The organism is Shewanella oneidensis MR-1 (assembly GCF_000146165.2).
In the GTDB taxonomy this organism is placed as follows: domain Bacteria; phylum Pseudomonadota; class Gammaproteobacteria; order Enterobacterales; family Shewanellaceae; genus Shewanella; species Shewanella oneidensis.
Genome location: NC_004347.2, coordinates 3,748,650 through 3,806,320, shown reverse-complemented (window position 1 = coordinate 3,806,320; position 57,671 = coordinate 3,748,650). Strand labels below are relative to the sequence as shown.

Annotated in this window: 57 protein-coding genes and 1 pseudogene (2 of these 58 cut by a window edge); 27 read left to right on the top strand and 31 right to left on the bottom strand. The window is 45.2% G+C overall.

Features of this window, described 5'->3' with window-relative positions; translation table 11 throughout:
• The 5 genes from cgtA to SO_RS17015 all read left to right on the top strand — a co-directional run.
• A protein-coding gene (gene cgtA, locus SO_RS17035) for an Obg family GTPase CgtA (RefSeq protein ID WP_011073450.1) crosses the window boundary here: on the top strand, nt 1–620 show its 3' portion. 547 nt of this gene lie to the left of the window's left edge; only the last 620 of its 1,167 coding nucleotides appear in the window; its start codon lies off the left edge, out of view; its stop codon occupies nt 618–620.
• Between the two features lie 27 nt (nt 621–647).
• The gene (locus tag SO_RS17030) at nt 648–1,409 is read left to right on the top strand and encodes a threonine/serine exporter family protein (protein WP_011073449.1); all 762 of its coding nucleotides are present in this window, start codon (nt 648–650) and stop codon (nt 1,407–1,409) included.
• Nucleotides 1,406–1,879: a threonine/serine exporter family protein gene (locus SO_RS17025; protein WP_011073448.1), complete on the top strand. Its 474-nt coding sequence runs from the start codon at nt 1,406–1,408 to the stop codon at nt 1,877–1,879. Before SO_RS17030 ends, SO_RS17025 begins: the two co-directional genes overlap by 4 nt.
• Nucleotides 1,880–1,901: 22 nt before the next feature.
• Nucleotides 1,902–2,384, top strand: coding sequence for a type 3 dihydrofolate reductase (gene folA / locus SO_RS17020; protein ID WP_011073447.1), 483 nt, complete (start codon nt 1,902–1,904; stop codon nt 2,382–2,384).
• A 196-nt stretch (nt 2,385–2,580) separates the two neighbouring features.
• A complete protein-coding gene (locus SO_RS17015) occupies nt 2,581–2,997 on the top strand; it encodes a DUF3718 domain-containing protein (protein ID WP_011073446.1) in 417 nt (138 codons plus the stop codon).
• A 460-nt stretch (nt 2,998–3,457) separates the two neighbouring features.
• On the opposite strand, the gene SO_RS17010 is transcribed toward SO_RS17015, so the two are convergent.
• The 7 genes from SO_RS17010 to lptD form a co-directional block, all read right to left on the bottom strand.
• A complete protein-coding gene (locus SO_RS17010; protein WP_011073445.1) occupies nt 3,458–5,479 on the bottom strand; it encodes a methyl-accepting chemotaxis protein in 2,022 nt (673 codons plus the stop codon).
• Nucleotides 5,480–5,576: 97 nt separating this feature from the next.
• A complete protein-coding gene (locus SO_RS17005; RefSeq protein ID WP_011073444.1) occupies nt 5,577–6,401 on the bottom strand; it encodes a symmetrical bis(5'-nucleosyl)-tetraphosphatase in 825 nt (274 codons plus the stop codon).
• 21 nt (nt 6,402–6,422) lie between these two features.
• Entirely contained in the window at nt 6,423–6,803 is a 381-nt protein-coding gene (apaG, locus tag SO_RS17000) for a Co2+/Mg2+ efflux protein ApaG (protein ID WP_011073443.1), read from the bottom strand.
• A gap of 52 nt (nt 6,804–6,855) precedes the next feature.
• On the bottom strand, nt 6,856–7,662 hold the full coding sequence (gene rsmA, locus SO_RS16995) for a 16S rRNA (adenine(1518)-N(6)/adenine(1519)-N(6))-dimethyltransferase RsmA (RefSeq protein WP_011073442.1): 807 nt from the start codon (nt 7,660–7,662) through the stop codon (nt 6,856–6,858).
• Nucleotides 7,663–7,676: 14 nt separating this feature from the next.
• Nucleotides 7,677–8,663, bottom strand: a complete 987-nt coding sequence (gene pdxA / locus SO_RS16990) for a 4-hydroxythreonine-4-phosphate dehydrogenase PdxA (RefSeq protein WP_011073441.1) — start codon at nt 8,661–8,663, stop codon at nt 7,677–7,679.
• A 6-nt stretch (nt 8,664–8,669) separates the two neighbouring features.
• On the bottom strand, nt 8,670–9,974 hold the full coding sequence (gene surA / locus SO_RS16985) for a peptidylprolyl isomerase SurA (protein WP_011073440.1): 1,305 nt from the start codon (nt 9,972–9,974) through the stop codon (nt 8,670–8,672).
• 220 nt (nt 9,975–10,194) lie between these two features.
• Nucleotides 10,195–12,492: an LPS assembly protein LptD gene (gene lptD, locus SO_RS16980; RefSeq protein WP_011073439.1), complete on the bottom strand. Its 2,298-nt coding sequence runs from the start codon at nt 12,490–12,492 to the stop codon at nt 10,195–10,197.
• A gap of 115 nt (nt 12,493–12,607) precedes the next feature.
• Here lptD and SO_RS16975 point away from each other — a divergent pair, with 115 nt between their 5' ends.
• The 6 genes from SO_RS16975 (at nt 12,608) to SO_RS16950 (ending at nt 17,360) form a co-directional block, all read left to right on the top strand.
• A complete protein-coding gene (locus tag SO_RS16975; protein WP_011073438.1) occupies nt 12,608–13,705 on the top strand; it encodes an aminoglycoside phosphotransferase family protein in 1,098 nt (365 codons plus the stop codon).
• Nucleotides 13,702–14,382: an N-acetylmuramate alpha-1-phosphate uridylyltransferase MurU gene (gene murU, locus SO_RS16970; RefSeq protein WP_011073437.1), complete on the top strand. Its 681-nt coding sequence runs from the start codon at nt 13,702–13,704 to the stop codon at nt 14,380–14,382. Before SO_RS16975 ends, murU begins: the two co-directional genes overlap by 4 nt.
• A gap of 94 nt (nt 14,383–14,476) precedes the next feature.
• Nucleotides 14,477–15,265 (top strand): co-chaperone DjlA, encoded by a 789-nt coding sequence (gene djlA, locus SO_RS16965; protein ID WP_011073436.1) that lies wholly within the window; start codon nt 14,477–14,479, stop codon nt 15,263–15,265.
• Nucleotides 15,266–15,320: 55 nt separating this feature from the next.
• Nucleotides 15,321–15,965, top strand: coding sequence for an outer membrane beta-barrel protein (locus SO_RS16960; RefSeq protein ID WP_011073435.1), 645 nt, complete (start codon nt 15,321–15,323; stop codon nt 15,963–15,965).
• 52 nt (nt 15,966–16,017) lie between these two features.
• Complete coding sequence (locus tag SO_RS16955) at nt 16,018–16,974, top strand: D-2-hydroxyacid dehydrogenase (protein WP_011073434.1); 957 nt, start codon at nt 16,018–16,020, stop codon at nt 16,972–16,974.
• Nucleotides 16,975–16,991: 17 nt separating this feature from the next.
• Nucleotides 16,992–17,360 carry a cell envelope integrity TolA family protein gene (locus SO_RS16950; RefSeq protein ID WP_011073433.1) on the top strand — a complete coding sequence of 123 codons (369 nt, stop codon included), beginning with the start codon at nt 16,992–16,994 and terminating at the stop codon, nt 17,358–17,360.
• Nucleotides 17,361–17,632: 272 nt separating this feature from the next.
• Here the strand turns inward: SO_RS16950 and SO_RS16945 are convergent, their stop codons facing one another.
• Entirely contained in the window at nt 17,633–18,055 is a 423-nt protein-coding gene (locus SO_RS16945; RefSeq protein ID WP_011073432.1) for a BLUF domain-containing protein, read from the bottom strand.
• Nucleotides 18,056–18,506: 451 nt separating this feature from the next.
• On the opposite strand from SO_RS16945, the pseudogene SO_RS16940 reads away from it, so the two are divergent.
• A pseudogene (locus tag SO_RS16940) lies at nt 18,507–18,890 on the top strand (NAD(P)-dependent oxidoreductase); the annotation flags it as partial.
• Here SO_RS16940 and SO_RS16935 read toward each other — a convergent pair.
• Nucleotides 18,865–19,650 carry a TetR/AcrR family transcriptional regulator gene (locus tag SO_RS16935; RefSeq protein WP_011073431.1) on the bottom strand — a complete coding sequence of 262 codons (786 nt, stop codon included), beginning with the start codon at nt 19,648–19,650 and terminating at the stop codon, nt 18,865–18,867. The pseudogene SO_RS16940 and the gene SO_RS16935 sit on opposite strands and share 26 nt — an antisense overlap.
• A gap of 175 nt (nt 19,651–19,825) precedes the next feature.
• Here SO_RS16935 and SO_RS23545 point away from each other — a divergent pair, with 175 nt between their 5' ends.
• On the top strand, nt 19,826–19,921 hold the full coding sequence (locus SO_RS23545; RefSeq protein ID WP_164925758.1) for a twin-arginine translocation signal domain-containing protein: 96 nt from the start codon (nt 19,826–19,828) through the stop codon (nt 19,919–19,921).
• Here SO_RS23545 and SO_RS16925 read toward each other — a convergent pair.
• A complete protein-coding gene (locus tag SO_RS16925) occupies nt 19,916–21,130 on the bottom strand; it encodes an IS4-like element ISSod3 family transposase (protein WP_011070548.1) in 1,215 nt (404 codons plus the stop codon). The genes SO_RS23545 and SO_RS16925 overlap by 6 nt on opposite strands.
• 114 nt (nt 21,131–21,244) lie before the next feature.
• Here SO_RS16925 and SO_RS16920 point away from each other — a divergent pair, with 114 nt between their 5' ends.
• Genes SO_RS16920 through SO_RS16905 form a run of 4 tightly spaced genes read left to right on the top strand, consistent with a single transcriptional unit; the run spans nt 21,245 to nt 24,361 of the window.
• Nucleotides 21,245–22,690 (top strand): flavocytochrome c, encoded by a 1,446-nt coding sequence (locus SO_RS16920; protein ID WP_238560498.1) that lies wholly within the window; start codon nt 21,245–21,247, stop codon nt 22,688–22,690.
• Between the two features lie 10 nt (nt 22,691–22,700).
• Nucleotides 22,701–23,051, top strand: coding sequence for a cytochrome c3 family protein (locus SO_RS16915; RefSeq protein ID WP_011073430.1), 351 nt, complete (start codon nt 22,701–22,703; stop codon nt 23,049–23,051).
• Nucleotides 23,052–23,103: 52 nt separating this feature from the next.
• Complete coding sequence (locus tag SO_RS16910; RefSeq protein WP_011073429.1) at nt 23,104–23,847, top strand: cupin domain-containing protein; 744 nt, start codon at nt 23,104–23,106, stop codon at nt 23,845–23,847.
• Between the two features lie 52 nt (nt 23,848–23,899).
• Nucleotides 23,900–24,361 carry a DUF3299 domain-containing protein gene (locus SO_RS16905; RefSeq protein WP_011073428.1) on the top strand — a complete coding sequence of 154 codons (462 nt, stop codon included), beginning with the start codon at nt 23,900–23,902 and terminating at the stop codon, nt 24,359–24,361.
• 612 nt (nt 24,362–24,973) lie between these two features.
• Here SO_RS16905 and SO_RS16900 read toward each other — a convergent pair.
• From SO_RS16900 to purT, 5 genes are all read right to left on the bottom strand, one after another.
• Nucleotides 24,974–25,573: a DUF6988 family protein gene (locus SO_RS16900; protein ID WP_011073427.1), complete on the bottom strand. Its 600-nt coding sequence runs from the start codon at nt 25,571–25,573 to the stop codon at nt 24,974–24,976.
• 755 nt (nt 25,574–26,328) lie between these two features.
• A complete protein-coding gene (locus SO_RS23100) occupies nt 26,329–26,505 on the bottom strand; it encodes a hypothetical protein (RefSeq protein ID WP_164925756.1) in 177 nt (58 codons plus the stop codon).
• A 381-nt stretch (nt 26,506–26,886) separates the two neighbouring features.
• Nucleotides 26,887–29,169, bottom strand: a complete 2,283-nt coding sequence (locus tag SO_RS16890) for a hypothetical protein (protein ID WP_011073425.1) — start codon at nt 29,167–29,169, stop codon at nt 26,887–26,889.
• On the bottom strand, nt 29,159–30,694 hold the full coding sequence (locus SO_RS16885; RefSeq protein ID WP_011073424.1) for a DUF3142 domain-containing protein: 1,536 nt from the start codon (nt 30,692–30,694) through the stop codon (nt 29,159–29,161). Before SO_RS16885 ends, SO_RS16890 begins: the two co-directional genes overlap by 11 nt.
• A gap of 233 nt (nt 30,695–30,927) precedes the next feature.
• A complete protein-coding gene (gene purT, locus SO_RS16880; RefSeq protein WP_011073423.1) occupies nt 30,928–32,103 on the bottom strand; it encodes a formate-dependent phosphoribosylglycinamide formyltransferase in 1,176 nt (391 codons plus the stop codon).
• A gap of 499 nt (nt 32,104–32,602) precedes the next feature.
• Between purT and SO_RS16875 the strand changes: the two genes are divergently transcribed.
• A complete protein-coding gene (locus tag SO_RS16875; protein WP_011073422.1) occupies nt 32,603–34,090 on the top strand; it encodes an AAA family ATPase in 1,488 nt (495 codons plus the stop codon).
• A 468-nt stretch (nt 34,091–34,558) separates the two neighbouring features.
• On the top strand, nt 34,559–34,912 hold the full coding sequence (locus tag SO_RS16870; RefSeq protein ID WP_164925755.1) for a protein kinase domain-containing protein: 354 nt from the start codon (nt 34,559–34,561) through the stop codon (nt 34,910–34,912).
• On the opposite strand, the gene SO_RS16865 is transcribed toward SO_RS16870, so the two are convergent.
• A protein-coding gene (locus SO_RS16865; RefSeq protein ID WP_141135407.1) for an IS3-like element ISSod1 family transposase occupies nt 34,885–36,044 on the bottom strand; the annotation gives its coding sequence in 2 pieces (ribosomal slippage) (nt 34,885–35,795 and nt 35,795–36,044; 1,161 coding nt in all). The genes SO_RS16870 and SO_RS16865 overlap by 28 nt on opposite strands.
• A gap of 67 nt (nt 36,045–36,111) precedes the next feature.
• On the opposite strand from SO_RS16865, the gene SO_RS16860 reads away from it, so the two are divergent.
• A complete protein-coding gene (locus SO_RS16860) occupies nt 36,112–37,338 on the top strand; it encodes a serine/threonine-protein kinase (RefSeq protein ID WP_164925906.1) in 1,227 nt (408 codons plus the stop codon).
• A gap of 72 nt (nt 37,339–37,410) precedes the next feature.
• Nucleotides 37,411–38,570, top strand: a protein-coding gene (locus tag SO_RS16855) for an IS3-like element ISSod1 family transposase (RefSeq protein WP_141135407.1) whose coding sequence is annotated in 2 segments (ribosomal slippage) — nt 37,411–37,660 and nt 37,660–38,570 — 1,161 coding nt in all. Because the reading frame shifts where the segments join, the coding sequence is not laid out codon by codon here.
• A gap of 153 nt (nt 38,571–38,723) precedes the next feature.
• Here the strand turns inward: SO_RS16855 and SO_RS16850 are convergent.
• On the bottom strand, nt 38,724–39,926 hold the full coding sequence (locus tag SO_RS16850; protein WP_011073421.1) for an IS256-like element ISSod4 family transposase: 1,203 nt from the start codon (nt 39,924–39,926) through the stop codon (nt 38,724–38,726).
• A 32-nt stretch (nt 39,927–39,958) separates the two neighbouring features.
• Between SO_RS16850 and SO_RS16845 the strand changes: the two genes are divergently transcribed.
• Complete coding sequence (locus SO_RS16845; protein WP_164925754.1) at nt 39,959–41,095, top strand: HlyD family secretion protein; 1,137 nt, start codon at nt 39,959–39,961, stop codon at nt 41,093–41,095.
• 122 nt (nt 41,096–41,217) lie between these two features.
• Here the strand turns inward: SO_RS16845 and SO_RS16840 are convergent, their stop codons facing one another.
• The 4 genes from SO_RS16840 to cysP all read right to left on the bottom strand — a co-directional run bounded on the left by SO_RS16840 (nt 41,218) and on the right by cysP (nt 45,252).
• On the bottom strand, nt 41,218–42,348 hold the full coding sequence (locus tag SO_RS16840) for a sulfate/molybdate ABC transporter ATP-binding protein (RefSeq protein WP_011073420.1): 1,131 nt from the start codon (nt 42,346–42,348) through the stop codon (nt 41,218–41,220).
• Nucleotides 42,345–43,214: a sulfate ABC transporter permease subunit CysW gene (gene cysW, locus SO_RS16835; protein ID WP_011073419.1), complete on the bottom strand. Its 870-nt coding sequence runs from the start codon at nt 43,212–43,214 to the stop codon at nt 42,345–42,347. Before cysW ends, SO_RS16840 begins: the two co-directional genes overlap by 4 nt.
• A 9-nt stretch (nt 43,215–43,223) precedes the next feature.
• Entirely contained in the window at nt 43,224–44,069 is an 846-nt protein-coding gene (cysT, locus tag SO_RS16830; protein ID WP_011073418.1) for a sulfate/thiosulfate ABC transporter permease CysT, read from the bottom strand.
• A 175-nt stretch (nt 44,070–44,244) separates the two neighbouring features.
• Entirely contained in the window at nt 44,245–45,252 is a 1,008-nt protein-coding gene (gene cysP / locus SO_RS16825) for a thiosulfate ABC transporter substrate-binding protein CysP (protein WP_011073417.1), read from the bottom strand.
• Nucleotides 45,253–45,472: 220 nt separating this feature from the next.
• Here cysP and cysM point away from each other — a divergent pair, with 220 nt between their 5' ends.
• Nucleotides 45,473–46,351: a cysteine synthase CysM gene (gene cysM, locus SO_RS16820; RefSeq protein ID WP_011073416.1), complete on the top strand. Its 879-nt coding sequence runs from the start codon at nt 45,473–45,475 to the stop codon at nt 46,349–46,351.
• A 128-nt stretch (nt 46,352–46,479) separates the two neighbouring features.
• On the opposite strand, the gene SO_RS16815 is transcribed toward cysM, so the two are convergent.
• A complete protein-coding gene (locus tag SO_RS16815; RefSeq protein WP_011073415.1) occupies nt 46,480–47,016 on the bottom strand; it encodes a DUF4136 domain-containing protein in 537 nt (178 codons plus the stop codon).
• A 147-nt stretch (nt 47,017–47,163) separates the two neighbouring features.
• Here SO_RS16815 and SO_RS16810 point away from each other — a divergent pair, with 147 nt between their 5' ends.
• On the top strand, nt 47,164–47,472 hold the full coding sequence (locus SO_RS16810) for a DUF1289 domain-containing protein (protein WP_011073414.1): 309 nt from the start codon (nt 47,164–47,166) through the stop codon (nt 47,470–47,472).
• 155 nt (nt 47,473–47,627) lie between these two features.
• On the opposite strand, the gene SO_RS16805 is transcribed toward SO_RS16810, so the two are convergent.
• The 5 genes from SO_RS16805 to SO_RS16785 all read right to left on the bottom strand — a co-directional run bounded on the left by SO_RS16805 (nt 47,628) and on the right by SO_RS16785 (nt 51,486).
• Nucleotides 47,628–48,896 carry an ATP-binding protein gene (locus tag SO_RS16805; RefSeq protein ID WP_011073413.1) on the bottom strand — a complete coding sequence of 423 codons (1,269 nt, stop codon included), beginning with the start codon at nt 48,894–48,896 and terminating at the stop codon, nt 47,628–47,630.
• Nucleotides 48,897–48,904: 8 nt separating this feature from the next.
• On the bottom strand, nt 48,905–49,618 hold the full coding sequence (locus SO_RS16800) for a winged helix-turn-helix domain-containing protein (protein ID WP_011073412.1): 714 nt from the start codon (nt 49,616–49,618) through the stop codon (nt 48,905–48,907).
• Nucleotides 49,618–50,010, bottom strand: a complete 393-nt coding sequence (locus SO_RS16795) for a DUF3019 domain-containing protein (protein ID WP_164925905.1) — start codon at nt 50,008–50,010, stop codon at nt 49,618–49,620. The genes SO_RS16800 and SO_RS16795 overlap by 1 nt, the downstream gene beginning before the upstream one ends.
• 26 nt (nt 50,011–50,036) lie before the next feature.
• Nucleotides 50,037–50,900 carry a MipA/OmpV family protein gene (locus SO_RS16790; protein WP_011073410.1) on the bottom strand — a complete coding sequence of 288 codons (864 nt, stop codon included), beginning with the start codon at nt 50,898–50,900 and terminating at the stop codon, nt 50,037–50,039.
• A gap of 349 nt (nt 50,901–51,249) precedes the next feature.
• Complete coding sequence (locus SO_RS16785) at nt 51,250–51,486, bottom strand: hypothetical protein (protein ID WP_011073409.1); 237 nt, start codon at nt 51,484–51,486, stop codon at nt 51,250–51,252.
• 717 nt (nt 51,487–52,203) lie between these two features.
• Between SO_RS16785 and SO_RS16780 the strand changes: the two genes are divergently transcribed.
• A complete protein-coding gene (locus SO_RS16780) occupies nt 52,204–52,773 on the top strand; it encodes an acetate uptake transporter (RefSeq protein WP_011073408.1) in 570 nt (189 codons plus the stop codon).
• A gap of 84 nt (nt 52,774–52,857) precedes the next feature.
• Here SO_RS16780 and SO_RS16775 read toward each other — a convergent pair whose 3' ends face one another.
• From SO_RS16775 to SO_RS16765, 3 genes are all read right to left on the bottom strand, one after another.
• A complete protein-coding gene (locus SO_RS16775) occupies nt 52,858–53,328 on the bottom strand; it encodes a YcxB family protein (protein WP_011073407.1) in 471 nt (156 codons plus the stop codon).
• Between the two features lie 161 nt (nt 53,329–53,489).
• Nucleotides 53,490–53,906: a VOC family protein gene (locus SO_RS16770; RefSeq protein WP_011073406.1), complete on the bottom strand. Its 417-nt coding sequence runs from the start codon at nt 53,904–53,906 to the stop codon at nt 53,490–53,492.
• Nucleotides 53,907–53,945: 39 nt separating this feature from the next.
• Nucleotides 53,946–54,560, bottom strand: coding sequence for an NADPH-dependent FMN reductase (locus SO_RS16765; RefSeq protein WP_011073405.1), 615 nt, complete (start codon nt 54,558–54,560; stop codon nt 53,946–53,948).
• Between the two features lie 146 nt (nt 54,561–54,706).
• Between SO_RS16765 and SO_RS16760 the strand changes: the two genes are divergently transcribed.
• Both SO_RS16760 and SO_RS16755 read left to right on the top strand, forming a co-directional pair.
• Nucleotides 54,707–55,327 (top strand): helix-turn-helix transcriptional regulator, encoded by a 621-nt coding sequence (locus SO_RS16760; protein ID WP_011073404.1) that lies wholly within the window; start codon nt 54,707–54,709, stop codon nt 55,325–55,327.
• Nucleotides 55,328–55,348: 21 nt separating this feature from the next.
• Complete coding sequence (locus SO_RS16755; RefSeq protein ID WP_011073403.1) at nt 55,349–56,062, top strand: pseudouridine synthase; 714 nt, start codon at nt 55,349–55,351, stop codon at nt 56,060–56,062.
• A 103-nt stretch (nt 56,063–56,165) separates the two neighbouring features.
• Here SO_RS16755 and SO_RS16750 read toward each other — a convergent pair whose 3' ends face one another.
• Nucleotides 56,166–57,671: the 3' portion of a methyl-accepting chemotaxis protein gene (locus SO_RS16750; RefSeq protein ID WP_011073402.1), read on the bottom strand. Its footprint extends 120 nt past the window's final position; only the last 1,506 of its 1,626 coding nucleotides appear in the window; its start codon lies off the right edge, out of view; it ends in the stop codon at nt 56,166–56,168.

Below are 57,671 nucleotides of genomic sequence, written 5' to 3'. Positions count from 1 at the left end.
CACCTAAGGTTGCGGATTATCCCTTTACTACATTAGTGCCTAACTTGGGTGTGGTTAACCCACGCCCTGGTCAAAGTTATGTGATCGCCGATATTCCTGGTTTGATCGAAGGTGCGGCAGAAGGGGCTGGTTTAGGGATCCGTTTCTTAAAGCATCTTGAGCGTTGCCGTATTTTGTTACACATCATCGACATTGAGCCGATTGATGGCACCGATCCTGTGGATTCAGCCCGTGCTATTGTGGGTGAGCTTGAGAAATACTCGCCTAAATTGGCAAGCAAGCCACGTTGGTTAGTCTTTAACAAGGCGGATCTATTGCTCGAAGACGAGCTTAAAGAGAAGGCTGAGCGTGTTGTTAAGGAGCTGGGTTGGGAAGGTGAGGTTTACACTATTTCCGCCTATGGACGCGATGGTACTAAGGAATTAGCGGCTAAGCTGTGGGATTTCATCCAGAGTCTTCCTCCTGAAGATAAAGATGCGAATCCTGAAGATGAGGTCGAATTCAAGTGGGATAATTATCATCAAGCCAACATTGATGCCATCAATGAAGATTATGATGATGACTTCGACGATGACTTTGATGATGATGACTACGATGTAGAAGTAATCTACCAAAGATAATAACCATATCTAAGTTTTGAGAGTCCCGTGTACGCTGATACTCAAAATGATATTACTCGGCAAGTTGTGCGGGTTGCACAACTCTTGCTGGCCTACGGTGCTGAATCTGATTTAGTTGAAGAAATCAGCCAGCGCCTAGGTCAGGCCTTAGGGTTGGCAAGTGTCGAGCTTTCTATCTCTTCTAATTCCCTCGTATTAACCAGTTTAGTGCATGGTCGCTGTATCACGACAACGCGTCGGATCCGTGAACATGGCATTAACATGACCATAGTCTGCGAATTACAGCGCATTTGCTTACTCGCAGAGAAAGGGCTTTATGGCCCTAACGAAGTGCGTAAGCGCTTAGCTCGAATTGAGCCAAAAACCTACCCACCTTATTTGGTGGTGTTAATGATAGGGTTATCCTGTGCCAGTTTTTGTCACCTCTTTGGCGGCGATATCGCTGCGAGTGTGATTACCTTTTTTGCTTCTGCAATGGGAATGTCAGTACGACTGACAATAGCTAAGCGACACTTTAATCTATTGGTGAATTTTGCGGTGACTGCCTTTGTCACCAGTATGATTGCTCAGTTGGGTTATATGTTTTCCTTAAGCGATACGCCTCAGTCAGCGATGGCAGCGAGTGTGCTCATGCTGGTGCCTGGTTTTCCTATGATTAACGCCATTTCCGATATGGTTAAAGGCCATATGAATGTCGGTATTTCCCGCTGGGGACATGCGACTCTCTTGACCGTTTCTTCGGTCATTGGCATCACGATAGCAATGCAGCTTGGTGGTATTTTTCTATGATGGAATTACTGAGCATTTTGTTGCACGATGCCTTTTTTTCGGCAATCCCCGCTGTAGGCTTTGCAATGGTATTTAACGTGCCTAAACGTTTTTTACCCTATTGCGCGTTAGCGGGGGCGATTGGGCATAGTTCCCGTACGCTTATGCTGCAATTTGGACTGCCTATTGAGTGGGCAACCTTTGCCGCAGCGGCGCTAGTGGGCACTATTACCATAGGGTTTGCAAAGCGTCATTTAGCGCCGCCGTTGATGTATGCAGTTGCAGCTATTATTCCCATGATCCCTGGCACTTACGCCTTTAATACAGTGATCGCCTTAGTGCAACTAACGGCACAATCGCAGGTTAGCCAAGAGCTGACAGGACAAGTGATCAGTAACGGATTAAAAACAGTCTTTATTCTAGGAGCGCTATCGGTGGGCTTAGCCTTGCCGAGTTTGCTGTATTTTAGAACCCGCCCAGTCATTCAATAAAAACAATCCCAAAGGAGTGCCCATGCGCATTGCAATGATAGCCGCGATGGCAAACAATCGAGTCATAGGAAAAGACAATAAAATGCCATGGCATCTACCAGAAGATTTACGCCATTTTAAAGCCATGACTTTAGGTAAGCCTGTAGTGATGGGACGTAAAACTTTCGAGTCTATTGGTCGACCATTGCCTGGGCGCCACAATATCGTTATTTCTCGCCAAGCAGATTTGCAAATAGAGGGCGTAACCTGCGTGACTTCATTCGAAGCTGCTAAACGGGTTGCTGGCGATTGTGAAGAACTGGTTGTTATAGGTGGTGGACAATTGTACAAGCAGTTATTACCTCAAGCCGATAGACTCTACCTGACTCAGATCAACCTCGATGTGGATGGCGATACTTTTTTCCCCGCGTGGGAAGACAATGAATGGCAAAAGACTGAAACCCAGCCGAGTATAAGCGCCGATGGACTTGAATATAACTTTATCAATTTGGTAAAAAAATGTTAAGTTATGTCGTTCTATTGTGTACCCTGAGCGTATGGATTGCCAATATGTCTAAGGTATTAGATCTGATAGGTGCAAGTAGGTCGATATAACGGTGTTATTACGAATTATCTGAACCTAAGAGGCAAATATAAGCTAGATATAGACGCAGACCATACAAAACATATTAAAACTATAAGAAAGTATTAAGGAGTATCGGATGCGTTTAATGCCTGTAGCCTTGGCTGCACTAATCGGATTTAGCTATGTTTCTGTGCCAACCTCGGCTAAAGCTGCTGAAGCAGATCCACTTGTTGCAAGTATTTGTGATTACGTAAAAGCGAACGATAAAAACCGGTTACGTAAAAAACTAAAAGAAAGTCGTGTTAAATTACGTCAAGTTTACAGTGGTATTAGCTGCGATGGCCAAAGCTTACTACGCACCGCCTATACCACGAATGCGAATGATGCGGGTGAGTTTGTGGCTAAGCGTTTATCAGTCAATGAACTAAGCGTAGCTGAAGCGGATGGCATGACCATTCAAGCTTGGGCTGAGGCGAATGGTCACGGCGCTAATCCCATCACCGCGGCTGTTAAAGAGCGTTTAGGCGCTGCTGCTGGCGGTGAGGAGGAGTAATAACCTTTTCTCATTTGCCAATGTGTTTTGCTGCTAAGGAAGAATGATTCATTAACAATGCCGAACTCAGTTCGGCATTTTTTATGGGACTGATGTGAGCGCTTTGCATTAAAAGCATTTCTGTCGACCAAGGTGAGCTGTTCATTGAAATACAACGCTGTAAAGAGCAAAAGAGACCACTTTAATTAACCTGACACAGAATTATGAACAGCCTCCTTTTCGGGCTTCTCTGCGTTGCTGTCTAACCATAGCTCGCTATGGCGTACGACAGAGCGCCTTGATATGCACAAAAATCTGCGCATTCAGTCAGAAAAAAAGATTTTTCATTTTAAAAACAATTATTTACCGCATTGATTTAGTTTGTTAAATTTAGACTTTTTCGAAACTCGTTACCCCGAGTTTAGGTTAATTAGGGAAAAAAAGGGCCGCAGCAGCGACCCGGAGTAAACTGAGCGTTTGATTACACTCTAAACTCACCGACCGAGGCCTGCAACTCTTCAGCCAATTTCGCCACTTGATGGCTCGATTGGGCGGTTTGATCGGCACCGATCGCTGTTTCTTCTGAAATCGCGGCAATATGTTCGAGTTTTTCGGAAACTTGTTGGCTAACTAAATTTTGTTCCTGCGCCGCATGGGCAATATGAGTGCCTGCGTCATAGGCCTTATGAACTGACTGGCTGATCGTCTCAAGGGCGAGGTTGGCTTGCTCGGTCTTTTGTACGCAAGCATTGGCTTGGGCACGACCCATATCCATAGCTGCTACGGCTTGCTGTGCCCCCTGTTGCAGTACTTCAATCATTTGTTGAATTTCACGGGTCGAGACTTGGGTTCGTGATGCTAAACTTCTCACTTCATCAGCGACTACTGCAAAGCCGCGACCTTGTTCACCTGCACGCGCGGCTTCAATAGCTGCGTTTAATGCCAGCAAATTTGTCTGTTCGGCAATGCCACGGATCACATCAAGAATTGAGCCAATGGCGGCGCTATCCGAATGGACTTTGTTAATCACTTGGCCCGCTTTAGCGACTTCTTCAGCCAAAGCGAGAATGGTGTGTTTATTCTCCTCGGCAATCGCGCGCATATGCTTGGCTTCTTGATCGGCTTGTTTTATTTGTGCGAGGGCATCATTAGCACTCATAGACACTTGTTGCGCACTTGAGCTTAATTCTGTCGTGGCAGTTGCCACTTGATCGACCTGGCTTTTTTGTTCTTGGATGCCTGTGGTGGTTTGCGCCGTGATTGCTGAGGTCTGCTCTGCTGCGGCTGCAAGCTGGTTTGAACGATCTAAAATGCCCGCAATTAATCCACGTAAACTGTCCACCAAACGGTTACAGTTTTTGGCAAGTTCAGCAAACTCATCCTGGCTAGAATCATCTAATTTATGGGTTAAATTACCAGAGGCAAGCACATTCAAAGCATTATTGACTTGATTGAGTGAGCGTTTTAAAGGGGTTACGACGGCAAAGCTAATAATAATGGCGACAACAATGGCGATAAGCACGACAATCATAGTACGGAAACTGGCAGCATCAATTTGGGTTATGGTTGCTTGGCTCATTTGTGCTGCAACCGCTTCGATATTATCGCTAACCTCTTCCATATTACGATCGATGACTTTGACATCTTTCTCTATGATGGCAAGTTGATTCGATGCCGCTTGTGCATGGTTCAGCTGGTTCGCTTTTTGTTGCACCATAGAGTCTGACCCTTCGAGTAGTGTCAGTACTTTTTTAACATCTTGGTTAATCGATTCTAAGGTGTCCGCATCAACAATACCTTCGGCATGGCGGTTAACATATTCTAGCTTGTTCTTCGTTTCGCTTAAGATATAGTCAAGTTCTTTTGAAATGAGCTCATGTTTACTCATTTCGTCATTACTTACTAAATCTGCGATCGTGGTGATGATGTTGCCCATGCCGGTATCGATGGCACTTGCAGAGGCGGCAATACTTTGCGCATCTGGATTTTGGCTATTCTCAAGATCGATAATATCTAACAGTACTGATGAGGCATCATCGGCGGCATTTTCGAGTTTCTTTTTCAAACTGATCAGTTGTTCCTGTTTGCTTAGCGCTGCTTCTCGCTCGCTCAGCATGGCCAAACTATCCCGCTCAAAGGTGGAGAAACTATTACTTAGCTGAGAAATCAAGGATGACAAGTTATTTTGCTTTTGAACGAGTAAGGTCAGATTGTTTATCTCATTTTTAAACTGGGCACTATGGTCGTTAAATACTTTGCGGATATCGGGAATGAGTCGGGATTTAGGTGCATGGTAGGCGATTAACACTTGGCGCTGTTGTTCACTCAGGGACTCGGTTAAATGATTGGTCGACTTAAGTGCTGGCAGGCTGAGTTGCTGCATCATTGCTGAGCTATCTTTGAGGCTAATGTTTGTCAGATAAGAGGTGAATCCTAACAATACAAGTAAAAGCGTGACTACGCTAAACCCGCCAATGACTCGGGTGGCAACATTAACTTTCATAGGATACTCCGGTTATTATTATATTTTTCCGAATGAAAAGATTATTTAATTCAGGGCGAAGACGCACTGTCGTCTATCGACCAATTTTGATACAAGGTTAACTCTTTTTTAACTTTTTTTGGGTAATTTTTTGGTCTTTTTCAAGGTGCCATAGGGTTAGGTGTTCTCCCCAGCAACAGCCTGTATCGAGTGCTTTTAGGTTGGGGGCGTCGACTTTTCCCATTAGTGCAGCCCAATGTCCAAACACTAATATGTGACTGTTACGTAGCGTAGATGTAAATTCAAACCAAGGGCGCAATTGTGGGTTGCTGCAATCCTCGGGGGGCTGTTTACAGTCAAAATCTAAATGGCCATCGACATAAAGATAGCGCATGCGGGTTAGGGCATTAATACAAAAGCGTAGGCGGTTTATACCTATGGCACTCGGGTCCCAGCGCTCTGCGGTGTCGGTGTACATTTGGCTAATAAGCGCATCAAGATAATCATTTTGTTTGAGCGCTTGGCTTACTAAAAGGGATTCTTGCCTGAGTACTTCTAACGACCACTGCGGCGGTACGCCGGCATGGGTCATGATGACCTTATGTTCTGGCAATTCCCGCATGAGGGGTTGCTGCCTAAGCCAGTCGATAAGACTTGAAATATCTGGCGCGTTTAAGAGTGGCGTGAGATTATCACTGGGTTTATCCCGCTTAAGTTTGCCATGGAGGGCGAGCAAATGCAGGTCGTGGTTACCGAGGACGATTTTTCCCGCATCGCCAAGGGACTGAAAAAAGCGTAGCGTTGCTAATGAGTCTGGGCCCCTAGCAACAAGATCGCCAACTGCCCAAAGCTCATCTCGGGATGGATTAAAATCGACTTTAGCAAGTAATCTTTGGAGTTCGGCAAAACAGCCTTGGACATCACCGACAAAATAATGGGCCACAGTATCCTTTCTTTAGTTAAATCAATGTAATAAGCCAGGGGTGGCTAAGCGGAACGGCTTAATTATAGCGTTAAAATGCTCGCCCGATTCGCTGACCATACCATAAGTGCCATACATAATGCCAAAGGGGGTATCGAGTACTGTGCCACTGGTATATTGGTAAGCGGTATTTGGAGGAATGGTGGGCGTTTCACCGACAACACCCGCACCTTGTACTTCACTGGTTTTGCCGTTAGCGTCGGTAATGATCCAGTGACGGGTTTCGAGTTTTGCGGCTTGCTCACCGAGGTTAATAATGGTGATAGTGTAGCTAAAGAGGTATTTCTCATCCTCAGGTGAGGATTGTTGTTCAATGTACTCGGTTTTGACTTCGACTCGGATAGAGTTATCCAATGCGCTCATGTGGCTTCCTACAATGATATTGGGCACCTAAGTGCCCATCAAACTTAACTGCTTAAGCCTGCTTATCACATACCATATTCGCCATTGCAACATATTGTTCAACGGAGATTTGTTCTGGACGCAGGTTTTGATCAATACCTAACTGCTCGAATTCTTCGTCGCTTAACACTTGCTTAAGGTTATTGCGAAGCGTTTTACGGCGCATATTGAACGCAGTGGTGCACAGCTGACGCAGCACATTCACATCCTTACAGGGGAAAGGTTTTTCAGCATAGGGCAACAGACGCACCACTGCGGAGTCAACTTTCGGTGGCGGGGCAAAGCTGTGTGGCGGTACTTCGAGTACGGGGACTACTTGGCAGAAATATTGTGCCATGACGGTTAATCGGCCATAGGCTTTCGTGCCCGGACTTGCCGATAAACGCAGCACCACTTCTTTTTGCAGCATAAAGTGCATGGTTTCAATCTGCTCAGCAAACTCGAACAGATGGAACATCAAAGGCGTCGAAATGTTATAGGGTAAGTTACCAAACACTTTGAGTTTTTTACCCGGCACGACCAACTGGCTAAAGTCGAACTGCAGCGCATCGCCTTGGTGAATGGTGAGCTTATCCTTAAGTACTGGGTGGTTCTGTAAGCGCTCTACCAGATCGCGGTCTAACTCGACAACGGTCAGGTTATCTATCGCCGTGGCGACAGGCTCCGTTAAGGCGCCAAGGCCTGGACCGATTTCCACCATCACGTGGTCATTATCGGGGGCGATCGCACCCACAATGCGGTTAATCACATTGTCGTCAGTTAAGAAGTTCTGTCCGAAACGCTTTCTGGCCGTGTGGCCTAAATGTACTTTGCTACTCATTAATATCTAATCGTTTAGTTTTTTGAGGATAACTCAATGGCTTTATTCAAGGCGCAGACAAAGCTGCCAATATCGGCTTTGCCCGTTCCCGCAAGATCGAGCGCCGTACCATGGTCAACCGAGGTACGGATATAGGGTAAACCTAAGGTAATGTTTACCGATTTGCCAAATCCCTGTGACTTTAGAACGGGTAGACCTTGGTCATGGTACATGGCCAAGACGACATCCGCGTCCTGTAAATATTTGGGTTGGAACAAGGTATCGGCGGGGAGCGGGCCGACAATGTTCATTTGAAACTCAGCGCGAAGCTCATTTAATGCTGGAATAATCACATCGATTTCTTCCCGCCCTAAATGGCCATCTTCACCCGCATGGGGATTTAACCCACAGACATAAATCTTAGGTGAAGTAATGGCAAACTTACTGATAAGGTCTGCGTGTAAAATCTTGATAATATGGTGTAATCGCTGGCGTGTAATGGCTTTTGCCACATAGGCCAATGGAATATGGGTTGTTACCAGTGCTACCTGTAAACCTTGGGTAGCTAGCATCATCACTACATCGGGGCAGTTTGCCTGATGGGCAAAAAACTCAGTATGGCCGCTAAAGGAAATCCCTGCTTGATTGATGATCCCTTTGTGCACAGGGCCAGTGACCACAGCATCAAACTCGCCGCTCATGTTTTTTTCACCCGCATAACGGAGGGTTTCAACCACATAGGCACTGTTTTGCTCATCGAGTTGCCCACAAACGGTGTTCGTCACCAATTTGAAAGGCGCGATTGTCAGTGTGCCCGCCTCTTGAGGCCTTGGAGCTTGATCGGGCAAATAAGGGCGAAAAGTGACATGCAGGCCCAGTCGTTTAGCTCGGCTGGCTAATAATTCGGGATCGGCACAAACAACTAACTCAGCAGGCCAAGCCTGCTGAGCCAGTTGTACGACTAAATCGGGGCCGATACCCGCTGGTTCTCCGGGGGTAACGGCAATGCGTTTAGTGGTCAATTTAGCTTAACCTCGATTAGACTCAGGCTGAAAGACTTCAATGTATGCGTCGGCACGCATTTCGTCTAGCCAGTTTTGCAGTTCTTCATTAAATTTGCGACGGAAAATCAGTTGGTGCGCACGGTTGGTGTTAAATTGATCCGTAGCATCGGTTTTTCTGCGCTCTTCTAACTGAGTGATGTGCCAGCCGTGGGTTGTACGGAAGGGCTCACTGATCTGATCTGGGCTTAAACTATTGAGTGTTTGCGCAAATTCTGGCACATAAATACTAGGCTCTGCCCAACCTAGTTCACCACCCTTAGTCGCAGAACCTGGATCCTCAGAATATTGACGGGCTAAATCTTCAAACTTAGCTTCACCAGAGCGAATTTGTTTAAGGAACTGCTCGAGCATTGCTTTAGCGCGATCTTCAGACAAAATGGGTGATGGCTTGAGTAGAATGTGACGAGCCCTGACTTCTTCAATTTCTTTGGTTTGTAAGCCGCGAGCATCCATGATTTTGATGATATGGAAGCCTGCACCAGTCTTAATTGGGCCGATAATATCGCCCTTTTTCGCGCCGTTAATGACTTCGGCAAACAGGGTTGGCATCTCGTTGATGTTCATATAATCCCAGATACCACCTTCAAGTGCTTTGGGGCCAGATGAAGACGCGATGGCGGTACGGCGGAAATCCTCACCACTCTTTAAACGTTCAAGCACGGCATTCGCGCGTTTGCTTGAGGCTTCGAGTTGCTCACTGGTGGGATTATTCGGAACGTCAATCAGGATATGGCCGATTTGGTATTCAACGTCTTTCATGCCTTGTTCTTGGATCAGTTTCACAAGGCCAGTGATTTCCTGAGGTGAAACTTGGATACGGCGTTGTACTTGAATACGTTGAATTTCACCTAAGGTGATTTCTTCACGTAGTTGTTCGCGATATTGGCTGAAACTTATCCCTTCGCTTGCAATTTTTTGCTGCATTTGCGCGACGGTCATTTTTTGTTCACGCGCAATGTTTTCAATCGCTTGGTCTAACTGGAGATCACCAATATGCAGACCAATGCGATCCGCCATTTGTAATTGCAGACGAGTCAAAATTAATCGCTCGATAACCTGAGTGCGCAGCGCACTGTCGGAGGGCAGCGATTGATTGGCGGCCTTAGCATTGGCTTTGACTGTGTCAATCATATTGGTGATTTCACTTTCGAGCACAATACCGTCGTTGATTTGAACTGCAACACGGTCGAGTGGCTGAGGTGCGGCCATGGTTGGCTGGCTGATAGCGAGTGCAAATAAAGCAAAAATCAGATGTTTACTGGGTTTCATCCACAAAATCCTTGGCACGTTCTAAGGTCAGATTCGACGGCTTATTTAAGTTAACTTTACCATTTGTATTTAAATTACAGTGAGTTGCCTAAATTTTATTTTATTAGTAACTCTAAAACAGTGCGCTCCTAGGTTCTGTTTGGGGGGAACGCACGGCTTTCATTAACCTGTTTGGACTCTCAGTCCTTGTTGAGGTTCAGCAATCTACCACAATTCTTCGCTAATTCCTCAGATAAAGCGGTTTTCTGTAGTTAAACAGCCCATCATTAAGCATATCGGATACACCTAATGGACCAGAACCACCAAGTCCTTTGATGATTAAGTTAAGGTAAACGCCACTTTCAAATTGCTCGCGCTCATCAATAATTGTTGAGCCGATATTGTCATCGTAGTTGGTTTTAATTCGGTAGTGGTAACTGAGGCGAATTGCATAACAGCATGACTCATACTGGACACCGGTATAGGTTTCTATACTACGAGTCTCATTAAGGTCATAGTACCAGTTGCCGACAAAATAGAGGCTGTCATTGATTGGCCAAGCACCGCGCACACCCGCTTGGGAGATGTTAACCAAATCGTTAGTGTTGGAGTTCAAAAGATCCGGTACATAACGGTAGCTGAACTGTAGTAGCTTGTTCGCTTCAGGGCGGAAGTCTAAGGTGACTTCGGTCTTCTTATTGTCGCTGGTGTTGGTATCGTACTGAATGGCTGCGCCCAAATACCAATTTGAACTTAAGCGTGTGTCTAGCTCGGCAGCCAACACTGAAGTCGATTGATTTTGCTCAAAAATATTATCTTCGTAACCCAGTTTACTGTCCTGAAGATAGAAGATTTGTCCGAGGCTGAATTTGGTGGCTTCTTGGTTGTGATCATCGAATAAACGCGTTGTTATACCAAGGGTAACTTGGTTGGCATCTGCGATACGGTCAAGGCCGGAGAAGCGGCGATCACGGAATAAACCAAAATAGTCGTCCTGTAATTGGGCGGTATCGTAAATGCCAATGCCCCGTTGATCTTCATAACCTACGTACAGATACTGGAATTGAGGTTCGAGTGTTTGACGGTAATTATGCTCAAATAACTCGGTAAAACGTTCGAAGTTGATTTGCCCATTGATACGCACTTGAGGGATAGTACGGCTCACAGTGTCATCTAAGCTATCAAACTTACTGTTGTTTTTTTCCTGCCAATAATTGGTTTGCATTAACTTTAATTGGCTGGTGAACGAACCCGAAGGGCCGTGGATTGGTAATGTTAAGCTAGGTGCCATATGCAAACGGGTTGCCGTGTTCACATCGTCATCTTGATGAGCAAAGTTGGTTAGCTCTGAGTTAAAGCCAAAGTCTAAGTTGTTCCAAAAGTCAGCGGCACGATAGTTAAAATTAACCTGTGGCATCACTTGATAGGGTTTTTCATCTTCACCCAGTACTTTAATATCCTGTACTCGAGTACTGATATCCCAATCACGTTCGAAGTAACTAACTTCGCCGATCCGTGATAATTGGTTATCGGTCGCACGGTTAACATCAGACTTTAAATCGTTGAAATAGTTGTTATCCGACACTTCGGTAAAGTTAGCGAGTACCCGCCAGTTTTTATCGATAGCACCTTGGTGTTGCCAGTTGTAGAGGTAACGATTGGGGCTGCCATTGAGCATTTGATCGCTGCCCAAATACTCTAGATTCAAACGGCCATTTTGGGCCTCACCCGCAAGATAGCGAAACTCAGTTTTAGTGAATAACCCGCGGTTAGTCATATAGTTGGGCGTAAATGTCAGGTCGTATTCTGGTGCAATATTCCAATAGTAGGGTGCTGACACTTCAAAACCATTGGTAGTGCTGGTACTGAAGCTTGGATAGAGGAAGCCTGTTTTTCGTTTATCCGAAACCGGCACCGTCATATACGGAATGTAGAACACTGGAATATCGGCGACACGCAGCTTGGCATTCCAAATCTCGCCCCATTCTTCTTCGCTATTGATCTTAATCTTTTCAGCTTCGAGCAACCAAGACACGTTGTCCGGCGGACAGGTGGTAAAGTTAGTGTTGGTTAAGATCAGGTTATTGTTGATGGTGATTTGCAGTTTTTCGGCATCACCGTGAACCTGCTGACCATGGAGCCAATACTGCGCTCCAGTTAGGGTTGCACGATTACTGCGCATTTGCGCCTGTAGCGAATCGGCGGTGACGGTAAAGTTACTGTCTTGGAAGACAAGATTACCATTGGCATCAAATTGTTCGGTTGCTTGGTCGAGAATTGCTTCATCGGCAGCGATATGTCTATCGCCTTGGCTGAATACAACATCGCCAGTAAAAATAGCTTGCTTACCCATTTCAGCTTTTGAGCGGTCTGACGCAATTCGAATTTTTGCTTGATCAGCCGCACTCAACCCCGGTTGAGATACGATACGAGGTACTGGCGGTTCGATTAGGCATTGTGATGCTGAGGTTGCGGGAGATTCGTCTGCCAGGACTAATTTCGGTAACAGGCTCAAGGCCAGAAGGTAACGGATCTGCATCTTAGGTCAATAATAATGATTTCTTAGTCTGGACAAGTATCGACGGGGAAAGTTGCAAACTACAAGTGCAACGCAGCAAATAAATCTCTCAATTTCTTAGCTGTTTCCAAATTATATGCCAGCTATAATAAAGCAATTTTTCTATAAGAGCCATGAAATGACTTTATCCGATCCGAGATTTATTTCCCTTAATCAGTGGCTGAACTGTTATTTTTCCGATGATGTGACCCCGATATTGATTTCAGGGGACGCCAGTTTTAGACGTTATTTTCGCGTGTTTGCACATGATACTAGTTACATTATCGCCGATTCGCCGCCAGCGCTGGTGCCTATCGCGCCTTTTATCGCCCTTTCGAGTGCTTATGCTGCAGCGGGACTGACAGTTCCAAAAGTCATCGCATCTGATGCAGATCAAGGTTTTATGCTGCTGAGCGACTTGGGGGATACCCAGTTATTGTCTGTGCTCACGGATGACAATGTGGCCGACTATTACTGCCGCGCGTTGGCGTTATTGCCGCAGGTAGCAACTGTGGTTGAAAGCCAAGATCCCGTTTCTGGCATAACGCAACCATTACCTTTGTATGATGAGGCTTTTGTGCGCCGCGAGCTGGGGATCTTTACTGAATGGTTGTTAGCGCGACATTTGCAGCTTGAACTCGGTGACGAAGAACGCACGCTTGTGGACGAGAGCTTTGATTTGTTAGTGAAAAATGCCCTCGCCCAGCCTAAGGTTGGAATGCACCGCGATTTCCATAGCCGCAACTTGATGCTTAAAGATGGTGGCTTATGTGTGATTGATTTCCAAGATGCGGTGTTAGGTCCTGTGACCTATGACGCTGTGTCTTTACTACGTGATTGCTATATCCGTTGGCCGCAGGCCATGGTACTGGAATTAATACAGCAGCATTATCAGCAAGTGCTTGAGTCGGGACACCTTCCCGAAGGTACGTCGTTTAGACAGTATCAAAGCTGGTTTGACTTAATGGGATTGCAGCGCCATATCAAGGCTGCAGGTATTTTTGCGCGGTTATATTATCGGGATAACAAGCCTGCCTATATGGCCGACATTCCGTTGACCTTAGCTTATATTGTCGATATCGCGCGAATGTATCCTGAGCTTGCGCCGTTTGCTGCTTGGGTAGAGTCACGGGTTATTCCCGCGTTTAATTTGCCGCTAAAGCAACAGGATAAACAGCCAGGATCGTCGCGATGAAAGCCATGATACTCGCGGCTGGTAGGGGAGAGCGTTTACGCCCATTAACGGACACTTTGCCAAAACCCTTAGTGCCCGTCTTAGGTAAGCCACTGATTGTTTATCATATTGAGAAATTAGCTGCCGTAGGTATTGTTGATATAGTGATAAATCATGCTTGGCTTGGGCATAAACTGGTTGAAACCTTAGGCGATGGCAGTGCCTTTGGGGTTAAAATCCGTTACAGCGCCGAAGCCTGCGCCCTTGAAACTGGGGGCGGGATTAAACAAGCCCTGCCATTGCTCTGTGATGACGACTCTGATGCGCCATTCTTAGTGCTTAATGGTGATGTTTTTATCGATGCATTGCCGCAAATAATGCCATTAGTTGAGGCTGCACTGGCACATTTATGGCTGGTGCCTAATCCCGAACAACATCCCCATGGGGATTTTGCCTTGAGCGAAGGTATTGTGCGTGAGCAAGGTGAGCATAAGTATACCTTTTCGGGCATAGGCTTATATCGCCCGTCATTATTTAATGGCACGCCCGATGGCGCCTTTGCCCTTGGCCCATTACTGCGGGCAAAGATGGCCGATGGGCACATTACTGGGACACGCTTTAATGGATTTTGGTGCGACGTAGGTACGATACCTCGTCTGCAAGCGTTAGAGTTAACGCTGGAGTCCGCACTGGCGTAAGCGCTAGCCATATAGCCTGACGCCTTAAGTTAGTGGTTTTCAATCTTGGTTTCGATTGAGTGACTGAATACATCATAAAAATTTGGGAAATAAGATGCGCTTTTGGGGTAAGTTTTTTGGGTTTGTGATTGGGTTTATGTTTGGCCGGTTCTTTGGAGCGTTGCTGGGATTATGGCTTGGGCATCTCTACGACAAACGTCCTGGTGGTGGCGCCAGTTTTAGCCAAATCTTAGGGCAGGCAAAGAATCGCCAAGGCATATTCTTTAACACGACATTTGCGGTGATGGGCCATGTGGCCAAGGCATCTGGGCGGGTGACCGAGACTGATATTCGCATCGCGACCCTGTTGATGGATCAAATGCGTTTAACGGGGGATGCCCGCAAAGAGGCGCAGCAGGCTTTTCGTGAGGGTAAAGAGCCTGATTTTGACCTTTGCAGCAGCCTGCAAGCCTTTCGTGCAGTCACTCAAGGCCGTCAAGAATTAGTACAAATGTTTATCGAGATCCAAATTCAAACCGCCTTATCGGATGGTGAGCTTGATGCCGCAGAACATGCGATCTTGATGACGGTAGCTCAAGAATTAGGGTATGGTCGTCAGCAACTCGATGAACTACTTAAACGTTGGCAGGCGGAATTTCGTTTCCACCAAACCTCAAGCGGCAATAAAACCTCAATTACCGATGCCTATCATTTGCTCGGTATTACCGCAGAGGCAACGGATCAGGAGGTTAAGCGGGCTTATCGTAAGCTGATGAATGAACACCATCCGGATAAATTAGTTGCTAAGGGCTTGCCGCCTGAGATGATGGAAATTGCCAATCGTAAAGCGCAGGATATTCAAGCTGCGTATGATAGGGTTAAATCGGAGCGTGGTATGCGCTAAACCTTCGGTTAGTGTTGTCGACGCAAGGAATTATAAAATACATAAAAGGATTAAGATGAAATACGCTAACCAATTGTTTGCTATAGCAAGTTTGTTACCTCTCTGTCTTGTCTTACCCGCCCACGCCGATCCGGAGCTGTTTGTCGCCCCCTTTGGTGGTTACAGCTTTGGTGGCAGTTCGTTTGATATCAATCAAGTGGATGCCGAAAATGCGGAAACGGTTAATAAACAAAGCGTGGGTATTGAAGAGGCGAGCCACTTAGGCTTAATGCTCGGGATTGGTACCAATGATCCTGGCAATATTTATCTTCTCTATAGTCGTCAGTCGTCCGAGCTGAAAAGTGGCGGCCTGTTTACTCCAGATTTAGTTGCCTCATTGGATGTAGACTATATCCATCTGGGCGGTACCTTATTCTTTCCCTATGGGGATTTTCAGCCCTACATTACCGCCAGTGCAGGTGTAACCCGTATGATGCCCGATGATTGGTCCACGGAAACCCGTTTCTCTATGGGCATTGGTGGTGGCGTCGAGTACCGTATGATGCAACATTTCTCCGTGTTTGCAGATCTACGAGGCTACGCCACCTTTATTGATAGCGATACCTCACTTTTTTGTAATGAAACTGAATGCTTATGGCGTGTCACCTCGGATGTGATGTGGCAGGTTCAAGCTAACGTGGGGATAAAATTCAGTTTCTAATATCCGATGTGATTGGCAAGGCTAAGCGAGATTAAGAGGTTAAGAGGTAAAGATGAAAATAGTTGTACTCGATGGTGAAACCTTAAATCCTGGGGACTTAAGTTGGCAGGCTATCAGCGACTTAGGGAAATTTAGCTGTTTTGCCCGCACGCCCGATGCCGAGATTATCCCTCGTGCTCAGGATGCTGAGATTGTATTCACCAATAAAACTCCTCTTGATGCCAAGACGTTAGCGCAATTACCTAAGCTTAAGTATGTCGGCGTGCTGGCAACGGGCACTAATGTGGTGGATATCGCTGCTGCAAAAGACTTAGGCATCGTCGTAACAAACGTACCCGCCTATGGACACGATGCCGTGGCGCAAATGGTCTTTGCCCATATTTTGCATCACACCCAAGCGGTTGCTGCGCACCATCAGGCCGTTGCAGCAGGGCAATGGACGAGTTGCAGTGACTTTTGTTTTACCTTAATGCCGCTGCAATCCCTTAAAGGCAAAACCTTAGGACTGATTGGGTATGGCGATATTGGTCAACAGGTCGCCAAACTTGCCTTAGCCTTCGGCATGAAAGTATTAGTCAATACCCGCACTGAACCCGCACACTTACCCCAAGGCGTCAGTTGGACATCACGGGATAAGGTCTTAAAGGAGTCTGATATTCTCTCGCTCCACTGCCCATTAACCCCAGAAACTAACGAGCTTATCAACGCTCAGACCCTTGAGTTGATGAAGCCGCAGGCGCTACTGATCAACACTGCGCGCGGTGGATTAATTGATGAGGCGGCGCTTGCTGTTGCATTAACGCAGGGCAGAGTCTTTGCTGGCGTTGATGTGTTATCAACTGAGCCACCGAGTATGGATAATCCGCTACTCAGTGCGCCTAATATTAGCACCAGCCCGCACAATGCCTGGGCGACAAAGGAAGCGCGGCAGAATTTACTTAATATCGCGACGGAAAATCTTAAGTCCTTTCTCCAAGGGAATATTCGCAATTGTGTAAATAGCAAATAATGTGAACAAGGAATGTTATGTATAGAACCTTATTGGTATGTATGTTGGGATTCGCTTTAAATGGCTGTGCTAATCAGATCAGGGTGCCAAGTTCCTGCCAAACCGTAAACGAGTGTGCAGAATTAATAAAGCTCAAAATTCAATCCAATCTTGAATTTGATGAATCATTTAAAGATCAGGCGGTAAAAGTTAACTTTCATCTTGATCAAAGCGCTAATGTCATTAGTTACACAATGTTAGATGCCAGTAAAGTTATTAAACTTAATGAAGCTGTAAAATCTGCTGTGTTTACCTCATCACCTTTTACAGAGGTTTTATCCGCTGATTCAGAAATTTTTGCTGAGATAAAAGAAGTGAATCTTATCGTGCTCCCACTTTTAGACTAAATAATACCCCATAAAATAGAACGCCCTCCGCCAAACGACAGGTTAAGTTGTATTAGGTTAAGTTGTATTAGCTCTGACCTGATCTGACAGTTGCCCATTTTTTAGTGAGCCATGATCACCATGGCTCACTTTTTAGTACTTCCGTAATCTTTAGGTTTAAAAGCCACATACAACAAACTTTTGGACAAATGCGTGTGAGGTTTCTTTACTCTAATTTGTGGGTTCGAATTAAGCCGATTGTTAGGGTAAAACCTCCAGCAAAACATGTTCTGTTACAGCGAATCTCGCAATTTCAGAAAGGTTTTCTTACCTCGATTTGGACTGCTTGCAATCATACTGATGGGGGATTTAGCGGGGTTGAAATTTTCATACCCAATTAACATTTTTTTGACTGTGTTCTCATCGAGCAGTTTAAATGCCATAGACCATTCAGAAAATGCCCTATGATCAATATTCCCCTGGTAAAAAACTTCGACACTAGTATGCCTTTCGTCCTGAAAAATAGTTTGAAAAAGCCCCCTGACCTTTAGTTCTTCACCCTCAAGAATTTGCATTATCTCCCGATTATGATAGACCAGCATCCCTGTTATATCTAAGGCTTGGTTTTTTGCTCTGGCTTTTTCTAAAATGCTTAAAAGTTCAGTATCTGATAAACCTGCCGGTGCGATACTCGTATAAAGTAATTCAAATAGCATTGTGCTTACCTCCCTTTTGGTTGATTGCAGTAGAGTTTTCCCTAACGTCTTAGTCTTTATGCGCTGTGCTGTTTACAGGGCATAAATCGGTTGTTGGACTTGGCCGCTGCCAAATCACAATTAATTGGTATGCTTAATGCTGTTAGAATTTGCTTTTTGAGGCTGGCTCTATCGTATCGAGTGTTTCCGAATTGATAGCATTGCTTGATATGTAATGATTGCATTGAGATTTCCTTGTCATTGTAGTGCTTCCATAACATCTTTTTAAGTCTAGCTGATTCGAGCAGATTTACACATTCAGCTGAATCGCAGATTGTAGTGGCACACTGAATTTGGCCACCTAATAAGAAATGTTATGATCTCTCTCATAGCGAATGTGAAACTGTCCGTCGACGTTAGTAATGAACGAAGTTACAGGCTGTCTAACTTCATGCGCACTAAACCCGCACATTTACCTCAAGGCGTCGGTTGGGCATCACGGGATAAGGTCTTCAAAGAATCTGATCTTTTGTCGCTCCACTGCCCATTAACCCCTGAAACTAGCGAGCTTATCAACGCCCAGCTCCTTGAGTTGCTGAAGCCGCAGGCATTACTTATCAATACCGCCCGCGGCGGATTAATTGAGGAGGCGGCACTTGCTGTTGCATTAGCGCAGGGCAGAGTCTTTGCTGGCGTCGATGTGTTATCGACTGAGCCACCGAGTACCGATAATCCGCTATTGAGTGCGCCTAATATTAGTATCAGCCCGCACAATGCCTGAGCGACAAAGGAAGCGCAGCAGAACTTACTTAATATTGCGACGGCTAATCTTAAGGCATTTTTAAAGGGAGGTTAGATTCGGTTTTACAATCAAACATTTTCCCGATGTTTAAACAGGTCTCACAACTGCGAATATTACTATGGCCTTTATCGAGAAAAAGCTTAATCCGAGCAGATAATGATTGCATCATTTCGCGAGTAATAGGTTTTTTCCACTGATAATGGTTCATGATGCGGCTAATATGTCGATAACATAAATCATTATCGGTTGCTAAATATTTTTCACTGATTAATCGGCTTTCGTAGGATGATGTGGCACCCGCTAAAAAGAAGTACAATGCCTGACTTAATTCATCAATTTCAAATTGTGTGGCTTTAAGCTCACCTTCTTTAACTGCATCCTCCAACGGTGTTTTAATCCTGCTCCAAAATAAATTTACTCTATTTTTTAGCACATCAATCTTTTGTGTGCTGGCGAGTTGCCAGAACATGCTATTAATTGAAACTACTCTTAATACATTAAAAATTGGGCTTCTTTTTATCGCCTCGAATGTAAATAAGATAGGTAGCAAGGTATGTTCATGGATTGTTAGGTTTGGGTTTTCATTGATAAATATCGGTATTTGTATTGAAGTTGTATTTCTTAAAAACAAGCAAGCTAAAACATCTTCTTTTGATTCGAAATATTTATACAAAGTATTAGTTGAACACTCTGATTTTTTTGCGATTTGCGCAAATCTAAAAGAAACAACGCCTTGTTCATCAATCAGTTGCTCTGCAGTATCGAGTAACTGGTTACAACGAATGACATCCAGTCTATTACTAGGACATTGCATACTCTTTCCTTTTTTTATGGTCTGTTACAATTTGATGCTACGGTAAAAATTTAATATAGATACTGAAAAGAATTATTTTCTTGAGATACAACTCAAAAAAGATTACCCCCCCAAATAAAGTGTGATTTAACGCATATTTAGATCCCATGGTAGAGCATATTGTTGCTGTAAATTAATGGGAGGTAATAATATGCAGAGTAGACGTTCATTTTTAAAACTGGGAGCAGGAGTCGCCGCCGCGGGGGCATTGGTCTGTAGGATCCCCTCATAATTCATAGCCCCAACAACCATGAGTTAATGAGAGTTGGGCTAGTTTCTTCGCAGCACAAAGCAAATCATCTGCTGATATGGGGTAGTCATGCCGTCGCCGCAGCAGTTCTTTGCCCATCCTGATTGTTGATAGCACATTCCTTTTCTTTACCGTGTTGGCTTGGAAGTGCCGCTGTAATTGCTGTGTTTCTCCGTATAATCCTACCCACCAAAATGCCAGTTGTACCAATAATGCTATCAATAGCAGTATGTCCATCCTCGCCGCATAACGTGTTCTGCTATGACGTAAACCAAAGCCATAAGCGGGGCTTTTTAAATCTCTAAAGGTTTCTTCTATTTGCATCCGTTTTTGGTAAATATTAACCAGTTTTTGAGGCGACATGGCTTCTATGGTCAAGTTGGTCACCAGTGCCCAAGGCTCTTTGGCGGTTAGTTCATACGTCCATTGCGCCGTATGGTGACAGTCTGTTGTCGTACTTCGCTGACCTTTTCTGCCTTTACTTGGAGCCCTGAACAATACCATCTCGCATAACAAGGGTTTCTTTACCGATAACGCCACTCGCCCAACATGTTTTGCGCGACGACTGGCTTTGGGATAAAGCGCTTTTAGCGAAAATTGGCGACCGAAGGGGTGCAGCCGATAGACACTTAATCCTCTGACACGACCCAGCCAATACCAACCGAGCTGCTCGACTTTTCGAAACCATGGATTACGGAAGCCCGCGTCAGTGACTATCAGCGGGGTAATATTGTCAGGTAACACTTTATGGAGTTCATTCAGAAACTGATTATGGGCAGTTTGTGTGCCTTGTAGTACTAACGGAAATGTTCGCTCGTAGAGCGTGATAGAGCGGCCCTTAATCGCAATAGAGGCGCGTAGTGCAATCAGTTCACGACCTTCACGCATATCAGACCAATCCACCAGTATGGTCGGCATCGTATGTGCTGTTAGCAGCCACTTTGCATGCCACTGATAAACAGCCAGTCTTTCATGGTGAAGGTGCGGGTTGCCCAATAATCTATCCATGCGTTTTATTGAGTGTTTAGTATGAGTGCTGGTGCCATCAATGTGCCGCCCTAAATGCGTGAGGGTGAGACAATCCGCGTTGATGAGGGCTTTGCAGGCGACCATGAGTGTATTCAGTCGCTTTTGATGGATTTCTGGACAATGTTGATAGAGAGATTGATGTAAGATAGTTAACACTTGCACCTTGATGCCCTGTGATTGATGTTTGTTCGCACTTCCATCTGATCACACTTCAAGGTGCAAGTTCACTCTAATTTAATGATTTATCTGAAAATCATCAGGGGATTCTTCAGGGCATTGGTACCATTTTCTGCGAACGCGAATACAGCAGGAGTTAAATGGGATGAAACCTATGAAATAGTCATTGTAGGCTCAGGCTTTGCTGGATTAGCCGCAGCCATTGAAGCGGGAAAATTAGGTGCCAAGGAAGTTGTTGTTTTAGAAAAACTCGGTGTTTATGGTGGTAATTCTGCGTTAAACGCAGGTCAAGCTTGTTTTGCTGGTACCGACATACAAAAAAAACACGGGATTGAAGATAGCCCAGACCTAATGGTCAAAGATCAACTTATATCAGGGCGTGGTTATGCTCATGAAGATTTATTACGGCACAGTGCAGAGCTAGGTGCTTATATTTATCAGATGACAAAAGATTGTGGTTGTGTTTACCGAGACCACATTATTAATACGGGGGGCACTAGTGCTAACCGTAGTCACCAAGTTGTTGAAAGATCCGGTGCGGGTTTTATTCGCCCGATGCTTAAAACGGCGCGTAGTTATGGTGTAAAAACTAAAACTCGACACAAGTTTGAACATCTGATCACCGCTGATGATGGCACAGTGCTTGGCATCCAAGTTCGTAAAGATTATCACTTTGGCCATGAAGACTCCGGCAAACTTATTAATATAAAAGCAGAAAAAGGCGTATTGATTGCCACTGGAGGCTTTGCTGCTAACGTCGCCTTCCGTCAAGCACTTGACCCTACATTAGGTAGCGAAGTGGGTTGTACGAATGCGCGTGGGGCAACGGGTGATGGTTTAATTGCCATGCTTGCTGAGGGGGCGATGCCAGTAGGGTTAAGCTTTATTCAGTCAGGTCCATGGGCATCCCCTGATGAAGGTGGCTTTGGCTATGGTTCCGGTTTTTCCTTATACAACTTCCCACATTCTATTGCTATTGACCGTAATACCGGCATGCGTTTTATGAATGAAACTGCCGATCGTAAAACCCGTGCTGATTTAGAGATTCAACGCCGCGATAAAGAAGGTAAACCTAACCCCGCACTGTTAATTGCGCCTAAACATGAGGCTCAAAAAGATCCATCGATGGAAAACGTGCTGAAGTATAACGTCGCTTGGGAATTCGACAGTGTTGAAGCGATTGCTAAACACTTCAACTTGCCAGAAGAAGCCTTCAAAAAACAGGTAAGTGATTGGAACGAATACGTTAAAACCGGTGTAGATCCGCAGTTTGGCAAACGTATGGACATGGTAAAAGACATCTATCTTACTCCGCCGTTTATTGTGCAACGCTTGTGGCCGAAGGTGCACTATTGCCAAGGCGGTATCCAAATCAATACCAAAGCAGAAGTGATTGCAGCCAAAAATGGTAAACCTATTCCTAAGCTGTATGCCGCTGGTGAAGTGACAGGGGGAGTCCATGGGGTGAGCCGGCTAGGGGGATGCTCGACGCCTGAATGTATGGCGTTTGGTGTGACAGCTGCTCGTTCGATGATGAAAGCATAGGGATACCGATATGAAATTAATGAACACTTTGATTGTAATCGCATTAAGCAGCTTTATCGCGTTATCCGTCCACGCGCAGGATAAACGTGATTACCACAAATCAGTCTACGAGTCAGGTTGTGAAACTTGTCACGATCAAGGCACTAAAGCCTTCCCGTCCGATGATGCTTGTTTGCAATGTCACAGCATGAGTGAACTTGCGGAACAAACTAAGCGTGAAGGCCATGATGCCAAGCAAAATCCCCATGACAGTATGCACTATGGCCAAGATGCTGCGTGTATGGAATGTCACGGCGAGCATACTAAAAAGAAAGCTATTTGTATGGATTGCCACAACTTTAACTACCCTAAGTTTAAATAACCTTTGCTTAGTTAGGTCACTGGATTTAAACAAATAAAAATAAGGAAAAGTCATGATTAAGGCATTATTAACTGTATCTACGATTCTTGTTTCTAGCCATGCATTGGCGACCGATAAACCTGCGGATAAACCTTGGCATAATGAAAAGCCAACGCTATCAACAATCAATGCGCCAACTAAAGTCATGCCTATGGTGTGTAAGCAAACTCAAGCGTTGGCTTATCTTAAAGAGTTACAAAGTGGTAAAAAGGATATTTATAGCGTTAAGTCGAATGATCATGGCGGGAAAGGCGCCAATGACTCTGGTTGGCTGACTTGGCGAGTTGACGATCCAACTAATCTCATCCCATGCCCTAAGGGAGGGGCTGCAGATACTGAAGTCGGTATGTGCTGGAAGGAGTTGAATGATGAACCAACCGTGATTGGGTTAGTTCGTGTCGCGCCGGGTACAGCAGCGCCACATTATCACCGTGAAATGGAGTGTTACTATGGTTTGAGTGGCCAAGGTTTAACATGGGCTCAAGAACGCATGCAGCCTTTTGGTGCGGGAGACTACATTGAGATCCCCAGTAAGGCGATACACTACACGCCCAATACTTACGATGATCAAGATTTGATCTACATGTATTGGTTCCCATTAGATGGCAAATTCTCCACCTTTAAATATCAATGGCCAAAGGATGTTGGTCCTGGAGAGCAGTTAATGTTTGATTTTGTGCCATACACAAATTCTAAAACAGTGCGTTCCGGTAACGATGGTTACGGGTGGGATGTTATCCAGAAGTCAAAAAAATAATTCAATAACACAATGACCTAGAGAGGGGGCTAACTCACATTAGCCCCATTAAATGACAATGTATAAAATCATTCTGCTCATACTGTTTATCAGCCCGAATTTATTCGCAAAAGAAGCCATCTCGATTTTATGGGATCAACTGGCTCCTGGGCCTGCAAGCTTATCCGTTGAAGCCAATGTCAATTTGGCATTAGATGGTAAGAATGTGGTCATTCCCGGCTTTGTGGTGCCCTTAGATGGTCAAGGCAAAAAACAGAGTAAGAATTTTTTACTGACGCCCCAGCAAGGTGCTTGTTTCCATAAACCCCCATCACCTCCTAATCAATTAATCCATGTGGTATTTGATAAACCGATTGCCATACCCGACTCCGAGCAGCCACTTTACATTGTTGGAAAACTTTCGATTAAAAGTGCGCAAGCAGGATTTGCCAAGACTGGATATTATCTTGAAGGTATCGAAGCCATCGAATATCCAACTCAGGTTAAAACCACACACTCAGACCATCAGCATTAATAGGCCTCAATAACGGTTTAAATAGTCGAGCTTTTTAGGGTAGGAGCAAAGTAATGCACCCAGTAAAACGCGGCTACTGCAATGGTAATCGGGACTGATTTTACCGCGAGCGTTCAAGACTTATCTGAGTTTGGCGAGGGCGCGGCATAAAAACCTCCTTGTTTAATGCTTAACCAAAGCAGCGTCAGAGGTTGACTGCCACGCTATTAAGGATGGATATCCTGTTTTACTTCTTCTGTTTTACTTAGCTGGGAGCTTAGCTTCTAAACGCTGAATTAACGTGAGCCATGGTATTCGCTCACCGACACGCAGCGAGTCCATCCTTGGATGCTCGACCGCCCCGTCCGTGGGGCGGACTGTCGTCTCGCAAACCTCCATGGTTCACCTGTTTAGCATCGGCGTAGCTTGCAGGTTTTAAAGAAACACAAAGCATGCTTTTGGACAAAAGCGTGTTAGGTCATCAGCTATAACAGGTGAATTTCACATAAAAATTTCTATCGGGTAACGTTTGAATAACGGACGTTTACTAACCTAAACTGATGGAGACGCCTGAATCACTACGTTTCTATAAAAAAATGCGCCAAGAGTAAACGTCCCTCGTTCATTCTCTTGTTATAGCTGCAGCAACTCGTTTGCCCTTTTCTGCACATCTCTCAACGAATCGAGGCACTGCATGTAGGGTATAAGATTTGCGAATGAGAACGAAGACATTAGGATCGCTAATTTAAGTAGCTCATCCCTTTCTTCGCGACAATGAGAGCCTGATAGGTGTCCATCACAGCCATATTGTCGAACAATACTTTGAACACCACCATGGGTAAAATCATGTATGTTAGCCATTATTGGCTCTATAGCCGATTTCAAGCTGTGGAAAGGGTCTCCCCCATCAACAGCATTTGCAATATCATCAATTAAAACCTCTAACCTCTTGGGGAAATGAAGCTGTTTACACCCTTCCTCGATCTTAGATTCATCTAAGCAGTGTTTTACCCACATAGCTCTCAAGTAACTCTCAACCATTGGGCGAGCAAGAGCAAATGCAGAGCCAGTCAATTCTTCTTTGTCCAAAACGTGAATAGCGATACTGTGCTCAATAGAACCAGAAAATAAAGGGATAAAAAGGCTATTCTTTTTGTCATAGGTAAATTCAATCGTATTACAACCGTCATAGATAACTTTAAAATAATCAATAACACTTTTATCTAGTTTCACTGAACTCTCCTGGAGTTATAACGCCTCGCGCATGCGCGCGAACTTGTGAGCGTCGCTGCGATCCCAAGCCCCGAATGACGCGGCTTGTTAGCTTTGTTTAGTTTGCGGTAATTAATGTAGATGTTGGCCACAAGTAAACACCGTTATTTATGTAATATGACTTTAAAACCGTCATTTTACGCATTTTGAAAATAGCAGGTACTCCGCCAAATCGTTTATCGAAAACTGCAACGGCTTTGAGTCTGCGTACACGCCAAACATAAAACTCACGACTGCCTTGCTTTAACTTTGCAGCCTCTTTAGTAGCAAACCGATGAATCAAGGTTCTAAGTTGTCTCTGTGATAAGTTTTGCCACACAAACACCCGAAGCAATGGGCTGCCTTCTTCTAATTTCCAGATACGATGCAGGTCGTTTTACTCCGTAAAGCTAACTTCTTAGTATTTATGCGCTGCGCTGTTTGCAGGGCATAAATCGCTTGTTGGACTTGACCGCTGCCACATCAATGTCAATTGGTATAAATGATGCTATGGGAATTTGCTTTTTAGCGGTAGCGGTTTTTTATACAGTTTGATGGGTAATCACTTGATATCGTTTTACCTTTCTCATTCTTTTACGCTCACTTTTGACTGATTATTGACCTTGGTTGACAGCTTTTCGGCCTCGTATACAGGCTAACGCTCATACCATATTTTCTCATTTGCAACCGTAATTACGGTTGGATAAAACTGATAAGGCCAAAACTCTGTAGAATTACTAAAATTGGGTCAACATGCTGATGTTGAAGTGAGCTAAATGCCATTTTGCTAACGAGGTATGGGGCATTAGCTTTTTAGCTGAACGAGCAGCGAGAGGGTTAGTTAAGATTGGCATTGTTGCAACTGTGACCGTTGGCGGCATGGTCACTCTTTCACATCCATGTGATCGCGGCATTCGCACTTCCATATGCAGCAGATGCCGCCGTCGAGCCCTCATGGATACTGCTTGTGAAATAAAAGGGTGGCGTGTCACAGGGGAAATAATGACAATTCACTCAGCACACCTAACGACAAAGTTATCTTGCTTTTGTGCAAAAGCTTTTAGCCATTGAACAGTGCGATGGTCGTAAAGATTGCTATTGTTGCAACAGTGACCGTTGGCGGCATGGCCACTCTTTCACATCTGACCCATAGGGATATGGGAAATGCCACTATGATGTTGGGAACATCATCGGCCATGTGATCGCGGCATTCGCACTTCCATATTGTAGAGGCTGGAATATTTGCTCAGCTTTAGCGCCTTTCTTTGGGCATATAAGAAAGGCGCTTTGTGTTTTTACTGCTTACGCTTTCTTCTGCGCCATGCGTAAGCGCCGAGTAGGGCGGCGATAACGGCAAAACTGAAGGCCACTGGCTTTTTCAGTTGATGGTATATCGCATTCCACTTGGCAACTTGGTTGGCCTTTTCCCTTTTGACGGCGCGGTCAAAATCCGGTGTTTCACATTGTAAACCAAAGTTTTCGGCCCAAGGCACAAAGGGGCCGTTGGCGACGTATTTTTTATAGTAGCGGCGGGCGAGTTCATCATCGCGATAGAATACCCAACCTGTGGCTTGGCATAATAGCGCCGCATAGGCTTGGCTGTTGTGGGGGACTAAGTCGGCGGCCTTGTTTGCTAGCTCTGCGGCTTGGTAGCGATAGTGGAAGCGTTTATCAGGAACGGCTTGGCTGGCGCTAATGCGTTGCTGTTCTTTATCGTTGAGTTTTTCCGGAGAATACCAATCTCTTAGGTCGAACATGCCCGCATAAATTGAATAATCCGGCGCTAATTCAAAACCTAAAATGTCCATGCCTTGATGACGAGCGAGCTCTGCGGCAGTCCAATAGGCTCTGGCGCTCTCAATTCCTTTGCTACTCTTCGCTGTGGTCAATGCTTTAGCATAGTCTTGTACACTGGTGTTGAGTTTGGGATTACTAAAGTAAACAGGGGCTTCGGCAATGGCGCCTTCACGTAATAATCGACGGCCAAGCAAGTAACGCAGACGATTGTTGATAGGTTCAACACTGTCATACCAATCGCTATCCTTTGGATATTCAAAGTTCATCACCGGTACATGCTCGTCGATAAACAGTTTTAGTTCGGCGGTGGTTAGTACCCGTTCGGCGACATAGGCGATATCTTGCCAATACTCATCACCACTGGCGAACAGTTGACTGAGGGCATCGACATAGTCGCCGCGCTCAAGGGATAGCACTCCTTGTTCGGCGCGAATGCGGCAATAGGTTGCCTGTTCTGCATCGGCTTCAATGGCCTGTTGCTGCGCATCTTGCTGTGATGTTGCATTCGCGGCGGATGCGCTCATATCCGTCGGGAAATGACGCGCTGCTTGGGCGTAGGCGTTGGCAGCTTGTGCTTGATCGCCCTTTTGTAGCATTAATTTAGCCGTTAGCCACCAGGTGAGTCCGCTCGGTTTAGCGAGCGCAATCAGACGCTCGGCACTGGCATAGTCGCCCAATTGATAATAAATCGCCGCGAGCTTATCGCCATGGGTGAGTACTACGCCATCGGCTGGAAATATACTGAGGATCTTGGCGACCTGCTGACCCATCTCTGTGAGCTGTCCATCGAAGGCGAAATCATTGGCGCTACTTTGCCAGTAAGCAATCAGTAACTGCTGTACACTTGGGTGTTGTAATAAGGGTTTCAACTCGGTGAGATTTTTCGCCATCAAACTACGGCTTAACATGAGTAGCGAGTCATAGCCGCTACTGTCGCCCTCGGCCGATTGTGTCGCATACAGTTCGATCACCTTATCTAAGGTGGTGGGATTTAAGGCCACATCTATTTTGGGCGCTTCATATTCCTCGTGGGCAATCTCTATGCTCGGTTGGCCTTGATGCAGCAGAATGTAAGCTTGCTCCCCCAGGCTGGCGAGACTTAAGCGCAGCGGATCGGCGGCTCCTTGGATGACCTCAGCCTGTAGTTGCATCAAGTAGGCATTGGCCTTTGCAAAATGGGCGTTATCGGGTGAGGGTTTGCTTTGGAGCAGCTCAATGCGAGATAAGCTATACAGCGCCCACAAGCTGCGTCCTGCGCGCTCACTTGCTGGTAACACAATGACCTTTTTAAAGTAATTGCTGGCTTTATCGTACTCTTTTGCATCAAACGCCATGGCACCAAGGCTGTACCAGGTTAAGGCCGGCGGTAAGGTGTCCTTTAGTTGTGCGGCAATTTGCTCGGCTTGCGCCAAACTGGGGGCATCACGCAGACTATTCACCAGTACAAGCTGAGCTTCGGATAACTCACTGTTTTCATAGGCGCGGGTTTGGGAAAGATAGCGACTGTGCACCTCATCCCAAAGGTATTCCTGCGCCGCTGGCGCATCTTGAAATTGCCACGCCAATGGCTTCGCAAGGCTACTCAGCTGCTGGCTAAAGGCGGTTTGCGGTAAATAGCTTAAGTTGTATTGCCTGTCTTGAGTCAATTGTAATGGGAAATCTGGGCCGCAGGCTAAGAGCGCGGGGGATAAGAGACTTAACCCAATCAGGCTGGTTTGTTTTAAGCTTGTTTTCCAGCGTTGAATCGCATTCGCTGGCAATGGATTTGAGTTATGGCGCATAAATTCCCTGTAAATGTAATGACTCACAACGTGCCCAGCCGATAACTCTGCGTCCGTTAGGGCTTAACACGGTTGCCGATATTGCACTCGGCGCAGAAAGGCGGGTGAGTGGCGCGGCTTTATCTTCTAATTGGGCGACTTGCGGTAACTGCCACGTTAATGTTCCCTTTGCCAATTTGGCTATATAACCATTCTGTGCATCATACCCGCTGCACGACTGTGCCGCTAGGGACAACTGGCTCGGCACCTTGCCTGCAAGATTGCCCTTATTGACTAAAACAAGTTGAAATAATGTGGTTTGGGGAGGTTTGTTTGCCTTGGTTTGCTGATCGGTTTGCTTTGCATTCGGAGCTGGCTCTTGTGCTAACTCTGTCATGGGTTGGCTTACCATCTGCAATTCTACCTGAGGTGCGAGCGGTTGCTGCTTGGCGACGGCAATTAGGGTCGACAGTGGCCACATCCGTTTATCGCCTTCTAATGGCAATCTAAACCAAATCATTCCCCGCAGGTTGGGATCGGCAAGGGTATGCAGTTTTTTGACAAAAGACTGTAACACCTCGGGATCGGCCATCAGCTCCTGCCGCGTTAAATGCTGCGATGAAGTTTCCGCCAGTGGCATCCGCAGTGGCACTTCACTCTCCACCCGATAATCCGATGTAGTGCTATACACCGCTGAGCCGTAGGATGGCAGGGCTATGAGATAAGACACCTTAGCTAACCGTGAAAGTTGTTCGACCCACTGCCAACCTTGAGTGGCATCGAACAAGCCTAAACGCGGATCGCTCACGCTGTGAATTTGTAGTACGAGCTCATCGATATGCTCAAACAGGGACGGAAATTCAGTGCTGCTTAGCCAAGCGGGTAGGGCGGTAATACTCAGTTTGAGCGTATTTGGTATTTGGCTTTTTAACTGGCGCAAAAAGGCATTATAGGCCGCGAGTTTACTGCTGGCGCTATCATGATCGATTTCAATGCCTGCGATAACAGTACCTTGAGCTTGCCACTCTTTAACGAGCTCGCTGATCTTACTGATCACTTGGTGATTGTTAAGGCGAGTTAACTGGCCATCTAATCTGATCACCGCGACTTTAGGGCGAGGATCTGCCTGTAACCATGCATGATTGACGTTTACCTCAAACCAAATATCGGCGCCATTAGGCCTAGGGTGAGCTTGTAGGGCGAGTATCCGCACGCCGCTAAATGTCCCTTGGCTTTCAACCAAGGCGCTCTGATTGGCATCGCGCCATTGGCGCTGCCATATATAGACTTCTTGCGACAATTCACGGGGTTTGGCTTTATCTTCCTTGAAGGGCGAAGGATCATTGCTTGATGGCTGACAAGCGCTGAGTAAAAGTAAGCAAGAGGCTAAACCTAAAAAAATCAATCGTGATAATGAGCGGTATTTAGCACTGGCATAACTGTTAGTTGATTGAATTTTAAATGAATTTATTAGAGGCGAACTTGTGAGTCGCGTATAAGTTAGCAGCGAGTTGGGGAGCTGGAAATAACGGCTGAGTAAATCCATTGAGTAACAGTAAAGCCTAGAGTAGGTCATGCTAATTGTGGGACTACTATGCCTTAAAACAGCCCGCTATTGCATCAGGCTTTTGCACTAGAAAGCAAATCAATGCTGTTTTAAGGTGAACTGTGTCTCAAGATGGGGGATACAATAAAACGCCCAGCGATATCGCTGGGCGCGGTGCTTATCACAAACTTATCGCGGCAATTTTATTGCGAACAATGGCGACGTGGTTAACCCTAGAAAATCACTTGTACTTTCGCCGCGCTATCTAGGGCTTTGTTAACGGCGCTGTCGATATCCTTATCGCGGGCGAGGGCGACACCTAAACGGCGGCGGCCATCGATTTCAGGCTTAGCGAATAATCTGAGTTGAGTATTTTCTGCCGCTAATGCCGCTGCAAGGCCTTGATAGCGAATGTTTTTCGATTTGCCTTCCACCAATACTACCGCCGAGGCGCTGGGGCCATGTTGATGAATATTAGGGATCGGCAGGCCAAGAATCGCCCTGACATGCAGTGCAAATTCTGATAAATCTTGGCTAATTAAGGTCACTAAGCCGGTATCGTGCGGACGAGGTGAGACTTCTGAGAAGTACACATCACTGCCCTTCACAAATAACTCAACGCCAAATAAGCCATAACCGCCGAGTGCTTCGACCACTTTACTGGCAATCGCTTGGGATTTTGCCAGCACGTCGGCTGACATGGCTTGAGGCTGCCATGATTCGCGGTAGTCGCCATCTTCTTGTCGATGACCAATTGGCGCGCAGAAGTGGATACCGTTAACCGCACTAATGGTTAATAGGGTGATTTCGTAATCGAAGGGGATAAAGCCTTCGACGATAACGCGACCACCACCCGCACGGCCGCCTTCTTGGGCGTATTGCCAGGCTTTAGCGCTTTGGGCCACATTGCGGATAACGCTCTGGCCTTTACCCGATGAGCTCATCACAGGTTTGACCACGCAGGGCACGCCGATTTTGCTAATCGCTTGATTAAATTCGGTTTCAGTGTCGCAGAAGAAATAGGGCGACGTCGGTAAACCTAAGGTTTCAGCGGCGAGGCGGCGAATGCCTTCTCTATCCATAGTGAGCTTGGTTGCGCGTGCGGTCGGCACCACATTCAGGCCTTCGGCCTCCATCTCTACCAAGGTTTGGGTAGCAATGGCTTCAATCTCGGGGATCACTAAGTGGGGTTTTTCTAGCTCAATAACGGCGCGAAGAGCCTTAGCATCGAGCATATTGATCACATGGGAGCGATGGGCAATTTGCATGGCGGGGGCGTTGGGATAACGATCAACGCCAATCACTTCAACACCTAAGCGTTGTAACTCAATGGCAACTTCTTTACCTAGCTCACCGCAGCCAAGCAACATGGCGCGTCGAGCGCCCTCGGTGTAGGGTGTTCCTATCATGGTGTGGGTACCTTTTTATATTGGGATAATTGACGCCTTGGGACGTTCTTAAGCCATAGTCTACCCCCGATTAGCGGCAAAGCATGAGACTGAAATTAACAACTGTGTTTTTGATCAAGCTATTTAAGGTTGATTAGGGCGTGTTGACGTTTCGAGATTAGATTTTGTTCGTTCTGGCAAGCACGTGCTCGCGAAACGAGGAATGATGTGTAGTTATTCTACTCAAATGACGAGCTGCTCTTATGACAGAAAGTAAGAGCAAGGGCTTGCCAGACGAACCCTTCGGGCAGCATTTGGCTGACTTTTCTGCCGCGTTATCGTCCGTTTATGTAGAATAACTACACTGCACGGACTTTGGCCTTGCATAAAAGCCAGCCAAATTGCTGCAAAAATAACCCTGAAACGTCAACACGCCCTAGTGCTTGGAGTGGTAAAAATCCTGTTTGTGGCGGTATTTTATGTTAACTTTTCGTTTCATAACGGATTATGGACTTAAGATATGCAAGACATTCGCGATTTAACCGCTGTACTACGCTCTAAAACGCCCATCGTTGTGATTGAAACCTATGAAGAATATCGTGTTGTTGACATGCTTAAGCGAATCGCGAATGTACTCTATCAGCCGCTATTTACTTGGAGTATTACCCAAGGACTCACGCGGGTTGATAAGCCGATGCCAGCACAGAAATTTAATACTGAACCCGGCGACATCTTGGGGCAGATTAAAGCGACGACCCAGCAGGGGATTTATGTGCTCTGTGACTTTCACCCCTTTGTGGTGGAGGCGCCCAAGAATGTCCGCCTACTGAAAGAAATCGCTCTCGAATACGATGCTTTGCAACATACCTTAGTGCTGGTCAGTCATGCCTTTGAGATCCCGCCGGAAATTAAACGTTACTGCGCCTATTTTCAGCTGACTTTGCCGAGCACTTCGCAGCTTGAGAACCTGATTTATCTTGAGGTGGATAAGGTGCGCACCCAAGGCATACCATTGAATGTGGATGATAAGGCTGTGGTTAAACTAGCGGAAAACCTGCGCGGTGTGACCTTAGATGATGCCAGACGATTGATCCATAAAGCGATTGTTGATGATGGCGCCATTACTCACTCAGATGTGGATCTGATTAACAAAGCCAAATTCCAGTTGCTCGATCTTAACGGCATATTGCAATTTGAGTATGACACCAGTGATTTTTCGCAGATTGCCGGATTACATAATCTCAAAAAATGGTTAAAGCAGCGCGCGCCAGCGGCACATAGTCCCCAAGGAGTGAGTGCCGCCGCCCAGATCGATACCCCAAAGGGCGTGTTATTACTCGGTGTGCAGGGCAGTGGCAAGAGTCTCGCGGCCAAAGCAGTGGCGGGCGTATGGCAACGACCACTGCTTAGACTCGATATGGGCGCCTTATATAACAAATACATAGGCGAAACCGAGAAGAATCTACGCAATGCCCTCGAACTGGCCGATATGATGTCGCCCTGTATCCTATGGATAGATGAAATTGAAAAGGGCTTAAGCGGCAGTAACAGTGATCAAGGCATATCCACCCGTATCCTTGGAACCTTATTAACTTGGATGGCCGAGCGCAAATCCGAGGTGTTTGTGGTGGCTACAGCCAACGATATTCAAGCCCTGCCGCCAGAACTGATGCGTAAAGGGCGAATGGATGAAATCTTTTTTGTTGATTTACCCGACGAAACCATCCGCAAGGCGATTTTCTTGATCCATTGCCAGCGCCGCGGTATTGATGTTAGCCGTCTCGACCTCGCCCAACTTTCGCGCCATAGCCAAGGGTTTTCGGGCGCAGAAATCGAGCAGGCAGTTATCGCCGCCATGTACAGTGCCCGCAGTTTAGGACGCACACTCGACCAAGACTTACTGCTAGAAGAACTAACTAAAACCAGACCGTTATCGATTGTGATGGGCGATAAGATAAATGCCCTCAGGCAATGGGCCGCAGGGCGCACAGTCAATGCCCATGAATAAGTTTGGCATTTGAGCCCCCCAAGGCTTGCTATAGCTCGAAGGCTAGCCCTTTGTCGCTGAACATTTGAGATAAATAAAGTAATGGATACCGAAAAGTAAGACCTGACGATAAAGGATTTAAACATCAGTTACAGTGAATCAGACTTGCCTAGTCTGATTCACACGCCGAACACAGTCATTTTACATTCGTTGTTGGCTAACGCGCTTTTGCCCTAAACACGTGAGCACCGAGTGTTTAACCGCACTCTGGCTACATTAATTATCTTACAAATGCTTCTCTGTGGTCTGCTTTCAGCTATTCACCACAAGTGGTCGAAACTGGAATTTTATATAGTCGTATTCAGAATATGCGTTTTCCGTATGGTGTATTTTACGAGAAACTGATAAGTTCCTTTTATTACAGATAGTTAACCATATGCATTTTTATTGGTTTAATGAGATAAGAGCGAATGCGCACTAAGATGTCATATGGAAAACTCAAGCACAGTCAGCAAACGACTAGGAATGAAAATGTTTAGAATTAATGATTGTATAAAATTTGAAGATAAAGAATACGTTATCTCAAGATTTATAGGCCAAGGTGGAATGGGGCATGTTTTCTTAATTGAAGAAAGGGCCGGTGACTCTAAATTTGCACTGAAGTCTTTGCAGCATTATCTTCCAGATGACAACAATCACCGCTCTCTAATTAATGAGTGGGAAAAAGCGAAAAAAATATCTCACAAAAATACGATTCGTTATCACGGTTTTCACGACGGTTTATCAGATCCTAAAACACCATACATTTGTACTGGTCAACCCAAACTGGACACTTTTACTTGAGAATTCTCAAACTCTACAGGTGACAGATCGTTATTAGCAGAATGAAGTCGCTCCAAGTTGTAATATTTGATGTAAGCCGTCACATCTTGCTTCATAAACTCCCTTGTTGGTTGAGCAACTTTAAAAATCCAATCGTGTTTCAAGCTACCAAAGAATCGCTCAACAACGGCATTATCCCAACACGCACCCACATCACCCATGCTGGCTCGGATACCATAGCTCGATAGCAGCCTACCGAATTGTTTACTGGTATATTGCGAGCCTCGGTCACTGTGAAATACCAGCCCTCGCGCTGGTTGTCGCAGGTTGTAGGCTTTTATTAATGCCTTGGATATCAAATCTGTGGTCATGCGTTTGTCTATGCGCCATCCCACAATCCGGCGTGAATATAAATCCATCACCACAGCTAAGTACATCCAGCCTTCACCCGTCTTTAAATAGGTCACGTCACCCGCCCAGACCTGATTAGCCGATACTGGATTAAAGTTCATGTTTAACAGGTTATCAGCCACTGCATCTGAGTGTTTTCGCTGTGTCGTCACCTTGTAAGCACATCGCTGGGTTGCTTTGAGTCGAAGGCGGTGCATAATTTTACGAACGAGATAGCGACCAACCTGGTAGCCTTCCTTGCGCAATTTCTTCACCATTTCACGATTCCCTAAGCTGCCTCGACTTTGCTTAAATAGCTGTCGAACAAGGCGATAAAGCTTCAGTGTTTCAACGCTTATCACGTTTGCAGGGCGTTTATGCCAATCGTAATAGCCTGACTTACTGACACTCATTACTCGACATAACAGTGTTATGGGAAACAGGTGAGATTGCAGTTTGATGAAACGAAATCTTACTTCATTTCTCTCGCAAAGAAGGCGCTTGCCTTTTTTAGAATTTCTTTCTCCATGCGTAATTCTTTGTTTTCTCTACGCAATCGCTTCAACTCATCACGCTCAGACTCTTCTAAGGTGATGCCTTGTTGCAGGGCTTCGTGTTTTTCCTTCCAGTTGTAAAGCAGGCTCGTGCTAACTCCAAGAGACTTTGCCGCATCGGCAACGCTATAACCTTGCTCCAGCACCATCAAGACGGCTTCATCTTTAAATGCCTGCGGATAACTCTTATGTGATTTTTTCAGACTCATATAGACCTCTTAATTTATTGACCATACTGTCTCAAAATTAAGTGTCCGATGGGATTAGACCAGAACAATTATCCTCGAATTAGCTAATGATGGTTCTTTAGATTATTTTTTAAAAAATCAGACTTGCTTATTGGATGAAGATACCTGCTTGGGAATTTTCCATCAAATTATCGATGGAATGGAAGCTGTAAATGAAGTACTCGTTCATCGAGATATAAAACCAGACAACATATTTATTGATAACGGAGTTTTTAAAATAGCGGATTTTGGCTTAGCAAAAATAGCTGAAGAAAAAACACGCTCAAGAACCTTCAAGGGGTGGGGTACTGAGCCGTACATTGCACCAGAAGCTTATCGTGCTGAAACCAATACAATTCAAATGGATATGTACTCGATAGGCCACGTTTTTTATCAAATAGCAGCTTTAAATCATGCTTTTGGTCACCAGAGCGATTGGGAGCAGGCACACCTCACCTTTGTACCTCGCCCCCTGAATGATGCAAATCCAAATATTTCACCCAAAGTTGCGTCTGTTGTTAACAAATTAATGGCAAAAAGACCCAGCAGTCGCTACAACACTTGGGATTGCGTAAGGAAAGATCTTATAGGCTCTGTTCAAAATGTTGGTGATCATAAATCGGCAATTGACAAAATACTGAAAAATAAAATATCAAAAGATCTGTACGCTGAAAAATTATTGTCTGAACAACAGTTAAAGGATAAAGAGTTACAGCGAAAAAATGATATTTTAAGTTTTCAGTTTAAAAATGAAGTGGTTCAGCCTATTGCCGATTTTGTAGATAATTTCAACAAGGTTTCAGGCTCAAGCGCAGGAAAAATGACTTTTTCTAAAGTTTCAGGAAAAAGCGATTTGGGATGTAAAATTATTTTTGAGAGTAAAACTGTTAGCATATGGTTTCATCCTCTAACTGAGTCGGACGTACTTAGTCACTATGCAAATGATATTTGGGGGGAGCAAAGACATCGCACCACTAAGCCTACCATGAAGGGTAAGCCTGTTATGGCTTGGGGAGGAGTAGTATGTTCAGATGGGACGGGGTTAAATATTGTTTTGGTTTCCTCAGAATCAGATGAATATGGTGACTGGTATTTATTGAAAAATACACATTCAGTTTTTGCTCGCCATGGAGACAGTAGGCCTGATCCTTTTGCTTTTTCTAGCGATGAACTATTAAAGGAAATACATAATATTGGTGTCATGCATATTTATAATTTAAGCGAAAAACAACTAGATATTAGTGAGTTAATAGATTTCATATCTAACGCTTTATGAACAGTTGTTCTGGTCTAATCCCATCGGACACTTAATTTTGAGACAGTATGGTCAATAAATTAAGAGGTCTATATGAGTCTGAAAAAATCACATAAGAGTTATCCGCAGGCATTTAAAGATGAAGCCGTCTTGATGGTGCTGGAGCAAGGTTATAGCGTTGCCGATGCGGCAAAGTCTCTTGGAGTTAGCACGAGCCTGCTTTACAACTGGAAGGAAAAACACGAAGCCCTGCAACAAGGCATCACCTTAGAAGAGTCTGAGCGTGATGAGTTGAAGCGATTGCGTAGAGAAAACAAAGAATTACGCATGGAGAAAGAAATTCTAAAAAAGGCAAGCGCCTTCTTTGCGAGAGAAATGAAGTAAGATTTCGTTTCATCAAACTGCAATCTCACCTGTTTCCCATAACACTGTTATGTCGAGTAATGAGTGTCAGTAAGTCAGGCTATTACGATTGGCATAAACGCCCTGCAAACGTGATAAGCGTTGAAACACTGAAGCTTTATCGCCTTGTTCGACAGCTATTTAAGCAAAGTCGAGGCAGCTTAGGGAATCGTGAAATGGTGAAGAAATTGCGCAAGGAAGGCTACCAGGTTGGTCGCTATCTCGTTCGTAAAATTATGCACCGCCTTCGACTCAAAGCAACCCAGCGATGTGCTTACAAGGTGACGACACAGCGAAAACACTCAGATGCAGTGGCTGATAACCTGTTAAACATGAACTTTAATCCAGTATCGGCTAATCAGGTCTGGGCGGGTGACGTGACCTATTTAAAGACGGGTGAAGGCTGGATGTACTTAGCTGTGGTGATGGATTTATATTCACGCCGGATTGTGGGATGGCGCATAGACAAACGCATGACCACAGATTTGATATCCAAGGCATTAATAAAAGCCTACAACCTGCGACAACCAGCGCGAGGGCTGGTATTTCACAGTGACCGAGGCTCGCAATATACCAGTAAACAATTCGGTAGGCTGCTATCGAGCTATGGTATCCGAGCCAGCATGGGTGATGTGGGTGCGTGTTGGGATAATGCCGTTGTTGAGCGATTCTTTGGTAGCTTGAAACACGATTGGATTTTTAAAGTTGCTCAACCAACAAGGGAGTTTATGAAGCAAGATGTGACGGCTTACATCAAATATTACAACTTGGAGCGACTTCATTCTGCTAATAACGATCTGTCACCTGTAGAGTTTGAGAATTCTCAAGTAAAAGTGTCCAGTTTGGGTTGACCAGTACAGTTATTGCGCAAGAAGTGAATACGATAGAAGCCAATACTGTCGAAAATAGTAAAAAAGTCGAGGTGTAACATGGATTTACTACTAATACTAACCTATGCCTCGATTTGCATTGAGGGCGTTCAAAATTCTGTGTCAGGCTAATTTTTAAATTTCTAGCACGCTATCTAAACGTCCTTCAAAATAAATCGCTAACTGAGATAAACAAAGGCTCCAATTGTGGATTGGCATAGTCCATTTATCTGAGGCGTTTAATATGCCTGCGTAAAGTAGCTTCAACAAGCTATTTTCATTAGGAAATGCACCTTTGGTTTTGGTGAGCTTTCTAAATTGGCGATGCACAGCCTCAACCGCATTGGTCGTGTAAATCACTTTCCTGATATGTTCTGGGTACTTAAAATAATGGGACAAATTATGCCATTTGCGACGCCAAGAGTTGATTACCAACGGATAAGCATCACCCCATTTGGCCTCCAGTTCGTCCAAGGCCATCTCTGCGGCTTCTTTACTCACGGCTCGATACACAGGCTTTAAATCAGCCATAAACGCTTTCTGATTTTTTGAGGCGACATACTTCATTGAGTTGCGGATCTGGTGGATAACGCATAGCTGTGTTTCCGTATGAGGGAAGATACTGGCTATGGCCTCAGGGAAACCGGTCAAGCCGTCAACACAGGCGATAAGAATATCTTTTACACCACGATTATTAAGATCGGYCAGTACGGATAGCCAGTAATTAGCGCCTTCATTTTCGGATAAGTGAAGCCCTAAAATTTCCTTTTTTCCTTTCATATTAAGCGCTAACAATGTGTAAACGGCTTTACTGACGTAACGCCCATCCTCTTTGACTTTATAATGTATCGCATCAAGCCAAACGATAGGATAATGGCTATCTAATGGGCGCTGTTGCCACGCTTTAAGTTCGGGGATGAGTTTGTCGGTGATGGCGCTTACTGTTGCGTTAGACACATTGAGCCCATACATATCTTCAACATGTTGATTAATATCGCGATAGCTCATACCTATACTGAACATCGATAACACTTTACGTTCGATTTCATCGGTTAGTGTAGTTTGATTTTTCTTAATCAACTGAGGCTCAAAGGTGCCATTGCGGTCTCTAGGCGCGTCTAACTCAAAGTTACCGGACGGATGCTTAATGGTCTTAGGGGTTTTGCCATTTTTACGATTAGGCTGAGGATCATGCGCTAAATGCTGCTCAAGCTCAGCCTGGAGAGCCGCTTCAGTGAGTTGCTTGATCAGTGGGCCAAGAATGCTGTCTTTACCTGTGAGGCTTTTACCTGATTGCAGATCTTTAAGGGCTTGTTCGAAGTTAAAAGGTTGGGTCATGTGTCATTCCTGTTTTTGAATATTTTACTGAAATGACACAGAATTATGAACACTACCTTTGCATTGTGATTTTTAAAGTCTTTAAGATCCCGATGAACAAATGGACTGTGCCAACCGCGGTATTAGGCGGTGTGTTCCTGATCGGGGCGTTATTACTGATCATGAACTACAACCACCCTTATTCGCGTTTTGCGCGGGAATACTATGTCACTATCCCTATCACGCCAGCCGTTAAAGGATTAGTGATTTCGGTTGATGTCAAACCTAATACGTTTATCAAACAAGGTGATGTGTTATTCCGTATCGACCCAACACCCTATCAAGCGGTTGTTAAAACCAAAAAAGCTGCGTTGTTGGCGGCAGAGCAAGAGGTTCCTCAACTCAAGGCGGCTTGGGAATCTGCCAAGGCAAACGTGGCAAGAGTGGCAGCAGATAGAGAGCGCAATAAGTCGGCCTATGATCGTTATGAGCAAGGTCATCGTAAAGGGGGCGCTAATTCTCCTTTCACCGCGCTTGAATTAGACAATAAACGGCAACTGTATCTAGCTTCTGATGCACAATTGACCGCGGTGCAAGCGGAAGAGTTACGTGCGCGTCTTGCCTATGAGTCAAATGTGGATGGTGTGAACTCAAAGGTTGCCGGACTGCAGGGTGATCTTGAGAATGCCCTATATAATTTGGAACAAACCGTGGTGCGCGCTCCAGCCGACGGCATAGTAACCCAAATGGCGCTTCGCCCAGGGGCGATGGCGGTTCCTTTACCTTTACGCCCAGTGATGAATTTTATCCCCGATGAACAACGGTATTTTGCCGGTGCGTTTTGGCAAAATTCACTGCTGCGTTTACAGGAAGGCGATGAAGCAGAAGTGGTGCTAGATGCCGTACCTGGTAAGGTATTTAAGGGTAAAGTCGCTAAGGTTTTACCTGCGATGGCCGAAGGGGAAATTCAGATGAATGGCACGCTACAGTCTTCGAATCAGCTGTTTCAAACTGGACGAGTCATTGTCTTGATTGATATTGAGGACGATGCGATACGCCGTGAGTTCCCAGCGGGGGTTGCTGGACAAGTGGCTGTGTATACAGAGCATTTTCATCATGTGGCTGTGATGCGTAAAGTGCTGCTGCGGATGCAGGGTTGGTTAAATTACCTGTTCTTCGATGGTCACTAGCGGAGTTTTAATCTAGCCACTTTGCTTGAATCTCGTTTTTAAGCTGTTCGAGAGTTAATAAAAAGCGCTGACAAGATTGTCAGCGCTTTTTTTTGTATGCAGCAGGTAAATACTGGCTGCGATTAAATATCAAAGGCCAAGCTGCCCGGTGGTAGGAATGGCCAGCTTTGGCGAATGGGGGAACCATCTCCTTGTTTACCAAAGAAATAACCCGTTCTTGGGGTCGCGTAGACCACACTGCCTTTTTGTAAGCCTAACTCTTGCAGATGATGGTGAGTAAATTTGGCTTCCCATAATTCTTCACTTTGCCAGCCGATAGGAGCGAGTTCGACGCGTACTTCAGCGCCAATCGGCGTAATTGCCACAATGGTAAACGGAATATGTGCTTGGCTGTTGGGCTTATCCGCCAGTGCCAATTCATGGCTGCGTACATAGAGTGCGCCATTTTGTTGCAGTGGCGTTTGCTCTGGCGGCACGATAAAGGCATCTCCATTGGTCCAGCGGTTCTGTTGCCAGTTAGCCTCAAATCGATTGACGTTACCTAAAAAATCAAACACAAAACGGCTGTTGGGTTGGGCATACAACTCAATGGGGGTATTCACCTGTTCAATATTGCCGTTGCTCATCACCACCACTCTATCGGAAAGCTCTAAGGCCTCGTCCTGATCGTGGGTGACAAACACACTGGTAAATTTGAGTTCGTCATGTAGGCTGCGTAACCAACGGCGGAGTTCTTTACGCACCTTGGCATCGAGGGCGCCAAAGGGTTCATCGAGCAGCAATACTTCTGGCTGAGTTGCTAAGGCACGAGCCAAGGCGATACGCTGTTTTTGTCCGCCCGAGAGCTGCTCTGGATAACGTTGAGCTAAGTGGCCAAGTTGCACCATTTCGAGTAAATGGCTGACGCGCTTTTGGATTTCTGCAGCCGAAGGCCGCTGTTTTTTGGGAATCACTTCGAGCCCAAAAGCGACGTTATCGGCTACCGTCATATGGCGGAATAGCGCGTAGTTTTGGAATACAAATCCCACTCTGCGGTCGCGCACATGAACTTGGGTCACATCGCGATTGCCAAAATGGATGTGGCCGCTATCTGCGCCCTCAAGGCCGGCAATAATGCGTAGCAGCGTGGTTTTACCCGAACCCGATGGTCCGAGAAGGCCAATCATTTCGCCTTCTTGAATATCCAGATTGAGCGGCGATAGCGCCTGAAATTGGCCAAATTTTTTGGAAATATTAGTTAGACGAATACTCATAATGATTGGCTCTGCTGTTGATTGTTATTGGCGGATAAGCTGCGTTGTTGGCGCCATTCCACTAAGGCTTTTAGCATTAGGGTAAATAGGGCGATTAAGGCGAGCAGTGAAGCGCTCGCGAAGGCGGCTTCGGCCTGATAATCTTCATAAAGTAATTGCACATGCAAAGGTAAGGTGTTGGTTTCACCGCGAATATTACCTGATACCACGGCAACTGCACCAAATTCCCCTACGGCTCTGGCATTGGTGAGGATCACCCCATAAATCAGCGCCCACTTGATATTGGGGAGTGTTACGCGGCGAAACAGTTGCCACCATGAGGCGCCAAGGATCACCGCGGCCTCTTCCTCCGATGCGCCCTGTTGCTGCATCAAGGGGATGAGTTCGCGAGCGACAAAGGGGCAAGTGACAAATATCGTTACCAGTAAAATCCCTGGCCAAGCAAACATAACTTGTAAATCGTGTTCGAACAGCCACGCACCGAGCCAGCCGCTGTTACCGTAAAGCAATAAGTAGAGTAAACCCGCGACCACGGGGGATACCGCAAACGGGATATCAATTAAGGTGATCAGTAACTTACGACCCGGAAACTCAAAGCGTGTCACGCTCCAAGCGAGCATGACCCCAAACACTAAGTTTATCGGCACAGTGAGCGCCGCCACCATCAACGTTAGCCCAATGGCATGGAGCGAGTCGGGTTGGCTCAGATGCTCGATATAACGCTCCCAGCCACCGACGAAGGCTTGCTGGAAAATACTGACTAATGGCAGCAGCAATAACAACATGGCTAGTAGCACGGCAAGGGTGATCAGGCTCCATTTTATCAGGGGCGCTTCACCGACTTTTAAAGGTTTAAATGAATTCATTTTGAGTCCTTATCGTCCGTGAATACGGCGTAAATAACGCGCTTGCCACAGGTTAATGAGCAGTAACAACAGTAGCGATGTCATCAACACGATAGATGCAATTGCACTTGCGCCTGCAAAATCAAACTCCTGTAGGCGAACAAAGATCATCAATGACGTAATTTCACTGATGTATGGCATATTACCGGCGATAAAAATCACTGCGCCAAACTCACCTAGGCTTCGGGTAAAAGACAATGCCGTGCCAACCATTAAGGCTGGCCACAGTGAGGGTAAAATCACCCGCCAAAAAACCGCAGCATCTGTTGCGCCTAAGGTCATGCCCGCTTCTTCTTCCTCATGGGATAATTCTTCCAATACTGGCTGGACGGTCCGCACCACAAAGGGAATGCTGGTGAAGATCATCGCAACCACGATGCCCAGTGGCGTATAAGCCACTTTGATGCCAAGTTCCGCTAATAGGCTGCCAATCTGACCATTTTCAGCATAGAGAGTGGCTAAGGTGATACCTGCAACCGCTGTCGGTAAGGCAAAGGGTAAATCGACCAAGGCATCGAGGATGCGTTTGCCAGGAAACTCATATCGAACCAGTACCCAGGCGAGCAAAAGTCCGAAAAGACAATTAAATATCGATGCCGCGAGCGCCGACAAAATGGTGACTTTATAACTCGCCAGCACACGAGGATCGGCAATCACACCCCAGTATTCAGACCAGCTCATCTGGCTGGTTTGCATAATCAGGCCCGTGGTGGGCAATAAGAGGATTAAGCTGACAAATAGCAAGGACACACCAAGGCTAATACTAAACCCTGGCAGAACTCGCTTATGGCGTAAACGCCCATTAGTAAAAATCACTGAATAACCACCCGATAAGATTAATTGAGTTAATCCAATATTATCATGCCATTAGCAAGTTATTACCCAATCGCGATTAAAGACAACTGATATAAATCCTTGCTGCGATATAACCATAAAACCCGGGACGTTGCCCGGGTTGTCAGTTTGATTGCTTATCTCTTTTTGAGCAATATCAGCGTTTTAATAACTGATCCAGTTTGGCACCATTGGCAAATTGCGTCTTCATGGCGTTGTCCCAGTTACCGATGATTTGCTCGACCGTCATCAACTCTACCGTCGGGAATTGCTTGGTAAATTCGGCAATCACCTTTTCGTTGTGAACGCGGTAGTTAAACCCAGCCAACAAACGTTGTGACTCTTCGCTGTAGAGATAGCTTAGATACTCAGTCGCTAACTCCTGTGTGCCATTGCGCTTGGCATTTTTCTCCACAACCGCAACAGGGAATTCCGCTAGAATCGAAGTCTTTGGCACTACAACTTGATAACCATCAGCACCATATTGCTGGCGAATATTGTTTACTTCAGATTCGAAGGTAATTAGCACATCACCGATGCCACGCTCAACAAACGAGGTGGTTGCACCGCGGCCACCTGTGTCAAACACGGCGACGTTGCCAAGGAACTTTTTCAAAAATGCATCTAAAGAAGCCTCATTATCTTTACCATAGTTTTTTTGGGCAAAACCTAAGGCGGCTAAATAAGTGTAGCGAGCATTACCTGAGGTTTTTGGGTTAGGGAATACTAGCTTGACGTCATCTTTGGCTAAATCACCCCAGTCGCTAATTTGCTTTGGGTTACCTTTGCGGACTAAAAACGCAATGGTTGAATAGTAAGGTGAGCTCGCATTAGGCAGTAATTGTTGCCAGTTTTCTGGGATCAACTTGCCGCGATCATGCAGAATTTGCACATCTGTGACTTGGTTAAAGGTCACCACATCCGCTGGTAAGCCCTGCAGAATCGAGCGAGCCTGAGCTGAAGAACCCGCGTGGGATTGTTTGATTTCAACCGTTTTACCGGTTTTTTCTTGCCAATGTTTAGCAAATACGGGGTTATAGGCGTTAAATAATTCCCGTGATATATCGTAAGAGGAATTAAGTAAGGTCTGATCGGCGGCTGCGACATTGAGGGAGGCTCCCAGTAATAGGGTTCCCAGCAGGGCCTTAGTGAGTTTTACTGGCATTTTGTACTCCTTAATCTGGCAACTGTGTCAGCTTTTGTGTCAGCTTTAGAGATAGAGTAATTGAAGTTTTTGTTTATAAAAAGCTGTCTGAATAGAACTTTTTTGAATAACTATGAGCAATTAATTGTATGCCATAGGTAAGATACATCGTGTTTGTTGCAGCTAAGCCCCTTAAAATATCCCTATGCGAGTCGCTTTTATCAAATAAAGGATAAACCCTGTGTCTGACTTTATGACTATTGAAGCCTGTATCGGGCAAACGCCGCTAGTTCGCCTGCAGCGGCTTGATTGCGGTAGCTCAACCGTGTTGTTAAAGCTGGAGGGGAATAATCCTGCTGGCTCGGTAAAGGATCGCGCCGCACTGAATATGATTAATCAGGCGGAGCTTCGCCAAGAAATCGCCCCAGGTGATACCTTGATTGAAGCCACAAGTGGTAATACAGGAATTGCCTTAGCGATGGCTGCGGCCATTAAAGGTTACAAGATGATCCTGATTATGCCGTCCAATTCGACCCAAGAGCGTAAAGATGCCATGCAGGCTTATGGTGCCGAGCTGCTGCTGGTGGACAACATGGAAGCCGCGCGGGATTTGGCCTTAGCGCTTCAGGCTGAAGGGAAGGGCAAGGTACTGGATCAGTTTAATAATCAAGATAATGCTAACGCGCATTTTCTCACTACTGGCCCCGAAATTTGGCAGCAGAGCCAAGGTAAGATCACCCATTTTGTTTCTAGCATGGGGACCACTGGTACTATTATGGGCGTGTCGAAATACCTAAAGAGTCGCAATCCCGATATTACCATTGTCGGTCTTCAACCCGCCGATGGCAGTTCGATTCCGGGCATTCGCCGTTGGCCGCAGGAATATTTACCAGGCATCTTTGATGCCGCCCGTGTCGATTTAATGATGGATATCGAAGAGCAAGACGCCAAAGCCATGGCTCGAGCCTTAGCGCGAGAAGAGGGCATTTGTGCTGGTGTGAGTTCTGGCGGCGCGGTATATGCAGCACTTGAGTTAGCAAGGCAGTATCCAGGCTCTGTAGTGGTCGCGATTGTGTGTGATAGGGGCGATCGTTATCTGTCATCTGGGTTATTTTCTTAACCCTATTCCTAAGCACCTTATTCGGTTTTTCTTAGGCAATAAAAATGGGCGTTTATCGCCCATTTTTGTTACTCATAGTTTAAGTCATCATAATTTCAATCATCGTTTAAGCCATTATGGCCAAATGATTATGGCTGTGGTGGAAACTGCGCCAAAATCCGGCTTACAGCCTTAGCTGTGTCTTGGGCTTTTTTATCGCCACCCGCATCGAAATCGAAACTATCACTGCCACGCCAAATCAGCTTATTGGTTTTGGTGTCGATAATATCAATTTGAATGGTTTGGATTTTAGCGGTATCGCTGCCAAGAGGTACACCCACACTGGTACCTATGCCAATGCCGCCAGAGCGACCAAAACTGCCCGTGCCTAAGCCTATCGATAAGCCTGAGTCTTTGGGCTTATCTTGAGTCAATAGCCCATAGGCAACGCTAAAATCGGGGGAAGATTGGCTTTCGGTAAAGCCTTTTTGACGTAACTGCTGCGAGATCTCAGTTTTAATGCGTTGGGCACTGAGCGGATCGTCATTAGGCTGTGGAGCAAGCTGCGAGAAACTCTGCAATGTCTTAAAGTCGTAATTGAGATCGTAATCGTTTTTCGGCTTAGTGCTGCACGCACCTAAAAAGACCATGGTGATGAATAAACTGGCGAAGTATTTGTATCTCATAATTGCACTCCAAGTTGTACAAACTGTATTCAATGTGCCTTGATTAACTTGCTCACTGCAAGTAATTTAGTGAAAAGTGTTTGATTTTTGTTAAGTATATATGCTCTTGCATTTCACGTGCTTAAATTGGCAGAGTAGCCCAAGTTAATGGAACAGTTAGCCTTTTTTGATATTCCCAGCCCTTGCATCGGTGTGTGCCAAACCGATGCTAGGGGCTATTGTAAAGGTTGCCTGCGCAATCGTGATGAGCGGTTTAATTGGCTGTATTTTACTGATGCCCAAAAGCACGATGTGATCCGCTTGTGCCATCAACGTAAACGTCGGCGGGAGCTGGCCTTATATAAAGCACGTCAGCAAGCGCTTGAGCAGGAGCGGGCCGCTATCAATCCACAGCTTGATTTTGCGCCACAGACCGCCGCAGAGTTGGATTTAGGGGATTTTACTCTCGATGAATAATCTTGATTAACCTGAACTCGGGCTAACGAGTGTCGAAAAATCTAAATTTAACAAACTAAATCAATGCTATAAAAGATTATTTTGAAACGAAAAATCTATTCAGCGGCTCAGCTTATCCCAAGCTCAGGTTGATTAGCTAGCGCAACTTAAAGGCGTTAAATTTCCCGTTTCTTTGGCCAACTTAAGGTAAAACGTGTCTGAGTAGGATTACTGCTTACACTCACTTCTCCCTGATGGCGCTGCATGATCCTCTTGATGATCGCCAGGCCTAAACCATGACCTTTGTTACCATTTTGCACCGACTGGCTGCGATAGAAGGGCTCAAACACCTTAGGTAAATCCACCTCGGGGATCGGCTCTCCATCATTGCTCACACTTAAAGTTACCCGTTGCGGGGTTTGGCTAACTTCAATCAAGATTTGATGGCGGGCAAAACGTTGCGCATTGGTCAGTAGATTTTGCAGAGCACGTTCAATCAGAGCGGGTTCACCGACCAAGGGTAAAGCGTCCATATCTGCATGTAAGGTTATTGGGGTTTCACTTAATGTACTTAAGCGCTTAATGCACTGGTTAATCAGCGTGATAAGGTCGTATTCATCCAAAGGTATACCTTCACGCTGGGACTCTAAACTGGCGTAGGTGAGTAATTCCTGCAGTAGGTTTTCCATTTCCTTAATGTCGAGCTGCATTTCATTGAGAAAATCCTGACGTGTTTGTTCGTCAGAGTCGGGTTTGCAGTACATGGGCATTAAGGCAAGGGCGAATTTTAGCCGCGCCAGAGGGGTGCGTATTTCGTGGGAAACCGCATTGGAAAGATGTTTTTGGTTTTCAATTAACGCGCTGATATGACGCGCCATTTCATTAAAGGTATTGGCTAAGGGTTTTACTTGAGAGCGGTTAGAGAGGTTAATGCGAGTATCCCACTTAGCTTCGCCAAAATCCTTGGTGGCTTTACGCAGAATACTTAAATCCCGCGAGAGTGGCCCAACCCAAATTAGCGCCACGAATGCCAGCGACAAATAGAAAAATAGGGTGAATAAATTACGCAGATCGGCTCTTGGGTCTATCTCGATAGGGCCCGCCATTAACACTTGTTCGCCTACCTGAATAAACTGGAATTGCTCACCTTCACTGGTTGTGGTGGTGACTAGGTGATTGGAGGTGAGAATTTGATCCTTTGGCAATGCAATTTGATCTGGACTCAGCAGGTTTAACGGAAGCTGGGGATCGGTTGGCAGTGCGCTTAAGTAATCGCGGCGACTCTCCTCTGGAAGCTGGGTTAACAGCTGGGCAAATGCGACCAGAGGAGCATCTAAGGGATTATTTTCATCAACATTTTTCTTCCACAGGCTGTCCAGTGTCCAGCCTATGCCCAGAAAACTGAGGCTCAGCAGTAAATATAAGCTGATAAAGAGACGTTTCACGGTAGTACTTAGTTGTTCCAAGCCTCTGGGGCGAAGAGGTAGCCTTGTCCCCAAACGGTTTTAATTCTAAAAGGCGTCTCAATATTATCGTTGAGCTTTTTACGAAGTCTTGAGATCCGCACATCAATTTTTCTGTCTTTACCATCAAAATCAATATTAAGCAGTAATTGATAAATGTACTGACGACTCAGTACTTGTCCTGCCTGTGATGCCAGTAACCATAGGAGTTCGAACTCATGGCTGGTGAGGTCGACTTCTTTGTTATCGAGTCTAATCGCATGGGTATGGGGATCGATACTGAGCTTACCAAAAGTCAGGCAATGGGATTCGGCCTGAGGCGGTTGGTTTTGACGGCGCAATAGGTTGTTGATTCGGGCAACGAGCAGTGCAGGATCGACGGGTTTGACGACATAGTCGTCGGCGCCGAGTTCTAGCCCTTTGATCTGATCTTCGCTCGAACCTAAGGCACTCATCAGCAGGATAGGGCCGGCAAAGTAATCGGGTAACTTTTCACACAGGCTTAAGCCATCAATCCCTGGCAACATAATGTCTAACAGTATGATATCAGGCTTATAGTTGATTAAGCGGGTTAACACTGTGTCGCCACGACGTTCTACTTCAACGTGCATGCCGTGGGATTTCAAATAATCTACGATTAAATTCGCAAGACGGACATCGTCTTCAACCAATAACACTCTGTGGGGTGATTGTGGATTCGTCATTAAAATAAACTCCAAGGGTTACGGTAACGTCTGCGCACCTGAGGCTGCGAGGTCGACGTGATTTTTAATTTGGCTCCAGCCAGTGTTTGATTGGTTTCTTTACTGACTAAAACAAAGTGAATATCGCTTTGTGTGCTGACACTCAATGTCATTGTGTGTTGTTCTAGTGATTCGCTGCACCATTTAGGGTAGGCGTTATTATCAGACAAGATACACACCAGCTCGTTTTTCGCGAGTTGCCACTGTAATTCTACATGGATCTCGCAAGCTTGGTTTTCATCCCCTGTAATACAGATTTCAGGGGTTAGCTTTAATTTTGACTCTTCATTTGGTGCCGCAAGTACATTAAAGGGCCCCATTAAGCTTACGCTTAGGCCCAACATGTACAGCATCCTGATCTGAAGGGGAGTCACTCGAATTAAAACCTATATGCTGCGCCAATAAAATATGTACTGCTATAGTCTTGATCGAGCAAGGGACTGGCGGCAATTTCATCTGCAATTTGAGTGTAGCGGAATGCAAATAGCATATCCCAATTATCTGTTAAGATATAACGGGCTGTCATTTCTACCCCTTTATCCCAACCAGCATCAGCATGGTAATGTTGGCTCCAATAGGTATTTTCACTCGGGCGAACGCCATAATAATAGTCAACCACATTAGTGCTTTTCCAATCAAGGACGAGTGACATATCAAAGACCCAGCGAGTTAAATGCCAGCCATAGGTCCATTTTATTTGTGCTTCAGCACCTTGATGCACATTAAACATATCATGGGTGTAGGCTAACCTAACTACACCTAACGGGGTATAAATAAATGCTTCGGCGCCACCTAACAAGGTAAAATTGCGCGATTCTAAGGAATTAAACACAGGTTCAGGTTCAGCGTTTATCACTGCTGGGGTGTCGAGCATTCTTACCCCGTCCTGTGTACTGCGTTTTAAAAAGATATTTGAAGGATCCCAGCGATAGAAATAAGCTCTGTCCATGCTATAGCTGGTTACTAAGTTTAAGCTGAAATATTGCTGTTCAACTAGGCTATACCCTAAGTTGCCATTATCAAAAAACCAATGCTCACCATAGTAAGCCACTGTCGGGATAAAAAAGACCGGAATATCATCAAAATCCCTAAGTGGATTAGTTTTTTGCCCCCAGCCTATTGCCACGCCTAAGTCCCAATTGCGCATTTCAATACATTCATCTTTAGTCACGCACGGCTCTTTTGCCACCCCGATTGAAGGCAGGCTGAGTGCGGCGAGTAAGATTAATAATGTTCGATACATGATTTTGCGTTCGGGTTTAATGTCAGTCGGTAATGGGCAACAGATTAGCATTTTATGCTGAATTCCACAGCGATTTCACCTGTGGGGATGCAAAATGATACAGATATCATATAAATAGCATATATGTAGGTAACGTAATCAGTTGAAAGGAGGAATAAAAGTATAAAATGCGGTTGTTTAGCGCTTTAGGCTATATTGGCAATTTGTATCGGTATTGTTTTGCCTTTTTACAGTGAGAGTTGCGAAAACAGGTTTTTTGAGCAAATAAAATGCCATTCATTGTGGGAATGGCATTCGTAACACACGATGAAACCTAATTAGAGCCACAGGCTAAAGGAAGTAAAACCGATTAATTGAGTTCTTTTACTGTTTGATAGCCCATTTCAGTTAGCTGGTCATTCACGCAGTCGAGGACATATTGCTTAAGCTCGGCATTTTCAATCTGATCTTCTGAGGCCATTTGTTGGCACACTTCAGTCAGTTGAGCGATATCATTTGCAGGCGCTGGGGGAAGTGTCGATTCTTCGGCAAAGCTTGCGAAACTCATTAGCGCAGAAAGTGTGATAACAGCTGATAACGTCTTCATTTTATTTCCTTTAGTTATTGATAGTTAACAACAGCCTAACTGGTTTCCCATCATGCCGCTGCGTCAACAGATAGCAATCTATCATTGCTATTATTTTTTAGATATAAATAATTTTTCGCTAATTTGGTGAGCCATTTTTGCCGCATTAATTTGGTTGCTTTATGGGCAGTTCTGCGCGGTGCAGCCTACCATTTCAAGGCACAATACGTCGCAACGTGCTTTAATTTCCTGAATTTTCCATAGTGGAGCTTAGTCTGTTTACTACGACTTCCTTTTAGCCTCAAAGTTTCATCTATGGTTAGGGGAGTAAATGTTATGAATTTGTCTAAAAGTAGACTTATATCAACTTTGTTAGGTTTATGGGATGAAGTTAATCTTTTTGATGGTTTATCTCAGTTTGGTGCGTAAGCTTTTTATGGTGGAAATATGGGAAGTTTGCGCTACAGCAAGATTGCTATTTAAATAAGATTTAGCGCACTATTTATACAAGCATTTTATAGATGTTTGAATCTTAAGAGATTAATTTTTGAACTGTTGGTTTTTTTGGTTTTGAGTTTTTATATGTCTATGATTTTAAATTAAAATGTTTAGATATCTTACAGTAATCAGATTTAGGTTGTGATCCATTTCATTGTTATCTAAAATTCGCCGCTTTTTATCGAACTAGAAGTACAAATCACTGTACTGAAATTTACTTATTTATTTTGGGGACTTTCTGTGTCGACAAAACTGGCGAATCCTGCTCCATTAGGTTTAATGGGCTTTGGTATGACGACTATCCTGCTAAACATTCATAATGCAGGGTACTTTCCGATTGACTCGATGATTTTAGCTATGGGGATTTTCTATGGCGGACTGGGTCAAATTATCGTGGGTATTATGTGTTTTATGCGCGGTGATACCTTCGGCACAACTGCCTTTACCTCTTACGGTTTATTCTGGTTGACCTTAGTTGGGCTTATTTTGATGCCAAATGCTGGGGTTGCGGCGAGCCCAAGCTATTTTATGGGGTGGTACTTAACCCTTTGGGGAATTTTTACAGCCTTTATGTTTGTGGGATCGTTACGTTATCCAAGGGCTAAGCAGTTTGTGTTTGCCTCACTGACGATTCTATTTTTCCTCCTCGCGGCAAGAGATTTTACTGGCAGCGCTCTAATTGGCACTATCGCGGGTTTTGAAGGAATTATTTGTGGCGCGAGTGCAATTTACTTTGCCATGGCGCAAGTGCTTAATAATGAATATGGCCGCACGATTTTGCCTATAGGTGAGCTTAAGGCAAAGGCCTAACATTTTAGTTCTTCGTTAAAGTAAAAAGGCTGAATTATTCAGCCTTTTTCATTCTGATGAGTCAGTAATCTACAACTTTCGACATCAGATTTTGGTTTGGATAAATCCGATACAGGCATCATCTAGGCTACGGTTAGAGATATAACTGGTTCCCGTTTTATGGGTGATTAGGAACCCTTTATCCGTTTGCACAATTCGATAAATATCCGTCCAGAGAATTTGAGCGTTTACATATTGTGATTTTGTGTGGATACCTTGCTCATCAACAATAAGTGTCACTTCATTATTGGCTGCTTTGCTCATCATTTGCCGCATCAACCACCAAGCTTTGTTGTATTTTACATTTAATGCTTCAATCACCCCGAGCCCAACAAAGAAATAGGCCAGATAGAGGCTGACATCTGCAAAAATCAGCGCAATGCCAATGAGCCCAAATCCCATGGCTTTATAGTAAGGTTTGAGTGTGGGATCGGGTTTGACGGACTGGGTATAACACTCGTCAAAATGCGCTTTATCTAAGATGTAAGTTGTGGAATAACAATAGGGTGTGGTCATGTCTTATTTACTAATCGAAAGTTTAATCATCTGAAGCCGGATAGCGCGCTAGTTTAGCGGGTTACCCGTATAAAGTAACGATTTTTAGGGATAAGTCTGCAGTAGCGATAAGGCGCAAAATACAGAATTATCCTATACCTGCGCCTTAGTACACTTAGGGTTTAATAGCGGTTTCGCTCTGCGGGAATATCACTCAGATACTCAACAAACTCGACTTCAAATCCATGGGCATCAAAAAAGTAAATATTGCGGCGATAGGGATCTTCCATGCCCTCTTTTGCTATCGGAAAACCTGCTTGAGTCAGTCTGGTGATGATTGCATCTAAATCACTTACGACAAAAGCAAAATGGGCTAAGCCAATTTGATGACCCGTTAAGTCGCGGTTTTCACCTTCGCCGTTATCACTGAAAGCTATATATTGATAATCATCACCAAAGTGGGTCCAGTTACGCGGTTTGCTATACCAAGTGCTTTCCCCTCCACCACGAATACGCCAATGGGGGAAGGCGGCTTGGTAAAAGATTAATGCTTTAGGTATATCGTCGACGACGAGGTTGATGTGCTCTAAATGGATCATAATGCGTTCCTTGTAATTGGTGTTATTCATCCAAGCGGCTTACATACCGTAGCAGTATTCCTGCTGCTTGGGATAGGGTTGATGAATATGGCGTTGGCGTATCGGCGCTAAGGCTTGGGCGTATTGATGCAACATAAACAGGCTATATTGCACTCTTTCTCTGAGGTCGATATCCCGCGTACCTTGGGGTGTAGCGTTGAGTACATTCTCGACATTACGGATGATCAAATGGTCGGGAATCGGTACTAATTTATTGTTTTTGAGAGCATTCATTTTGACTTCCACAATGGGGTAAGCACCGCTAATGCCGCTGCAAACTGAAATCAACAACACAGGCTTATGGGCCGTTTCTTGGCGGCTACACATCAATAAAAAGTTCTTCAGAAGCGGCGAAGCCATTCCGCCCCATTCTGGCGTGATCAGGATCAGCGCGTCTGCCTGTGCTACCTTTTGTGCTATTTCTGGCCAATGCTCGCCCTTACTGTCTTCATCTCCATCCCAAAAGGGTAGGTTGAACTGGCAAAGTTCTAAGTGATGGATAGCCTCGTAACCTTCCGAATGCGGTGCTAAAAAACGATTCTCGGTGATATATCTTGCCACTTTAGCGCTTTGCGAGTTGGATCTTTGGCTGGTGCTGACGATGAGTAACTTCATTATGTAAACCTATTTGTTTATAAATTATTTATAAGGTAATTACTTTATTTAATCTTGTAAAGGATAAAATAAATAAAAAACTTTATTTATTCTGTTAAAAGGTGGGCGATTAAGGGATAATCTGCGGCGAAGAGCGGAGAGCGTATATGAAAACCACTGATAAGATTATTCAATTACTCAAATTGCATGGTCCGTTAACGGCTAAGACCTTAGCGGAAGAATTGGCGTTAACGACCATGGGAGTTCGTCAGCATTTGCAAGCCTTAGAAGAGGCGGGTGATGTTGATATTGAAGATAGAGTCGAAGGTCGTGGCCGTCCAACTCGATATTGGGGGTTAACGGAGCAGAGCCGGATACACTTTGCCGACCGTCACAGTGAGTTGAGTTTGCAACTGATTGATTCAGTAAAAATGATATTTGGCGATCAGGGGTTAGAAAAACTGATCGAACATCGCGAACACACTGCGATGCAACAGTACAGTGCGGCAATGCTTGGTATGGCCGATATTGCCAGTCGACTCGCGAAACTGGTGGAGCTGCGAACTCTTGAGGGCTATATGGCAACGCAGGATGAAATGGATGGGGTTTTCTGGTTGTTTGAAAATCATTGTCCTATCTGTAGCGCGGCGACGAAATGCCAAAATTTTTGTCGCTCAGAGCTGCAATTATTCCAGCAATTGTTTGCCGATATCGCCAGAGTGAGCCGCGAAGAGCATATTGTCGAAGGTGCTCGTCGCTGCGCTTACCGTATTGCCCCGTTATCTTGATTTGGAGTCGTAAAGTTAGCTATGCAATCTAAACGTGGTCGCCTTGATAGATACCTAGCAACTAAGTTGCAAATTCACCGCAAAGCAGTGCGAGCACTTTTGCTTGCAGAGCGAGTGTATGTGAATGGCATCCCTGCTAAAGCGCTCGATCTGCAGGTGGATGAATTTTCCCATATCGTGTTTGATGGGCACATATTGCAAGCCAATCAACCCATATATTTGATGATGCATAAACCCGTTGGCGTAGTCAGTGCCACCAAAGATAAAGAGCATCAAACCGTTATCGACTTGCTGGCGTGTGAGGCGCGCCACGAGCTGCATATTGCTGGCCGCTTGGATTTAAATTCATCGGGTTTATTACTGCTTACCAATGATAGCCGTTGGTCTGAGGCGTTAATGTCACCTGAACAAAAAGTGGATAAAGTGTATCGGGTAATTTTAGCCAATCCTTTGAGTGAGGAGTATATCGCAGCATTCGCTCAGGGCATGTATTTTGCGTTTGAAGATATTACCACTCAACCTGCAAAGCTTGTGATCTTAGATTCTCATCTAGCCGAAGTTACTCTGATGGAAGGAAAATACCATCAAATCAAACCGATGTTTGGTCGTTTTCGTAATCCTGTGGTGGAGTTACATCGTCTTTCCATTGGCGATATTACACTGGATGAAGCTTTAAGCCCTGGTGAGAGTCGGATGCTAACAGTAGAAGAAGTCGCATCAATCTGGCCGAGATAAACATTGTCCTAATGTTGTGGGATCGGAATGTTCTATGATTTTTCTGACTCAGTTTGCCATTGAGTAAATAAGCGGCATGCGAATAAGCACGCCGCAATTGTTATTAAAGTCTAAAAGCACTGACTTGAGAGCGCATACTGTTAGCCAGTTTGGTTAGGTTTATCACAGACTCACTTAATTCAAGTGCGGAGCGAGTCGCATCGTCGGTAATGTCACTGATCGCGATTATGCTACGATTTATGTTTTCGGCCACACTGCTTTGTTCTTCCGCCGCGGTTGCAATATGAGTATTTAGCTCCGCAATATTATCCACTGAAGCGACAATTTCTTTTAGCGCTTGGCCAGCTTGATTCGCTTTATTGTTGGCATCATCGACTTGTTTGATGCCGACTTCCATCGCGCTAACCGCTTGTTTTACGCCTTGTTGTAGCGTTGCAATCATTGCTTCAATTTCTTGGGTGGATTTTTGCGTACGTTGAGCCAATGTTCTGACTTCATCAGCGACAACGGCAAAGCCTCGGCCTTGCTCGCCAGCGCGTGCTGCTTCAATTGCGGCGTTTAATGCCAGTAAATTGGTTTGTTCGGCAATGCTTTTAATTACATCTAAAACTCGACCTATGTTTTGACTCTCATTCGATAAAAATCCAATAACTTGCGCTGTTTTTTGAATTTGTTCAGAGAGTTGAGACATGCTGCTAATCGAGTCGATGACGATACGGTTGCCATTAGCCGCATAAGTATCCGCATCCTTTGCCGAATTCGCTGCTGCAGAAGTGCTCTGAGCGACTTCTGCCACCGTCGCCGTCATTTCATTCATTGCTGTAGCAGTTTGTTCGGTTTCAGCTTGCTGTTGCTGCATGCGTTTATTGGTTTCTTGGGTGAAGCTACTGAGTTCGGTCGCTGAGCTCGTTACAGTGTTGGCCGCTTCGGCGATGGAGTGCAAAATCCCTCTCAAATGTTCAATGACTTGAGTGAGGCTGGTTGAGATAAGTCCAAGTTCATCATCATTAAAGGTGTGAAATTTAACGGTAAGATCGGAGTCTTGGCGAATCGTTTTGAGATTGCGCACAATATCGTTGATAGGATTCATCACACTGCGTTTAACCCAGAGTCCGATCAAGATACTGAGCAGTATTGCAAGCCCTGCTAGCGTGATAAAAATGGTAATAGAAGAGTCATAGAGTTCTTTATCAACCGCTATCTCCTTATCTGCAATTTTGATTTGTAGAGCGGTAAGTTCTGATATTGTGCTACTAATCGGATCTATGACTTGGTAAAGCGGTAATATTTTGTCATTCAGTTGATGAGCGACATCGCCATTAAAGCTTCTAAGATACGATACGAGCTGCTCAATCTGTTGATTAGCAGCGGTAAATAAGGGGGCCGCCTGTTGAGTAAGCTGTGATTCTTCTTTAGTAAGCTCAGTAGCAAGGTATTTTTGCCAATGTAGCTTGATTGTTTTGCTGGCATCTTCAAGCGCATTAGCGGCCTGTGAAGCGCTAAATCCACCGGCATTGGCTTTATTCACCGCATCATTCACATCGACGGCATATTTATCGGCAATGATTTTAAGATCATTAAGGGGCACGACTTGATTTTCATAAATTCG

Bases quoted from the DNA above. Each gene is read 5' to 3' on its own strand.
- SO_RS17025 (WP_011073448.1), top strand. From the start codon at position 1,406: ATGATGGAATTACTGAGCATTTTGTTGCACGATGCCTTTTTTTCGGCA.
- folA (WP_011073447.1), top strand. From the start codon at position 1,902: ATGCGCATTGCAATGATAGCCGCGATGGCAAACAATCGAGTCATAGGA.
- SO_RS17015 (WP_011073446.1), top strand. From the start codon at position 2,581: ATGCGTTTAATGCCTGTAGCCTTGGCTGCACTAATCGGATTTAGCTAT.
- SO_RS17010 (WP_011073445.1), bottom strand. From the start codon at position 5,479: ATGAAAGTTAATGTTGCCACCCGAGTCATTGGCGGGTTTAGCGTAGTC.
- apaG (WP_011073443.1), bottom strand. From the start codon at position 6,803: ATGAGCGCATTGGATAACTCTATCCGAGTCGAAGTCAAAACCGAGTAC.
- rsmA (WP_011073442.1), bottom strand. From the start codon at position 7,662: ATGAGTAGCAAAGTACATTTAGGCCACACGGCCAGAAAGCGTTTCGGA.
- surA (WP_011073440.1), bottom strand. From the start codon at position 9,974: ATGAAACCCAGTAAACATCTGATTTTTGCTTTATTTGCACTCGCTATC.
- lptD (WP_011073439.1), bottom strand. From the start codon at position 12,492: ATGCAGATCCGTTACCTTCTGGCCTTGAGCCTGTTACCGAAATTAGTC.
- SO_RS16975 (WP_011073438.1), top strand. From the start codon at position 12,608: ATGCCAGCTATAATAAAGCAATTTTTCTATAAGAGCCATGAAATGACT.
- murU (WP_011073437.1), top strand. From the start codon at position 13,702: ATGAAAGCCATGATACTCGCGGCTGGTAGGGGAGAGCGTTTACGCCCA.
- djlA (WP_011073436.1), top strand. From the start codon at position 14,477: ATGCGCTTTTGGGGTAAGTTTTTTGGGTTTGTGATTGGGTTTATGTTT.
- SO_RS16960 (WP_011073435.1), top strand. From the start codon at position 15,321: ATGAAATACGCTAACCAATTGTTTGCTATAGCAAGTTTGTTACCTCTC.
- SO_RS16955 (WP_011073434.1), top strand. From the start codon at position 16,018: ATGAAAATAGTTGTACTCGATGGTGAAACCTTAAATCCTGGGGACTTA.
- SO_RS16950 (WP_011073433.1), top strand. From the start codon at position 16,992: ATGTATAGAACCTTATTGGTATGTATGTTGGGATTCGCTTTAAATGGC.
- SO_RS16945 (WP_011073432.1), bottom strand. From the start codon at position 18,055: ATGCTATTTGAATTACTTTATACGAGTATCGCACCGGCAGGTTTATCA.
- SO_RS16935 (WP_011073431.1), bottom strand. From the start codon at position 19,650: ATGCAATGTCCTAGTAATAGACTGGATGTCATTCGTTGTAACCAGTTA.
- SO_RS23545 (WP_164925758.1), top strand. From the start codon at position 19,826: ATGGGAGGTAATAATATGCAGAGTAGACGTTCATTTTTAAAACTGGGA.
- SO_RS16915 (WP_011073430.1), top strand. From the start codon at position 22,701: ATGAAATTAATGAACACTTTGATTGTAATCGCATTAAGCAGCTTTATC.
- SO_RS16910 (WP_011073429.1), top strand. From the start codon at position 23,104: ATGATTAAGGCATTATTAACTGTATCTACGATTCTTGTTTCTAGCCAT.
- SO_RS16905 (WP_011073428.1), top strand. From the start codon at position 23,900: ATGACAATGTATAAAATCATTCTGCTCATACTGTTTATCAGCCCGAAT.
- SO_RS23100 (WP_164925756.1), bottom strand. From the start codon at position 26,505: ATGCCGCGATCACATGGATGTGAAAGAGTGACCATGCCGCCAACGGTC.
- SO_RS16890 (WP_011073425.1), bottom strand. From the start codon at position 29,169: ATGCGCCATAACTCAAATCCATTGCCAGCGAATGCGATTCAACGCTGG.
- SO_RS16885 (WP_011073424.1), bottom strand. From the start codon at position 30,694: ATGGATTTACTCAGCCGTTATTTCCAGCTCCCCAACTCGCTGCTAACT.
- purT (WP_011073423.1), bottom strand. From the start codon at position 32,103: ATGATAGGAACACCCTACACCGAGGGCGCTCGACGCGCCATGTTGCTT.
- SO_RS16875 (WP_011073422.1), top strand. From the start codon at position 32,603: ATGCAAGACATTCGCGATTTAACCGCTGTACTACGCTCTAAAACGCCC.
- SO_RS16870 (WP_164925755.1), top strand. From the start codon at position 34,559: ATGGAAAACTCAAGCACAGTCAGCAAACGACTAGGAATGAAAATGTTT.
- SO_RS16845 (WP_164925754.1), top strand. From the start codon at position 39,959: ATGACACAGAATTATGAACACTACCTTTGCATTGTGATTTTTAAAGTC.
- SO_RS16840 (WP_011073420.1), bottom strand. From the start codon at position 42,348: ATGAGTATTCGTCTAACTAATATTTCCAAAAAATTTGGCCAATTTCAG.
- cysW (WP_011073419.1), bottom strand. From the start codon at position 43,214: ATGAATTCATTTAAACCTTTAAAAGTCGGTGAAGCGCCCCTGATAAAA.
- cysP (WP_011073417.1), bottom strand. From the start codon at position 45,252: ATGCCAGTAAAACTCACTAAGGCCCTGCTGGGAACCCTATTACTGGGA.
- SO_RS16815 (WP_011073415.1), bottom strand. From the start codon at position 47,016: ATGAGATACAAATACTTCGCCAGTTTATTCATCACCATGGTCTTTTTA.
- SO_RS16810 (WP_011073414.1), top strand. From the start codon at position 47,164: ATGGAACAGTTAGCCTTTTTTGATATTCCCAGCCCTTGCATCGGTGTG.
- SO_RS16800 (WP_011073412.1), bottom strand. From the start codon at position 49,618: ATGACGAATCCACAATCACCCCACAGAGTGTTATTGGTTGAAGACGAT.
- SO_RS16795 (WP_164925905.1), bottom strand. From the start codon at position 50,010: ATGCTGTACATGTTGGGCCTAAGCGTAAGCTTAATGGGGCCCTTTAAT.
- SO_RS16790 (WP_011073410.1), bottom strand. From the start codon at position 50,900: ATGTATCGAACATTATTAATCTTACTCGCCGCACTCAGCCTGCCTTCA.
- SO_RS16785 (WP_011073409.1), bottom strand. From the start codon at position 51,486: ATGAAGACGTTATCAGCTGTTATCACACTTTCTGCGCTAATGAGTTTC.
- SO_RS16775 (WP_011073407.1), bottom strand. From the start codon at position 53,328: ATGACCACACCCTATTGTTATTCCACAACTTACATCTTAGATAAAGCG.
- SO_RS16770 (WP_011073406.1), bottom strand. From the start codon at position 53,906: ATGATCCATTTAGAGCACATCAACCTCGTCGTCGACGATATACCTAAA.
- SO_RS16765 (WP_011073405.1), bottom strand. From the start codon at position 54,560: ATGAAGTTACTCATCGTCAGCACCAGCCAAAGATCCAACTCGCAAAGC.
- SO_RS16760 (WP_011073404.1), top strand. From the start codon at position 54,707: ATGAAAACCACTGATAAGATTATTCAATTACTCAAATTGCATGGTCCG.
- SO_RS16755 (WP_011073403.1), top strand. From the start codon at position 55,349: ATGCAATCTAAACGTGGTCGCCTTGATAGATACCTAGCAACTAAGTTG.